Source organism: Bacillus capparidis (genome assembly GCF_017832095.1).
GTDB classification, from domain to species: domain Bacteria; phylum Bacillota; class Bacilli; order Bacillales; family Bacillaceae; genus Bacillus; species Bacillus gobiensis.
This window is the reverse complement of sequence record NZ_JAFDST010000001.1, coordinates 1,035,891-1,093,561: the sequence shown is the minus strand read 5'-3', so window position 1 is coordinate 1,093,561 and position 57,671 is coordinate 1,035,891. Positions and strand designations below refer to the sequence as shown.

65 protein-coding genes, 1 pseudogene and 1 riboswitch (2 of these 67 cut by a window edge) are annotated in these 57,671 nt (G+C 41.2%); of the genes and pseudogenes, 57 read left to right on the top strand and 9 right to left on the bottom strand.

Annotated features, from left to right (window positions below; translation table 11 throughout):
* Positions 1-195: the beginning of a DEAD/DEAH box helicase gene (locus tag JOC74_RS05515; RefSeq protein WP_053603356.1), read on the bottom strand. The gene continues 1,455 nt to the left of window position 1, outside the view; the window shows 195 of its 1,650 coding nt (coding positions 1-195); the start codon lies at positions 193-195; its stop codon lies beyond the left edge, outside the window.
* A 234-nt stretch (positions 196-429) separates the two neighbouring features.
* Positions 430-526, top strand: a riboswitch (glycine riboswitch).
* Positions 527-701: 175 nt separating this feature from the next.
* On the opposite strand from JOC74_RS05515, the gene gcvT reads away from it, so the two are divergent.
* Genes gcvT through gcvPB form a run of 3 tightly spaced genes read left to right on the top strand, consistent with a single transcriptional unit; the run spans position 702 to position 4,618 of the window.
* Positions 702-1,796 (top strand): glycine cleavage system aminomethyltransferase GcvT, encoded by a 1,095-nt coding sequence (gene gcvT / locus JOC74_RS05510; RefSeq protein WP_053603355.1) that lies wholly within the window; start codon positions 702-704, stop codon positions 1,794-1,796.
* Between the two features lie 18 nt (positions 1,797-1,814).
* Positions 1,815-3,158 (top strand): aminomethyl-transferring glycine dehydrogenase subunit GcvPA, encoded by a 1,344-nt coding sequence (gene gcvPA / locus JOC74_RS05505; RefSeq protein ID WP_053603354.1) that lies wholly within the window; start codon positions 1,815-1,817, stop codon positions 3,156-3,158.
* Positions 3,155-4,618: an aminomethyl-transferring glycine dehydrogenase subunit GcvPB gene (gcvPB, locus tag JOC74_RS05500; protein ID WP_053603353.1), complete on the top strand. Its 1,464-nt coding sequence runs from the start codon at positions 3,155-3,157 to the stop codon at positions 4,616-4,618. Before gcvPA ends, gcvPB begins: the two co-directional genes overlap by 4 nt.
* 270 nt (positions 4,619-4,888) lie before the next feature.
* Here gcvPB and JOC74_RS05495 read toward each other — a convergent pair whose 3' ends face one another.
* Positions 4,889-5,269 carry a rhodanese-like domain-containing protein gene (locus JOC74_RS05495; RefSeq protein ID WP_053603352.1) on the bottom strand — a complete coding sequence of 127 codons (381 nt, stop codon included), beginning with the start codon at positions 5,267-5,269 and terminating at the stop codon, positions 4,889-4,891.
* Positions 5,270-5,447: 178 nt separating this feature from the next.
* On the opposite strand from JOC74_RS05495, the gene lipM reads away from it, so the two are divergent.
* From lipM to JOC74_RS05480, 3 genes are all read left to right on the top strand, one after another.
* Positions 5,448-6,284 (top strand): octanoyltransferase LipM, encoded by an 837-nt coding sequence (gene lipM / locus JOC74_RS05490; RefSeq protein WP_211086068.1) that lies wholly within the window; start codon positions 5,448-5,450, stop codon positions 6,282-6,284.
* 187 nt (positions 6,285-6,471) lie between these two features.
* Entirely contained in the window at positions 6,472-6,900 is a 429-nt protein-coding gene (mntR, locus tag JOC74_RS05485) for a transcriptional regulator MntR (protein ID WP_053603350.1), read from the top strand.
* Between the two features lie 123 nt (positions 6,901-7,023).
* The gene (locus tag JOC74_RS05480) at positions 7,024-7,899 is read left to right on the top strand and encodes a patatin-like phospholipase family protein (RefSeq protein WP_211086067.1); all 876 of its coding nucleotides are present in this window, start codon (positions 7,024-7,026) and stop codon (positions 7,897-7,899) included.
* Here the strand turns inward: JOC74_RS05480 and JOC74_RS05475 are convergent.
* Both JOC74_RS05475 and JOC74_RS05470 read right to left on the bottom strand, forming a co-directional pair.
* On the bottom strand, positions 7,896-8,282 hold the full coding sequence (locus tag JOC74_RS05475) for an SA1362 family protein (RefSeq protein WP_053603348.1): 387 nt from the start codon (positions 8,280-8,282) through the stop codon (positions 7,896-7,898). The two genes, JOC74_RS05480 and JOC74_RS05475, sit on opposite strands and share 4 nt — an antisense overlap.
* Positions 8,283-8,319: 37 nt before the next feature.
* Entirely contained in the window at positions 8,320-9,267 is a 948-nt protein-coding gene (locus JOC74_RS05470; protein ID WP_053603347.1) for a DUF1385 domain-containing protein, read from the bottom strand.
* A gap of 205 nt (positions 9,268-9,472) precedes the next feature.
* Here JOC74_RS05470 and JOC74_RS05465 point away from each other — a divergent pair, with 205 nt between their 5' ends.
* The 32 genes and pseudogenes from JOC74_RS05465 to JOC74_RS05310 all read left to right on the top strand — a co-directional run bounded on the left by JOC74_RS05465 (position 9,473) and on the right by JOC74_RS05310 (position 36,222).
* Entirely contained in the window at positions 9,473-10,009 is a 537-nt protein-coding gene (locus JOC74_RS05465) for a YqhR family membrane protein (RefSeq protein WP_053603346.1), read from the top strand.
* Positions 10,010-10,085: 76 nt separating this feature from the next.
* Positions 10,086-10,529 carry a type II 3-dehydroquinate dehydratase gene (gene aroQ / locus JOC74_RS05460; protein ID WP_053603345.1) on the top strand — a complete coding sequence of 148 codons (444 nt, stop codon included), beginning with the start codon at positions 10,086-10,088 and terminating at the stop codon, positions 10,527-10,529.
* Positions 10,529-11,593 carry a M24 family metallopeptidase gene (locus tag JOC74_RS05455; protein WP_053603344.1) on the top strand — a complete coding sequence of 355 codons (1,065 nt, stop codon included), beginning with the start codon at positions 10,529-10,531 and terminating at the stop codon, positions 11,591-11,593. Before aroQ ends, JOC74_RS05455 begins: the two co-directional genes overlap by 1 nt.
* Before the next feature lie 30 nt (positions 11,594-11,623).
* Positions 11,624-12,181: an elongation factor P gene (gene efp / locus JOC74_RS05450; RefSeq protein ID WP_053603343.1), complete on the top strand. Its 558-nt coding sequence runs from the start codon at positions 11,624-11,626 to the stop codon at positions 12,179-12,181.
* Between the two features lie 142 nt (positions 12,182-12,323).
* A complete protein-coding gene (locus JOC74_RS05445) occupies positions 12,324-12,608 on the top strand; it encodes a YqhV family protein (protein WP_053603342.1) in 285 nt (94 codons plus the stop codon).
* A gap of 69 nt (positions 12,609-12,677) precedes the next feature.
* The gene (spoIIIAA, locus tag JOC74_RS05440; RefSeq protein ID WP_053603341.1) at positions 12,678-13,601 is read left to right on the top strand and encodes a stage III sporulation protein AA; all 924 of its coding nucleotides are present in this window, start codon (positions 12,678-12,680) and stop codon (positions 13,599-13,601) included.
* Positions 13,595-14,110, top strand: coding sequence for a stage III sporulation protein SpoIIIAB (spoIIIAB, locus tag JOC74_RS05435; RefSeq protein ID WP_053603340.1), 516 nt, complete (start codon positions 13,595-13,597; stop codon positions 14,108-14,110). The genes spoIIIAA and spoIIIAB overlap by 7 nt, the downstream gene beginning before the upstream one ends.
* A gap of 24 nt (positions 14,111-14,134) precedes the next feature.
* The gene (gene spoIIIAC / locus JOC74_RS05430; RefSeq protein ID WP_053603339.1) at positions 14,135-14,341 is read left to right on the top strand and encodes a stage III sporulation protein AC; all 207 of its coding nucleotides are present in this window, start codon (positions 14,135-14,137) and stop codon (positions 14,339-14,341) included.
* A 7-nt stretch (positions 14,342-14,348) separates the two neighbouring features.
* On the top strand, positions 14,349-14,747 hold the full coding sequence (gene spoIIIAD, locus JOC74_RS05425; protein WP_082363862.1) for a stage III sporulation protein AD: 399 nt from the start codon (positions 14,349-14,351) through the stop codon (positions 14,745-14,747).
* Between the two features lie 20 nt (positions 14,748-14,767).
* The gene (gene spoIIIAE / locus JOC74_RS05420; RefSeq protein ID WP_053603337.1) at positions 14,768-16,006 is read left to right on the top strand and encodes a stage III sporulation protein AE; all 1,239 of its coding nucleotides are present in this window, start codon (positions 14,768-14,770) and stop codon (positions 16,004-16,006) included.
* 12 nt (positions 16,007-16,018) lie between these two features.
* Positions 16,019-16,636, top strand: a complete 618-nt coding sequence (spoIIIAF, locus tag JOC74_RS05415; RefSeq protein WP_053603336.1) for a stage III sporulation protein AF — start codon at positions 16,019-16,021, stop codon at positions 16,634-16,636.
* Positions 16,629-17,312 (top strand): stage III sporulation protein AG, encoded by a 684-nt coding sequence (spoIIIAG, locus tag JOC74_RS05410; RefSeq protein WP_053603335.1) that lies wholly within the window; start codon positions 16,629-16,631, stop codon positions 17,310-17,312. Before spoIIIAF ends, spoIIIAG begins: the two co-directional genes overlap by 8 nt.
* Positions 17,313-17,315: 3 nt before the next feature.
* Positions 17,316-17,990: a SpoIIIAH-like family protein gene (locus tag JOC74_RS05405; RefSeq protein WP_211086106.1), complete on the top strand. Its 675-nt coding sequence runs from the start codon at positions 17,316-17,318 to the stop codon at positions 17,988-17,990.
* A 142-nt stretch (positions 17,991-18,132) separates the two neighbouring features.
* Positions 18,133-18,615: an acetyl-CoA carboxylase biotin carboxyl carrier protein gene (gene accB / locus JOC74_RS05400; RefSeq protein ID WP_053603334.1), complete on the top strand. Its 483-nt coding sequence runs from the start codon at positions 18,133-18,135 to the stop codon at positions 18,613-18,615.
* 11 nt (positions 18,616-18,626) lie between these two features.
* Positions 18,627-19,982, top strand: a complete 1,356-nt coding sequence (accC, locus tag JOC74_RS05395) for an acetyl-CoA carboxylase biotin carboxylase subunit (RefSeq protein WP_053603333.1) — start codon at positions 18,627-18,629, stop codon at positions 19,980-19,982.
* A gap of 22 nt (positions 19,983-20,004) precedes the next feature.
* Positions 20,005-20,412 (top strand): Asp23/Gls24 family envelope stress response protein, encoded by a 408-nt coding sequence (locus tag JOC74_RS05390; RefSeq protein WP_053603332.1) that lies wholly within the window; start codon positions 20,005-20,007, stop codon positions 20,410-20,412.
* Between the two features lie 205 nt (positions 20,413-20,617).
* Positions 20,618-21,004: a transcription antitermination factor NusB gene (gene nusB / locus JOC74_RS05385; RefSeq protein ID WP_053603331.1), complete on the top strand. Its 387-nt coding sequence runs from the start codon at positions 20,618-20,620 to the stop codon at positions 21,002-21,004.
* Between the two features lie 21 nt (positions 21,005-21,025).
* On the top strand, positions 21,026-21,874 hold the full coding sequence (folD, locus tag JOC74_RS05380; RefSeq protein WP_053603330.1) for a bifunctional methylenetetrahydrofolate dehydrogenase/methenyltetrahydrofolate cyclohydrolase FolD: 849 nt from the start codon (positions 21,026-21,028) through the stop codon (positions 21,872-21,874).
* A gap of 66 nt (positions 21,875-21,940) precedes the next feature.
* On the top strand, positions 21,941-23,299 hold the full coding sequence (xseA, locus tag JOC74_RS05375) for an exodeoxyribonuclease VII large subunit (protein ID WP_245212793.1): 1,359 nt from the start codon (positions 21,941-21,943) through the stop codon (positions 23,297-23,299).
* Positions 23,286-23,543 (top strand): exodeoxyribonuclease VII small subunit, encoded by a 258-nt coding sequence (locus tag JOC74_RS05370; RefSeq protein ID WP_225970344.1) that lies wholly within the window; start codon positions 23,286-23,288, stop codon positions 23,541-23,543. The genes xseA and JOC74_RS05370 overlap by 14 nt, the downstream gene beginning before the upstream one ends.
* Positions 23,533-24,417 (top strand): polyprenyl synthetase family protein, encoded by an 885-nt coding sequence (locus JOC74_RS05365; RefSeq protein ID WP_376773337.1) that lies wholly within the window; start codon positions 23,533-23,535, stop codon positions 24,415-24,417. The genes JOC74_RS05370 and JOC74_RS05365 overlap by 11 nt, the downstream gene beginning before the upstream one ends.
* A 206-nt stretch (positions 24,418-24,623) precedes the next feature.
* Positions 24,624-26,525 (top strand): 1-deoxy-D-xylulose-5-phosphate synthase, encoded by a 1,902-nt coding sequence (gene dxs / locus JOC74_RS05360; protein ID WP_053603327.1) that lies wholly within the window; start codon positions 24,624-24,626, stop codon positions 26,523-26,525.
* Complete coding sequence (locus JOC74_RS05355) at positions 26,522-27,367, top strand: TlyA family RNA methyltransferase (protein ID WP_053603326.1); 846 nt, start codon at positions 26,522-26,524, stop codon at positions 27,365-27,367. Before dxs ends, JOC74_RS05355 begins: the two co-directional genes overlap by 4 nt.
* Positions 27,368-27,464: 97 nt before the next feature.
* Entirely contained in the window at positions 27,465-27,914 is a 450-nt protein-coding gene (gene ahrC / locus JOC74_RS05350) for a transcriptional regulator AhrC/ArgR (protein WP_053603325.1), read from the top strand.
* An 86-nt stretch (positions 27,915-28,000) separates the two neighbouring features.
* Positions 28,001-29,728 (top strand): DNA repair protein RecN, encoded by a 1,728-nt coding sequence (recN, locus tag JOC74_RS05345; protein ID WP_053603324.1) that lies wholly within the window; start codon positions 28,001-28,003, stop codon positions 29,726-29,728.
* A gap of 184 nt (positions 29,729-29,912) precedes the next feature.
* Entirely contained in the window at positions 29,913-31,190 is a 1,278-nt protein-coding gene (spoIVB, locus tag JOC74_RS05340; RefSeq protein WP_053603323.1) for a SpoIVB peptidase, read from the top strand.
* 264 nt (positions 31,191-31,454) lie between these two features.
* Positions 31,455-32,252, top strand: coding sequence for a sporulation transcription factor Spo0A (spo0A, locus tag JOC74_RS05335; protein WP_053603322.1), 798 nt, complete (start codon positions 31,455-31,457; stop codon positions 32,250-32,252).
* 149 nt (positions 32,253-32,401) lie between these two features.
* Positions 32,402-33,376 (top strand): tyrosine-type recombinase/integrase, encoded by a 975-nt coding sequence (locus JOC74_RS05330; protein ID WP_376773336.1) that lies wholly within the window; start codon positions 32,402-32,404, stop codon positions 33,374-33,376.
* Between the two features lie 81 nt (positions 33,377-33,457).
* Positions 33,458-34,225 (top strand): helix-turn-helix domain-containing protein, encoded by a 768-nt coding sequence (locus JOC74_RS05325; RefSeq protein WP_225970343.1) that lies wholly within the window; start codon positions 33,458-33,460, stop codon positions 34,223-34,225.
* A 294-nt stretch (positions 34,226-34,519) separates the two neighbouring features.
* A complete protein-coding gene (locus JOC74_RS05320) occupies positions 34,520-35,191 on the top strand; it encodes a tyrosine-type recombinase/integrase (RefSeq protein WP_211086065.1) in 672 nt (223 codons plus the stop codon).
* A 40-nt stretch (positions 35,192-35,231) separates the two neighbouring features.
* Positions 35,232-35,327: pseudogene (locus tag JOC74_RS05315) on the top strand (sporulation initiation factor Spo0A C-terminal domain-containing protein); the annotation flags it as partial.
* Between the two features lie 349 nt (positions 35,328-35,676).
* The gene (locus JOC74_RS05310) at positions 35,677-36,222 is read left to right on the top strand and encodes a GNAT family N-acetyltransferase (RefSeq protein WP_053603299.1); all 546 of its coding nucleotides are present in this window, start codon (positions 35,677-35,679) and stop codon (positions 36,220-36,222) included.
* A gap of 230 nt (positions 36,223-36,452) precedes the next feature.
* Here JOC74_RS05310 and JOC74_RS05305 read toward each other — a convergent pair whose 3' ends face one another.
* Positions 36,453-36,632 carry a small acid-soluble spore protein H gene (locus JOC74_RS05305; RefSeq protein ID WP_211086064.1) on the bottom strand — a complete coding sequence of 60 codons (180 nt, stop codon included), beginning with the start codon at positions 36,630-36,632 and terminating at the stop codon, positions 36,453-36,455.
* Between the two features lie 145 nt (positions 36,633-36,777).
* Positions 36,778-37,245 carry a YndM family protein gene (locus tag JOC74_RS05300; protein ID WP_053603298.1) on the bottom strand — a complete coding sequence of 156 codons (468 nt, stop codon included), beginning with the start codon at positions 37,243-37,245 and terminating at the stop codon, positions 36,778-36,780.
* A 152-nt stretch (positions 37,246-37,397) separates the two neighbouring features.
* Between JOC74_RS05300 and JOC74_RS05295 the strand changes: the two genes are divergently transcribed.
* From JOC74_RS05295 to JOC74_RS05280, 4 genes are all read left to right on the top strand, one after another.
* Positions 37,398-37,625, top strand: a complete 228-nt coding sequence (locus JOC74_RS05295; protein ID WP_053603297.1) for a hypothetical protein — start codon at positions 37,398-37,400, stop codon at positions 37,623-37,625.
* Positions 37,626-37,708: 83 nt separating this feature from the next.
* Positions 37,709-37,864: a YpzG family protein gene (locus tag JOC74_RS05290; protein ID WP_082363860.1), complete on the top strand. Its 156-nt coding sequence runs from the start codon at positions 37,709-37,711 to the stop codon at positions 37,862-37,864.
* A 152-nt stretch (positions 37,865-38,016) separates the two neighbouring features.
* Positions 38,017-38,583, top strand: coding sequence for a biotin transporter BioY (locus tag JOC74_RS05285; RefSeq protein ID WP_053603296.1), 567 nt, complete (start codon positions 38,017-38,019; stop codon positions 38,581-38,583).
* Between the two features lie 118 nt (positions 38,584-38,701).
* Positions 38,702-39,496, top strand: coding sequence for a hypothetical protein (locus tag JOC74_RS05280; RefSeq protein WP_053603295.1), 795 nt, complete (start codon positions 38,702-38,704; stop codon positions 39,494-39,496).
* Between the two features lie 52 nt (positions 39,497-39,548).
* Here JOC74_RS05280 and JOC74_RS05275 read toward each other — a convergent pair whose 3' ends face one another.
* Entirely contained in the window at positions 39,549-39,782 is a 234-nt protein-coding gene (locus JOC74_RS05275) for a DUF2627 domain-containing protein (protein WP_053603294.1), read from the bottom strand.
* A gap of 151 nt (positions 39,783-39,933) precedes the next feature.
* Here JOC74_RS05275 and JOC74_RS05270 point away from each other — a divergent pair, with 151 nt between their 5' ends.
* The 11 genes from JOC74_RS05270 to JOC74_RS05220 all read left to right on the top strand — a co-directional run bounded on the left by JOC74_RS05270 (position 39,934) and on the right by JOC74_RS05220 (position 52,323).
* On the top strand, positions 39,934-42,000 hold the full coding sequence (locus JOC74_RS05270; RefSeq protein ID WP_053603293.1) for a sigma-54 interaction domain-containing protein: 2,067 nt from the start codon (positions 39,934-39,936) through the stop codon (positions 41,998-42,000).
* Between the two features lie 65 nt (positions 42,001-42,065).
* On the top strand, positions 42,066-42,977 hold the full coding sequence (yqiS, locus tag JOC74_RS05265; protein WP_053603292.1) for a phosphate butyryltransferase: 912 nt from the start codon (positions 42,066-42,068) through the stop codon (positions 42,975-42,977).
* Between the two features lie 12 nt (positions 42,978-42,989).
* A complete protein-coding gene (gene bcd, locus JOC74_RS05260) occupies positions 42,990-44,084 on the top strand; it encodes a branched-chain amino acid dehydrogenase (RefSeq protein ID WP_053603291.1) in 1,095 nt (364 codons plus the stop codon).
* A 25-nt stretch (positions 44,085-44,109) separates the two neighbouring features.
* A complete protein-coding gene (gene buk / locus JOC74_RS05255; RefSeq protein ID WP_053603290.1) occupies positions 44,110-45,198 on the top strand; it encodes a butyrate kinase in 1,089 nt (362 codons plus the stop codon).
* 11 nt (positions 45,199-45,209) lie between these two features.
* Positions 45,210-46,634: a dihydrolipoyl dehydrogenase gene (lpdA, locus tag JOC74_RS05250; protein WP_053603289.1), complete on the top strand. Its 1,425-nt coding sequence runs from the start codon at positions 45,210-45,212 to the stop codon at positions 46,632-46,634.
* A gap of 16 nt (positions 46,635-46,650) precedes the next feature.
* Positions 46,651-47,643: a thiamine pyrophosphate-dependent dehydrogenase E1 component subunit alpha gene (locus JOC74_RS05245; protein ID WP_053603288.1), complete on the top strand. Its 993-nt coding sequence runs from the start codon at positions 46,651-46,653 to the stop codon at positions 47,641-47,643.
* 11 nt (positions 47,644-47,654) lie between these two features.
* Complete coding sequence (locus tag JOC74_RS05240) at positions 47,655-48,638, top strand: alpha-ketoacid dehydrogenase subunit beta (RefSeq protein WP_053603287.1); 984 nt, start codon at positions 47,655-47,657, stop codon at positions 48,636-48,638.
* Positions 48,639-48,657: 19 nt separating this feature from the next.
* Entirely contained in the window at positions 48,658-49,923 is a 1,266-nt protein-coding gene (locus JOC74_RS05235) for a dihydrolipoamide acetyltransferase family protein (RefSeq protein WP_053603286.1), read from the top strand.
* Positions 49,924-50,188: 265 nt separating this feature from the next.
* Positions 50,189-51,394 carry a macrolide family glycosyltransferase gene (locus JOC74_RS05230; RefSeq protein WP_053603285.1) on the top strand — a complete coding sequence of 402 codons (1,206 nt, stop codon included), beginning with the start codon at positions 50,189-50,191 and terminating at the stop codon, positions 51,392-51,394.
* Positions 51,395-51,488: 94 nt separating this feature from the next.
* Positions 51,489-51,896, top strand: a complete 408-nt coding sequence (locus JOC74_RS05225) for a GNAT family N-acetyltransferase (protein WP_053603284.1) — start codon at positions 51,489-51,491, stop codon at positions 51,894-51,896.
* A gap of 19 nt (positions 51,897-51,915) precedes the next feature.
* Positions 51,916-52,323, top strand: coding sequence for a GNAT family acetyltransferase (locus tag JOC74_RS05220; protein WP_053603283.1), 408 nt, complete (start codon positions 51,916-51,918; stop codon positions 52,321-52,323).
* Between the two features lie 69 nt (positions 52,324-52,392).
* Here the strand turns inward: JOC74_RS05220 and JOC74_RS05215 are convergent, their stop codons facing one another.
* Together JOC74_RS05215 and JOC74_RS05210 are read right to left on the bottom strand one after the other, a co-directional pair.
* A complete protein-coding gene (locus JOC74_RS05215; protein ID WP_053606034.1) occupies positions 52,393-53,286 on the bottom strand; it encodes a putative RNA methyltransferase in 894 nt (297 codons plus the stop codon).
* 264 nt (positions 53,287-53,550) lie between these two features.
* Positions 53,551-54,474 (bottom strand): YegS/Rv2252/BmrU family lipid kinase, encoded by a 924-nt coding sequence (locus tag JOC74_RS05210; RefSeq protein WP_053603282.1) that lies wholly within the window; start codon positions 54,472-54,474, stop codon positions 53,551-53,553.
* A 185-nt stretch (positions 54,475-54,659) separates the two neighbouring features.
* On the opposite strand from JOC74_RS05210, the gene JOC74_RS05205 reads away from it, so the two are divergent.
* The 4 genes from JOC74_RS05205 to JOC74_RS05190 all read left to right on the top strand — a co-directional run.
* Complete coding sequence (locus JOC74_RS05205; RefSeq protein ID WP_053603281.1) at positions 54,660-55,637, top strand: ArsR/SmtB family transcription factor; 978 nt, start codon at positions 54,660-54,662, stop codon at positions 55,635-55,637.
* Positions 55,638-55,660: 23 nt separating this feature from the next.
* Positions 55,661-56,893: an MFS transporter gene (locus JOC74_RS05200; protein WP_053603280.1), complete on the top strand. Its 1,233-nt coding sequence runs from the start codon at positions 55,661-55,663 to the stop codon at positions 56,891-56,893.
* 216 nt (positions 56,894-57,109) lie between these two features.
* Positions 57,110-57,523 (top strand): BrxA/BrxB family bacilliredoxin, encoded by a 414-nt coding sequence (locus tag JOC74_RS05195; protein WP_053606033.1) that lies wholly within the window; start codon positions 57,110-57,112, stop codon positions 57,521-57,523.
* Between the two features lie 68 nt (positions 57,524-57,591).
* Positions 57,592-57,671 carry the 5' end (the start) of an MGMT family protein gene (locus JOC74_RS05190; protein ID WP_082363856.1) on the top strand. The gene runs 247 nt beyond the window's last position, so only the first 80 of its 327 coding nucleotides appear in the window; the start codon lies at positions 57,592-57,594; the stop codon falls past the right edge of the window.

Genomic DNA, 57,671 nt, shown 5'->3' with positions numbered 1-57,671 from the left:
CAGCTGATGGGGAAGAGGTGTGAAATCAGGGAGAAATTTAGGGGCGAGCAAACCTTCAAATGAGGGAATCGCAAGCCTTTCTTGTACTTCATAAGATAGCTTATATAAGCTCCAAGGCGACCAGGGCCCGTCATTTTTTAGATGAGTCAGAAATTGTTCTTGCCAATCCTGCTCTGTTTGTATTTGAGGATTCATAGACAGCAGACCACCTTTTTTGCAAACTGAATGTTCCTAAATTAATCTATTTTAATAAAATATTACGAAATGAAACAAGAAGATTGTTCGAAAAGCGAACATTTGAAAGTTGTATTGAATAAAATGTTAACCATTTTCTATTGCCCAAATCTTTTTATGATGTTAGGATATTGATAGTACGTATCAACAACAATTTACATACAGTATGTCCATCAAAACAAAAAATATGAGCGGATGATAGCAAGAGGAGAGACTTTGTGGATCCAATCCCGGGCGCCGAAGGAGCAAACAAATTTGTGAATCTCTCAGGCAAAAGAACTCTTGCTTGACGCAACTCTGGAGAGAGTTTGGCATGATGGTATGGCAAACCACCAAAGAGGAAAGCTTTGATTAAGGCAAAGTAAACTTTCAGGTGCAAGGACAGAGAACCCTTTTATGTTTCATGGGGTTTTTCTGTCCTTTTTTCGTGCAATTGAAACTGATTAAAATCTAAAGGGGGAAACCATGTGCTAAAAAGAACTCCATTATTCGATTTGTATAAGGATTACGGCGGAAAAACGATTGATTTCGGAGGCTGGGAGCTTCCAGTCCAATTTTCTTCAATAAAAGGAGAGCATGAAGCGGTCCGGTCAAAGGCTGGGTTATTTGACGTCTCGCATATGGGTGAAGTCGAAGTTAGGGGTGAGGACAGCCTTGAATTTTTGCAGCGGCTTCTTACTAATGACGTGTCATTACTCAAAGAGGGGCAGGCTCTTTACAGCGCTATGTGCTACGAAGACGGCGGGACAGTCGATGATCTCCTTGTCTACAAAAGGAATGAAAATCTTTATCTCGTAGTGATCAATGCTTCAAATATTGAAAAAGATATCGCTTGGATGGAAAAGCATCAAACAGGCGATGTGAGTTTGATTAATCGTTCAGACGAGATCTGCCTGCTTGCGATTCAAGGTCCGCTTGCAGCCGGTATCCTTCAAAAGGTAACAGATGAGAACCTATCGCAGTTGAAACCTTTTTATTTTAAAGAGGACGTAAGCATTGGAAGCGAAAAGGCACTCGTATCAAGAACAGGCTATACCGGAGAAGACGGCTTTGAAATTTATTGTGAGAGCGGGTCGGCTAAAGAGATTTGGACGCTTTTGCTTGAAGCCGGAAAGCAAGATGGTCTCATCCCATGCGGATTGGGAGCAAGAGATACGCTGCGCTTTGAAGCGAGACTTCCTCTTTACGGACAGGAACTAACAAAGGATATCACTCCGATTGAAGCGGGAATAGGTTTTGCCGTTAAAACGGGGAAAGAGTCAGACTTTTTCGGAAAGTCTGTGTTGGCTGATCAGAAAGAGAACGGTGTGCAGAGAAAAATGGTGGGGCTTGAAATGATTGAAAAAGGTATCCCGCGCCACGGTTATCAAGTGTTCGTTCAAGGTGAATTGGTTGGAGAAGTAACGACTGGAACACAATCGCCAACCTTGAAAAAAAACATCGGGCTTGCTTTAATCGCGAAGGAGCATAGCGAGCCAGGCACGATTGTTGATGTACAAGTTCGATCAAGAGTTTTAAAAGCAAAGGTTGTAAAAACGCCTTTTTATAAACGCCAAAAATAAATTGAAAGGAATGAGGATATGAAGCATCGTTATTTACCAGCAACAGATCAAGACAAAAAAGACATGCTTGATGCGATTGGCGCTCTAAGTGTGGATGATTTATTTTCAGATATCCCCGAAAAAGTAAGGTTCAATCGAGAGTACAACATAAAAAAAGCAAAATCCGAAACAGAACTTACGAGAGAGCTAGCAAAGCTCGCAGCAAAAAATGCGGATACAACAACGTACGCCTCCTTTCTTGGAGCAGGTGTTTATGATCATTATGCCCCTGTGATCGTTGACCATGTCATTTCCAGGTCCGAGTTCTATACAGCTTATACTCCGTATCAACCGGAAATTTCTCAAGGAGAGCTTCAAGCAATTTTTGAATTTCAAACAATGATTTGTGAGTTAACCGGCATGGACATTAGTAATTCGTCAATGTATGACGGAGGGACTTCTTTTGCAGAGGCAGCGATGCTTGCTGCCGGCCATACAAAGAAGAAGAAAATTGTCGTTTCTGAAACGGTTCATCCGGAATCAAGAGATGTGTTAACAACATATGCGAATGGCCAGTACTTGGAGGTAGTCGTCATTCCTGAAAAAAATGGAGTAACCGACCTTGAGGCGCTTGAAGAAGCCGTATGTGATGAAACAGCAGCGGTTCTCGTCCAATATCCGAATTTTTACGGACAAATCGAGCCGTTAAAGGCAATCGAAAAAATTGCGCATAAAGGAAAAGGGCTGTTCGTCGTTTCATCTAATCCGCTGGCGCTTGGAATTTTAACGCCGCCTGGACACTTTGGCGCTGATATCGTCGTAGGTGATGCCCAGCCGTTTGGCATTCCTGCTGCGTTTGGCGGACCGCATTGCGGATATTTTGCAGTGACCAAAAAGTTAATGAGAAAGGTTCCCGGCCGGTTAGTGGGGCAGACAACCGATGAAAATGGAAAACGAGGATTCGTCTTAACCTTGCAAGCGAGAGAACAGCATATTCGCCGGGACAAAGCTACCTCTAATATTTGTTCGAATCAGGCGCTGAATGCACTTGCAGCTTCTGTAGCAATGACAGCATTGGGCAAAGAAGGAGTAAAAGAAATCGCTTGGCAAAACATTCAAAAAGCAAACTATGCAAAACAGAAAGCCATTTCTCTCGGGCTTGAGGTTTTGTATGATGGGCCAATATTTAATGAATTTGTAATTAAATTGAATGTTTCTGTGAAGAAAGCAAATCAGCGTCTTTTGGAAAAAGAGATTATCGGCGGGTTTGATCTTGGAAAAGTGGATGCAAAGCTCGAAAACCATATGCTGGTTGCTGTAACAGAGCTCCGGACAAAGGATGAAATTGATCTATTTTTGCAGGAATTGGGGGAAATCAAGTGACTAACCAAGACCAATCGTTAATATTTGAAGTATCAAAACCCGGGAGAATCGGCTATAGCCTGCCTGAATTTGATATTCCCGAAGCAAGCCTATCTGAGCTTGTGGGAGAAGATTATATTCGAGAAGAGCCTGCTGGTCTGCCTGAAGTTTCAGAGCTGGATATTATGAGGCATTATACCGCCCTTTCGAAGCGAAATCACGGCGTGGATTCCGGCTTTTATCCGTTAGGATCGTGCACGATGAAATACAATCCGAAAATCAATGAGAAAATTGCCCGTATTCCCGGCTTTTCATCCATCCATCCGTTACAGGACGAAGAAACCGTTCAAGGTGCAATGGAGCTGATGTATGATCTAAGCGAGCACCTCGAAGAAATTACTGGTATGGACGAAGTAACGCTTCAGCCTGCAGCAGGAGCCCACGGCGAGTGGACCGGGCTGATGATGATCCGCGCTTATCATGAAGCGAGAGGAGACGTGAAGCGGACGAAGGTTATCGTGCCGGATTCCGCACACGGAACGAATCCCGCTTCAGCAACTGTTGCCGGCTTTGAAACAATCACTGTTAAATCCAATGAGCAAGGACTTGTCGATCTGGAGCATTTGAAGCAGGTCGTAAACGAAGAAACTGCAGCGCTCATGCTTACAAATCCAAACACACTCGGCCTGTTTGAAGAAAACATTTTGGAAATGGCTGCGATTGTTCACGAAGCAGGCGGAAAGCTTTATTATGACGGAGCGAACCTTAACGCTGTATTAAGCCAGGCGAGACCAGGGGATATGGGTTTTGACGTTGTTCATCTGAATTTGCATAAAACCTTTACCGGACCGCATGGCGGAGGCGGCCCTGGATCAGGTCCAGTCGGAGTGAAAAAAGACTTCATTCCGTATTTGCCAAAACCTGTGTTAGTCAAAAAAGAGGATCGATATACGTTTGATTATGATCGACCGGAAGCGATCGGAAGAGTGAAGCCGTTCTACGGAAATTTCGGCATTAACGTGAGAGCTTATACGTATATACGTTCCATGGGTCCAGACGGCTTAAAAGAAGTAACTGAAAATGCCGTCCTAAATGCAAATTACATGATGCGCCGCCTGGCACCGTATTACGATTTGCCATTTGATAAGCATTGCAAGCATGAATTCGTCTTGTCAGGAAAACGTCAGAAAAAGTTGGGCGTTCGTACACTCGATATCGCGAAACGTCTTCTAGACTTCGGCTACCATCCGCCAACGATTTATTTTCCGCTTAATGTGGAAGAGTGCATCATGGTTGAACCGACGGAAACAGAGTCCAAGGAAACGCTCGATTCCTTTATTGACGCCATGATTCAAATCGCCAAAGAAGCGGAAGAAAATCCGGAAATTGTCCAAGAAGCCCCCCACACTACGATCGTGAAACGAATGGATGAAACAATGGCTGCGAGAAAACCTGTGTTGAGGTACGTGAAGGAATCGTGATTACATGAAAAATAGACCCTCCTTCGGGGGTCTATTTTATATTGCTTTGGGACTATTAAGTTTGATCCTGTGAATATTTGATTAGAATAATACATTTAGGAGATACATTTTAAGGGAATGCGGATTTGAAACAATTTTATCGGAATAAATGCACCGACCAGTGAGAGAATTGCACCAATCCGAGAGAGAATTGTACAACTAAAGAGAGTAAATGGATGATTTACGGAGAACTACAAAAAAGAGAGTGGGAACAAAGCCACTCACAAAAAATCAACCCTTTTTCTTAATTTTCCCATTCCATTGCTTAAAACCGCCTTTAAGGTTGTATATTTCTCTACAGCCGTTTTTACGTAAGGTTTGAGCTGCACGTCCGCTCCTGACATTGTTTTGACAGTAAATGTAGACGGGCTTGTCAGGTCTGATTTCTGCTTTTCTGTGTTTAAGCTGTGATAATGGAATGTTTCTTGCACCGAGAATATGTCCGCCTTCGTATTCCTTCGGCTCGCGCACGTCGATCAGCTGGGCTTTCCTGTAGCCTGCGCGGAATTCTTCTTCTGTTAGGGTTTTCATGATTCGTTGTTGATAAATATATGTAACGACAGAGTAAATAATAATTGCCGCACAAAGAATGATGAGGATGAGATAATTCATGCTTGTTTCATACTCCTTTTATTACACGCTTTTAGCCTATTATAGAAAATAGATAAGATAGACAACTTCTATTATAGTAAAGCATAAAACAATTGTCACCAGTAAAGGTTGAAATTATTTTAGTTTCGCTCGAGAATTTGATAGACTTAAAGTAGTCTGTTAAAAAGAAGGGGAAACAATGGAAAAAGAAATATGGAGATTTATTGACTCGGGTTTTCAATCACCCGCTTATAATATGGCTCTTGATGAAGCGCTATTAAATTGGAACAGCCAAAAACTGATTCCGCCTACGATTCGCTTTTACGGATGGAATCCGCCAACGCTTTCTGTTGGTTATTTTCAAAACATACATAAGGAAATTAATTTTGATGCTGTGAAAGATCACAATCTTGGTTTTGTCAGAAGGCCAACGGGAGGAAGAGGCGTGCTCCATGACCAAGAGCTCACGTACAGTGTGATTGTCCCAGAGGATCATCCTGAAATGCCAACCACCGTTACTGAAGCATACCGGGTGATTTCCGAAGGGATTCTGCAAGGATTTCGTGAGCTTGGGCTTGATGCTTATTTTGCAATTCCGCGATCTGACAAAGAAAAAGCAGAGCTGAAAAATCCAAGGAGCTCTGTTTGCTTTGACGCTCCTTCATGGTACGAGCTGGTCGTTGAAGGAAGAAAAGTGGCAGGAAGCGCACAAACAAGGCAAAAGGGCGTCATCCTTCAGCATGGATCGATTCTGCTTGATCTTGATGAAGATAAGCTGTTTGATTTGTTTTTGTACCCGAATGAGCGTGTAAAGGAAAGAATGCAAAAAAGCTTTAAAAAGAAAGCAGTCGCCATTAACGAGCTAATCGAAAATCCTGTTACTATCGAAGACGCGAGGAAAGCCTTCAAAACTGGCTTTGAAAAAGGGTTGAATGTGACACTGGAGCCTTATGAACTGAATGAGAAAGAAGAAAAAGAAGTATTAAAAATTGCAGCAGATAAATATTCAACAGATAAATGGAACTACAAAAGATAAGCCCCATTAGGTTTATCACGCAATTAGGTCACCTTGAAAATGAAAGAGGGTGACCTATTGTATGATGATTAATAAAAACCCTCACTGAATGAATGATCACTTTATCGCATTTTCTTGTTTTTTAAGTACCTATAGTGTACACTTGTAATGATTTCTTACCGCAGGCGATGCTTAATGGAGGGGTAATATGCCGACAGTTAGTATGGAAGATTACATAGAACAAATTTATATCTTAATTGAAGAAAAAGGCTATGCGCGGGTTTCAGACATAGCAGAAGCTTTGAAAGTGCATCCCTCCTCTGTTACAAAAATGGTTCAAAAACTAGATAAAGATGAGTATCTTGTATACGAAAAATATCGCGGCCTCGTTCTTACGCCTAAAGGCAATAAAATAGGAAAACGGCTTGTTTATAGACATGAATTGCTAGAACAGTTTTTACGAATCATTGGTGTAGACGAAGAGAAGATCTACCATGATGTTGAAGGAATTGAACATCATCTCAGCTGGAACAGTATCGATCGAATTGGTGATTTGGTCCAATATTTCGAAGAAGACCGTGAGAGAGTTGAACAATTAATAACGGTTCAGAAAAATAACGAGCAAGAAAACCAGTAAGCATGTTCTTAAATGAGCATGCTTTTTATAATTCTTTTAACTTTTTGCCTCTTTTCTTTCTGGTCTATTTTGATCTTAACCTTCCTAAAATGATTGTAGGAGAAGAAAAGGGGAGGGCCATGTATGTATATAGATGGCGTTTTTTCTGGTGGAGGAGCTAAAGGAATTGCGTTAGCAGGCGCATATAAAGTGCTTGAAAACGAAGGGTTTCGCTTCGTTCGAGTGGCGGGGACAAGTGCAGGTTCAATGGTCGCAGCTTTTATTGCTGCGGGCTATACGAGTAAAGAGATGATCGCGCTTCTGAAAGAATTGAATAATGACATCTTATTGGATCAGCCTTTCCCATACTTGCCATTTAAAGCGCTTCGATGGATATCAATCTATTGGCGTCTTGGCTTATATAAAGGGGATACATTTGAAAACTGGTTAAGTGTCAAGCTTAAGAACAAAGGGGTTACTGTATTTTCAGATTTAAGGCCACATTCGTTAAGAGTGATTGCTTCCGATTTAACTAACGGAAAACTAATGGTTTTGCCGGATGACCTGCCGTCATACGGATTAAATCCAGATAGCTTTTCAGTGGCACGGGCTATACGGATGAGCTGCAGCCTTCCTTATTTCTTTGAACCTGTAAAACTGCAGTCGAATCAAGGGCAAAGTATTGTTGTAGATGGCGGGGTTCTGAGCAATTTTCCTATATGGCTTTTTTCTAAGCATAAAAAAAGGCCGGTCATTGGGGTGACTTTAACAGCAAATGAAAAAGAGCGACCAAAAAACTCAATCAAACATGCATTTGAGTTATTCGGTGCTCTTTTTGAAACGATGAGAGATGCCCATGATGCAAGGCATATCGCATCCAGACATGAAAAAAACATTATTTTTATTCCGGCAGATCACGTAATGGCTACCGATTTTTCAATGACAGATGAGAAAAAAGAAGCGCTTATTGAGCTTGGAAAATTGAAAACAGAGAGCTTTTTAAAACAATGGAGCTATTAAAATAAAGCTCTCTTTTTCTTTTTGTTCTTCTTGCCTTCGATCACGGTGAGCTGCGTTTTGCTTTTCTTGCGAATCACAAGCGGTTTTGCATTTGGATTAGGAATGCTTCTTAAGTGAGAGTGACGATTTTTGGCTGATCGTTTCGGTTTTTTATCTTGAAAACGCCTGGCTGATTGCTTAGCAGCTTTCTTATAAGCTGCACCGTCTGTTCCCATTCGGCCAGTCAAGAAATATCGCAACACAAAAAACAGAATACATGCTCCGATTGCTATATAGAAGAGCGACCAGGCAAACTGTCCCGGACTAGTAACCAATGAATAAATAATGCCAATCGCTCCCAAACCAATAATAACCCCGATAATCGGCTGTATAAGTCGATTCATTTTCATCCACCTCCCTAATTAATCAGCACCTTATTTCCTAAATCACAATGTCCTTTTTATACGCATCTGTCTCTTCTTCCATCCGAAGAAGCTCGTTAAAACTCGCGATTGCGACTTCAACCTGATCGTCCGAAGGTTCTTTTGTCGTGAGCAATTGCAGCCAAAGTCCTGGATATCCGAGGAACTTTAATACAGGTACTTCCCGAACCTTATTCGTTAACTGCAAAACTTCAAAAGAGATTCCAAGTACGACCGGAATCAGGGCAATCCTGCTCAGTAAACGAATCCAAAGAGGGTCTGTCGGAACAAGCAGGTAAACGAACATCCCCACGATAACAGTGAAGAGAATAAAGCTGCTGCCGCATCTGTAATGCAGCCTGGATTGCTTTTGCACGTTCTCAACAGTTATCGGGAGGTTTTTCTCGTAACAGTTTATGACTTTATGCTCTGCCCCATGATATTGGAAAACTCGTTTAATGAGCGGTGTCATAGAGACAACATAAATGTAGCCGAGCAAAAGCATCAACTTCAAAAAAGATTCCACCATAACCTGCGAGAAATCTGAAGAAAAAATAGGCTTTGTCAGATGTGCCAAAGCGGCTGGAACTAAAACGAAAATAAATTTGCTGAATAAAAAGGATAGCACTCCTAGTACAGCCAGGCCAAAAATCATTGTAAGCTTTGAGCTTTTTTCTTCTTCATTTATTTTCTGATCCTCATCGGGATGAACTTCATATCTTTCCGATGAAAAATTTAGGTGTTTCGTCCCATTTGCACTCGCTTCGATGATGGCTGCGATTCCTCGAATAAATGGAATTCGCCGTAAAGCGGTAAGTGATGAGCTGGACTTGCGTGGGAGCTTGAAATAATCAATGCTCTGATCCGTTCTGCGCACAGCGGTAACATAGTGATGTCTGCCGCCAAACATAACTCCTTCGATGACTGCTTGACCGCCGTAAGCAGGTTTTTTGTTAGTTTTTGCCATTAGACATCAACCTACCTATTTAGAATATTTATAGTGTTTCTTATGAGTATATTCTACAGGAAATGGTTTGAAACCTCTAGATTGATACCTTATAATTTTTGGTACTTTTTTTAGTGTACCCTGATCAGAAATTTTTACACATCATCCTACAAAAAAATCATGAAAGCTCATGTTTGAGGGCATGCTACTTTTGGAGGTGTTATACATGGATCATGAAGAAAAAAAAGCTGTATCAATAAATCGTGAGAAGGATCAGAGGGGGAAGCCAAACCTCATTCTCGGCCGAGTTGTATTGACAGGTTTTATTGGCGGAGCAGGATTGAGTTTGATTGGTTATCTCTTTTCCCTTTTTCGTTTTTCAGAGATCAGCCCGAATATGCTGCTGCAGCCTTTTATCCTTGGGGATTGGAAAAACAAGCTGATGGGTACCTTCATCAGCATCATTATTATTGGGGTTTTAGGGATTGGTGCCGCACTCCTTTACTATTTATTTTTTCGAAGAATTAAAGGCATGTGGGCGGGATTAATTTACGGTGTAATGCTATGGGCGATCGTGTTTTTTCTCTTTAATCCACTCTTTCCGGAACTCGCTTCAATTAATGAGCTGAAAAGCGAGACGCTCATCTCTTCCTTTTGTTTATATCTTCTCTTCGGTTTATTTGTCGGGTACTCCATTTCGTTTGACTATAACGAGCTCAATTCCGAGAAGCTGAAACGGGCGCTTGGACAATCTTCGGAATAGTGTTCTTACAAAGTTTAGTATGATAAAATGTTCACAGAAGTGGACATTTTATTTTATATATAAGGAGAGAAAAAGGTTGGCTCATTTTTTAGTCATTAATGGACCGAATTTAAATCAGCTCGGAAAAAGGGAACCTGATAAGTATGGGAACCAGACGTTGGACGATTTGGAGCACGGATTGTTTCGATTCGCTGAAGAGAAAAACTTTGAAGTCACCTTTTTTCAATCCAATCATGAAGGGGATATCATTGATTCCCTTCACGAAGCGGAAAAGCATTACGCTGGCGTGGTTTTAAACGCAGGGGCTTTTACTCACTACAGCTATGCAATTCGGGATGCCATTGCAGGGTCCAGTCTTCCTGTTATTGAAGTACATATTACTAATATCCATCAAAGAGAAGAGTTCAGGCATCAGTCAGTATTAGCAGCTGTCTGCAAGGGGCAAATATCGGGATTTGGTTTTGACAGCTACAAGCTCGCATTATCATACTTAACTGAGAACTGGGGGGGAAAAGATTGATGGGAAAAGTAAAGAAGCTAAGAAGTATTTTTAACGATTGGAACATTGATGGTATATTGATTACAAGCGCTGTCAACCTTCGTTATATGACAGGCTTTACAGGTTCATCAGGATTAGCTGTCGTTTCTAAGGACCGGGCTGCCTTTATTACCGATTTCAGGTACATGGATCAAGCGAATGAGCAAATTGACGGGTTTGAAATTATTGAGCATAAGGGCAATCTGACAAAAAAAGCTGTTGAAACGATGAAGGATATGGGGATCAAATCAATCGGTTTCGAACAAGACAAAATGACGTATGGTACATATGCAGCATATTTAAAACAATATCCTGATGCAAATTTTGTTCCTACCTCCCAAACGGTAGAGAAATTGCGCTTGATTAAGACACCTGAAGAGATTAAGATATTAGAGGAAGCTGCCAAGATTGCAGACGAAGCATTCAGCCACATTTTGACCTTTATTAAGCCGGGAATTTCCGAGCTTTCAGTTGCTAATGAGCTTGAATTTTATATGAGAAAGCTTGGAGCATCTGAGTCTTCATTTGACACGATAGTTGCTTCAGGAGCGAGGTCAGCCCTTCCTCACGGAGTAGCCAGTGATAAGATCATTGAACCAGGTGATTTTGTAACATTGGATTATGGTGCTTACTATAAGGGCTATTGTTCAGATATTACAAGAACAGTAAGCGTTGGGAAGCCTTCAGATAAGCTGAAAGAAATTTATCAGGTTGTCTTGGAAGCCCAATTGCATGCCAGGAAGCATATAAAACCGGGCATCTCCGGAAAAGAGGCAGATGCATTAGCAAGGAGTATCATAGCTGAGAAGGGATACGGAGAGTACTTTGGGCATTCTACAGGCCACGGTCTCGGGATGGAGGTCCATGAGAATCCAGCCCTTTCGATAAAGTCAGAATGGGAGCTTGAAAAGGGAATGGTCGTCACAGTTGAACCGGGCATTTATCTTTCCGGTCTCGGCGGGGTCCGTATCGAAGATGATATTGTATTGACGGAAGACGGGAACACGTCCTTAATTCATTCCCCGAAAGAATTAATCATTTTATAAGAGATGTAAAGCGATATAGGAGGATAATTAATGATTTCAGTAAATGATTTTCGCACAGGTTTAACGATAGAGGTTGATGGAGGCATCTGGAGAGTCGTAGATTTCCAGCACGTTAAACCGGGAAAAGGAGCGGCTTTTGTCCGTTCTAAGCTTCGAAACCTCCGCACGGGATCAATCCAGGAAAAAACTTTTCGTGCCGGAGAAAAAGTAGCAAGAGCACAAATCGAAACAAAAACGATGCAATACTTATATGCAAATGCAGACCAGCACGTATTTATGGATACGACGAGCTACGAACAAATCGAGCTTAATGCTACGCAAATTGAATATGAGCTAAAATTTCTGCTGGAAAATATGTCTGTCCAAATCGTGATGTATGAAAGTGAAACTCTTGGAGTTGAGCTGCCGAATACGGTTGAGCTTGAAGTCGTAGAAACGGAACCGGGTATCAAAGGCGATACGGCTTCAGGAGGCACAAAGCCTGCAACAACAGAAACTGGCCTTGTCGTCAACGTTCCATTCTTTGTGAATCAAGGTGATAAGTTGGTTGTGAACACATCTGACGGTTCATACGTTTCAAGAGCATAATTTTAATATCGCTATCCTGCCAAGCCGGCTTAGTGACGTTTTCGTCGCTAAGCCGGCTTTTTTTGACTTTGTTTCTGAAAGAGAAGAAGGAAGACTACTTTTCCGATTACACGCATAGATTATAGTAAAAACGGAGGTAGATATGAAAAAATTATTTCTTGGACAAGTTGATCAGACCGTTCTTTCTATGGCTGTACTGCGAGTGATTTCTTCCGTAATCGAATTAACTGCTGCTCTTTGTATGCTGGTCGTCAATGATGTGCGCAAGGCGGTTGTCATAAACAGTATGCTTGCAATTATCGGGCCTTTGATTTTCATTGTGACAATGAGCATTGGAATCTATCAGCTCTCAGAACAGCTTTCCTATGCAAAGCTGATATTAATAGGAATTGGCGTCCTGTTTATTCTTGCCGGTATTTATAAATAACCTAGTGCCGATTAAGCTTGGCATATTTCGTGTCCGGCATCATATGTTATTAAAATAAGGAGGCATCTAATGAAAGAAATACTAGAGATACTCCCTGAACACATCATAAATGAATTGAACGAATTGCCCGAAGCCAAGTTGAATGCGATCGAGGAAATCAGAATACGGTCAAATCAACCGGTTGAATTGGTTTCTAATGGCGATCCGTACTTTTTAAAATATGTGTCAACGATCAAGGATGCTTCAATGATCATTGGCAGACTCAGCAATTACAGTATGTATACGTTGGAGGAAGAACTGAAAAAAGGATATGTGACACTTCGGGGAGGGCATCGGGTCGGACTAGCAGGAAGAGTCGTCGTAGAAGGAGGACACGTGAAGGGATTGCGGGATATATCTTCTTTCAACATCCGTGTTGCAAGGCAAAAGCTCGGGATTTCCGAACGCTATGTCAATGATTTGTTTGAAAATGGCTGGTTAAATACATTGATCATAGGTCCTCCGCAAACTGGAAAAACCACGCTGCTCAGGGATTTAGCGAGGCTGATCAGCACCGGTAGGAGACAGATTCCTGCTAAAAAGGTCGGCATTGTTGATGAGAGGTCGGAAATTGCAGGGTGTGTCAGCGGGGTTCCCCAGCATACATTCGGAAACAGGCTGGACGTTTTAGATGCCTGTCCGAAAGCGGAAGGGCTGATGATGATGATCCGTTCAATGAGCCCGGACGTCATTATCATAGATGAAATTGGAAGAGTTGAAGATTCGAGAGCTATTCTTGAAGCAATGCACGCCGGTGTGTCTATTATCGTATCGGCCCATGGATTTTCCCTTCAAGATTTAATCAAGAGGCCTTCGTTAAAAATATTATGGGAAAACAGAGTATTTGATCGATTTGTAGAGCTTTCAAGAAAGCGCGGACCCGGTTCGGTTGTTTCAATACTAAATCAGGAAGGTAAGCCGCTGGCCAGCTCACCTGGTGTATGGACATGCTAAAGCTCATAGGAGCAGTGTTTATCGTCTTATCGACCACATGGATGGGATATGAATATTCAAAAACGTACAGTGAAAGGACAAAGCAAATCCGCCAGTTAATGTACGCACTCCAGTCATTGGAAGCAGAAATCATGTACGGCTTCTCTCCATTAAATATAGCTTCTGCCCGAATAGCGACCCAGACACCGGACCCGGTTTCAACTCTTTTTGCCGGATTTTCAGATCGATTGATGAAGGGGGAAGACACGGCAAGCAAGGCATGGGAAGAAAGTCTTGCCTGCATTAAACACAAGACATCCTTAAAACAAAGTGAGATAGAGGTTTTGAAGCAATTTGGCGAAACTTTGGGCCTGCATGATAGAGAATCTCAGCAAAAGCATATTCGGCTGACGCTCACTCATCTTGAAGCCGAAGAAAAAGAAGCAGGCATAGTCCAAGGAAAATATGAAAAAATGGTGCGAAGCTTGGGGTTTCTTACGGGATTGTTGCTAATTTTAATTTTGATGTAAGATGCGGGAGGAGCAAGCATATTTATGGGGATTGATGTAAATATCATTTTTCAAATTGCAGGGGTAGGGATTGTTGTTGCATTCCTTCATACCATACTCGATCAGATGGGAAAAAAAGAATATGCACAGTGGGTCACGCTGCTCGGTTTCATCTATATTCTGTTTATGGTGGCTTCGATTGTGGACGATCTGTTTCGAACGATAAGAGCCGTATTTTTATTCCAGGGCTAAGGGGGTCATCCCTATTGAAATCATCCAAATAGTTGGGCTAGGTCTGATTGCCACCTTTCTTTCGTTGATTGTAAAAGAGCAAAAGCCGACATTTGCCTTTATGATAGTTGTTTTTACCGGATGCGCCATTTTTTTATATCTTGTTGATCAAATTTACGAGCTCATTCGAATGATTGAGAAAATCGCGGTGAATGCAAATGTCAATATGATGTATATGGAAACGATTCTAAAAATTATTGGCATCGCCTATATTGCCGAATTCGGCGCACAGCTGACGAAGGATGCCGGCCAAGGCGCAATCGCATCAAAGATTGAGCTTGGCGGAAAAATATTGATTTTGACAATGGCGATACCAATTTTGACTGTCATCATTGAAACCGTTATCGGGCTCATTCCTGCATTTTAAACCGGGAGTAGGGGACAAGTATGAAGAAATGCTTGATTTTCATTTGTATACTAAGCTCACTCTTTCTGTTTTCGTTCGATCCGATAGTTCATGCAGAACAAGGCTCCGGAAGCAGTGAGTTGGACAAGGATTCCCCCGAAGAAGAGGATACGGCGGCAGAAGAGCCATCAGCCGAAGCGATTGCTAAGAAACAATCAGAATCCTTGGATCTCGATTCCGTTGGGGAGTACTGGAACATGATATTAACAGAGTACGGCGGATTTTTACCCGAAAGCCAAAAAGGGAGCCTGCTCGAATTTGTGAATGGGGATAAGAAATTTTCTCCGGGAGAATGGGGTAAAGCACTGTTTGCTTATTTGTTTCACGAGGTTATTGCAAATGGAAAGTTGCTGGGAACCTTAATCCTCCTAACGATTTTTAGTGTGCTGCTTCAGCTGCTGCAAAATGCTTTTCAGCAAAGTGCTGTCAGCAAAGTCGCTTACGCCATCGTATATATGGTTTTAATTATTTTGGCGTTAAACAGCTTTCACGTCGCTATCACCTATGCAAATCAGGCAATTGAGTCGATGACAGGGTTCATTCTTGCTATTATTCCTCTATTGCTCGCGCTTATGGCTTCTTCAGGAGGAATCGCATCCGCGACATTTTTTCATCCAGTCATTCTGTTTTTAATGAATACGAGCGGGATGTTTATTCAGCATATTATACTTCCTTTGATTTTTCTTTCGGCTATCCTGAGCATTGTCAGTACGATGACCGATCAGTACAAAGTCACTCAGCTCGCTCAGCTGCTTCGAAATATCGCGATTGGATCACTTGCCATTTTCCTCACCGTTTTCTTGGGTGTGATTTCCGTTCAAGGGGCTTCTGCGGCAGTTGCGGATGGCATTACCTTGCGAACAGCAAAGTTTATTACCGGGAATTTTATTCCGGTTTTAGGAAGGATGTTCACTGACGCGACGGACACTGTTGTCAGTGCTTCTGTTTTATTAAAGAATACAGTCGGCATTATTGGTGTTGCCATTCTCGTAGTCATCGCTGCGTTTCCTGCAATAAAAGTCCTTTCCCTCGCTTTGATTTATAAAGTCGCAGCCGCGATATTGCAGCCGCTTGGCGGGGGGCCGGTGATTTCATGCCTGGATATAATCTCAAGAAGTGTGATCTATATTTTTGCGGCGCTCGCCATCGTATCTCTCATGTTTTTCTTATGCATAACGGTCATCATTACTGCGGGAAATTTAACAATGATGGTCAGGTAGGAGGGCTGGAAATTGAGCTTTTTAACAGAGTGGCTAACCAATATCATTGTATTTATTCTGCTTGCAATCGTGATCGATCTGCTTCTTCCAAATTCCGTGATGCAAAAATATGTAAAGATGATTATCAGCCTTTTATTGATCCTTGTCTTGCTGCAGCCGATTTTTTCTATATTTCATGCCGATCCTGAAAAAATATACGATGAATTGACAGCTGGTGGACAAGCTCAATCCGAAAATATAAAAAATCAGCTGAATGATGAAAAAAAAGAAATACAAGCTGCCTCACGTGCATATATTTTAGAACAAATGGCTGTCCAATTAAAGAATGAAGCAAAAAAGCCCCTTATAGAAAGCAATTACACAATTGAAAAGCTAGATATTGAAACAAGCAGCCAATTGAATTCCGCAGAAGATGTTAAACAAATTATCGTTCATTTAACAAAAGAGACAGAAGAAGAAACAATTCCGTCAGTTGCACCAGTCGAAATTGGAGGAAACGAAAACCGCATCAGCCCTTTTCAAAAAAAAGAAGCAGAAGCAATGAAAAATCAACTCGCAGAAACGTGGGAAGTGGATCCTGGGAAGGTAACCGTCATTCTGGAAGGAGGAGAGGTGAAGAAAGATGGATAAGCCGAATTGGAGCGAGCGGATCAAACATCTTTTTTTTCCAAATCGAACTAAAAACGAAGAGAAGGCCAAGCTAACAAAATACCATTATCTCCTGATCGCTTTTATTCTCGGCATTTCCTTTATGCTCATGAATCAAATGTTCTCTTCTCCAGAAGGGTCACAGCAAGAAGCATCCTCAATGCTACCCAGTGCATCATCAGATACTAAGCCTGCGGAAAAAGAAGTATTTAAACCAGACAAGGGAAATGAGACGAATCAAACAATTGAAGACTATGAACAAGAATATGAAAATGAAATGAAAGAGATTTTGGAAACGGTCATTGGCGTAGAAGATGTCTCGATCATGGTCAATGTCGATGCTACCTCATTAAAAGTTTATGAAAAAAACAAAAAAAATCAAACCCAAACAACAGAAGAAACTGATAAAGAAGGCGGAAAAAGAGTCGTGACAGATCAATCAGCGGACGAACAGATTGTCATGATTAAAAAGGGCGATGAAGAAATTCCGGTAGTTGTCCAAACAAAAAAACCTGAAATAAGGGGTGTTCTCGTTGTTGCTCAAGGAGTGGACAACGTTCAAATAAAGAAGACAGTCATTGATGCTGTCACTCGGGTGCTGGATGTTCCCAGCCACAGAGTGCAGGTGGCACCGAAAAAAATGAAGGAGGATTCATAAATGATGTTAAAGAAACAAACGGTTTGGCTGTTAACCATGCTTAGTCTTGTCGTCGTATTAAGTGTTTATTATATTATGTCTCCAGATGATAATTTGTCTGCTCCAGTAGATAATGTCGAAGAAGGAAAACAGGCTATGGAGGAAAAGGCTCCGGCTGAAGATAAAGGCGACGTACAAGACACAGAAGAAAAAGGAACAACTGATGAACAAAAAGGAACAACCGAAGAAGAACCAATGAAAGAAGAGGAAGGTAAAGAAGGAAAAGAAGGCAAGGATACGTCTAAAGAGGATAGTGAAGAAGGTGCAGAGGTTACGACTGAGGCAAGTGACGATGCGTTTACAAACTTTCGCTTGAGTCTACAAGACAAACGAAGCAAGCAAAAAGAAGATTATAATGAAATAGCGATGAGCGATGAAGCAACTGCAGAAGAAAAAAGTGAAGCAGTCGATATGATGAAGAAATTGGATGATGAAGAAATAACGGAAGAAACACTTGAAACATTAATAAAAACGGAAGGATACGGTGATGCCTTTGTTGTTGCATCCGGTAATGATGTGAATGTGACTGTAAGAGCCAAAGAACATTCAAAAACAGCCGTAATAAAGATCGTTGACCTTGTCCAAAAGGAAACAGGACAAGATGGGAATGTAAATGTCGCATTTGAACCGGAAAAGTAAGGAAAAGAGAACTCCGTTTTCAAGACACGGAGTTTTTTTAATGGAAGTTGAATTCGGATAATCTCTCCTGTAAGATAATAATAGTATGTACTTTTAGTACTAGACTATAAAATGACTGGAAAATCCAAGGAGTGCTGTAATAATGCTGAAAATAGAAGAAATACGCGAATTAATAAAATTAATTGATAAATCTTCAATTGATGAATTTTCGTATGAAATCGAAGGTTCGAAGATAAAGCTAAGGAAAAAGGGCGCAGAAGTGATCCAGACTGCTGCTCCGGCACCTGTTACGCATGCGCCTGTCCCGCAGCAAACCAATCCTGAAGCACAAGCTGCCCCGCAAGAGGCACCTGTGAATAATGAAGCGAAAGAGACAAATGAAAACCTGCACCAAATCAAATCTCCAATGGTAGGAACCTTTTATACGTCTTCCAATCCGGAATCCGATGCATATGTGAGTAAAGGATCCAAGGTTGAAGAAGAGAGCATTGTATGTATTGTTGAAGCGATGAAACTATTTAATGAAATAACAGCTGATGTCAAAGGAGAAATTGTTGACATTTTAGTTGAAAATGGCCAATTGGTGGAATACGGACAGCCGTTATTTCTTGTAAAAGCAGAGTAAGGAGAAGTCAGATGATAAAGAAGCTATTAATTGCCAATCGAGGAGAAATTGCTGTACGAATTATTCGTGCGTGCAGAGAATTAGGGATTGAAACCGTTGCTGTTTATTCCGAAGCGGATAACGATGCGCTTCATGTTCAAATGGCGGATGAATCATTCTGCATCGGACCTACTGCTTCGAAGGACAGCTATTTAAACCCTACGAATATAGTAAGTGTTGCAAAGCTGACGGGTACAGATGCTATACATCCAGGATATGGATTTTTAGCTGAGAATGCCGATTTTGCCGAGCTTTGTGAAGAATGCAACGTCATATTTGTCGGTCCATCCGCAGAAGCGATTAACAAGATGGGAACTAAAGACGTCGCAAGGGAAACGATGAAAGAAGCTGGCGTTCCTATTGTACCTGGTTCAACAGGAATAATAAAAGATGAGGCAGAAGCGGTTTCGATTGCAGGTGAAATTGGGTATCCTGTTATTATAAAGGCAACTGCAGGCGGGGGAGGTAAAGGAATACGTATTGCCCGCACCGAAGAAGAGCTGATTAATGGGATTAAGATTACAAGGCAGGAAGCGGCTACTGCGTTCGGAAATCCAGGAGTATATCTTGAAAAATACATAGAGGATTTCAGACATGTTGAGATTCAGGTTCTCGCCGATAACTACGGGAATACGATTCATCTTGGCGAACGCGACTGCTCTATTCAAAGAAGGCTTCAAAAGCTTCTGGAAGAGACTCCATCACCTGCTTTAAATGAAGAAACCAGGGAGCAGATGGGAGCAGCTGCGGTAAAAGCTGCCCAAGCGGTTAACTACTCAGGTGCAGGAACGGTTGAATTCATCTACGATTACAATGAGCGAAAATTCTACTTTATGGAAATGAACACCCGGATTCAAGTAGAACATCCCGTTACGGAACAAGTCACAGGTGTGGACTTGATAAAAGAACAAATTGCTGTTGCTTCCGGCGAAAAGCTCGGTATTTCGCAATCTGAAGTCACCTTTAATGGCTGGTCAATCGAATGCAGGATTAATGCTGAAAACCCGGAGAAAAATTTTATGCCTTCAGCAGGTCAGATTAAAATGTATCTGCCTCCAGGCGGTTTTGGCGTACGTGTTGATTCAGCTGCATATCCTGGTTACAGCATTCCGCCTTATTATGACAGTATGATCGCAAAGGTCATTACGTATGGCAGGACGAGAGAAGAAGCGATTGCTAGAATGAAGCGCGCATTAAGCGAATTTGTCATTGAGGGCATCCATACAACCATCCCGTTCCACTTACGATTATTGGAGCATGAAACTTTTGTCAGCGGAGCCTTTAATACCAAGTTTTTAGAAACCTATGACGTGATGGGCAATCAATGAAATATTTTCGGAGGTGAAGACCTTGAAAGAAAATAATTTGTTAGAAATGAATGATGAAGAAAATCAACTTGGTAAAGTGGAAATCGCTCCTGAAGTGATTGAGGTCATTGCCGGAATTGCCGCCTATGAGGTTGAAGGAGTAGCTGAAATGCGCGGTAATTTCGCAGCCGGAGTTGCTGAGCGCTTCGGAAAGAAGAACCATCGCAAAGGAGTAAAGGTTGATTTAACTGAAGATGGGATTATTATTGAAGTGTATTGTGTCATGATCTTTGGAGTATCTATCCCTAAAGTAGCGAATGCCGTACAGGATAACATAAGACAAGCGCTTTTAAATATGACAGCACTTGCCATCAAGGAAATCAACATTCATGTGGTGGGTATCCAATTTGACAACAAAACGAGCGAAACGGAAATAGACCAGGAAGTGTAAGGAAACCAAAGGGGTGTCTGTCCCTTTGGTTCTTTATTTGCTGGTTGATCTGAGGCTGTAAAAAGCTGGTTTACCACATTTTCGATAATAGCTTTTACGTTTAATGCCGTTCGATCTTTCCATGCGGTGCTGAAAAAAATATGGTATGATCTCTGTATGATCGCATGGAATGGGACAAGATAGGCATTATCAAAGGAGAAATGAAATGAAAAGAAGATTGGCCAGAGAAAAGGCATTACAAGCATTATTTCAAATCGACCTGAGCGATATTGAATCCGAAGATGCAATGATACATGCATTGGATGGTGCAGAAAGCGATGCTTTTTTTGAAAACCTTGTTCACGGTGTAGTAACTAATCAAACGGAGATAGACCGTTTGATTTCAAAGCATCTCGTGAACTGGAAGCTTGACAGAATTGCAAATGTAGACCGTGTGATTCTTAGAACAGCTGTTTATGAATTGCTGTATCAAGAAGATATACCGGCCAACGTAACGATAAATGAAGCCATTGAACTTGCGAAATCATTTGGCGATGACAAGTCTGCCAAATTTATTAACGGTGTTCTATCCAGTATTCATTCAGAACTATAAATCCAGTAGGAGGAAAGCACAATGACTGCAACAATTATTGACGGAAAAGAAGCGGCAAAGGAAATGCGCCAGCAGCTGGCTGAAGAAGTTAGCCGGCTAAAAGAAAAAGGAGTAACTCCAGGTCTTGTCGTCATTTTAATCGGCGATGATCCGGCCTCTCTTTCTTACGTTAGAGGAAAAAAGAAAGCTGCAGAGACAATGGGTATGCATTTTAAGCTTGATCATTTGGAAGATACGATTGAAGAGGACAAGCTGCTCTCTTTAATCGACCAGTACAATCAAGATGACAGTTTTCACGGCATACTTGTTCAACTGCCACTCCCTAAACATATATCTGAAAAGGCGGTTATCGAACGTATTTCTACTGAAAAGGATGTCGATGGCTTCCATCCGTTAAATATCGGAAAAATGCTTCTCGGAGAAGAGACGTTTTTGCCATGCACTCCTGCAGGGATTGTAGAATTGTTGAAAAAAACCAACACGGATTTATCTGGCAAGGAAGTTGTCGTCATCGGGCGGAGCAACATCGTTGGAAAACCGGTCGGTCAGCTTCTATTAAATGAAAATGCGACGGTTACATTCTGCCACTCCAGAACAAAAGACATTGGAGCCCATACAAGAAAAGCAGATATATTGATTGTAGCAGTCGGCAAAGCGCATTTTCTGACTGCTGATCAAATCAAAGAAGGCGCGATTGTAATTGATGTTGGTGTCAATCGCTTGGATTCAGGCAAGCTTGTCGGAGATGTAGATTTTGAAGCAGCGAAAGAAAAAGCATCCTATATTACTCCTGTACCAGGGGGAGTTGGTCCAATGACAATTACGATGCTTGCCCATAATACAGTAAAATCAGCAAAGAACAGAATGTAATACGATGCAGTCCATCTGTTCAGGCGGCAGATGGACTGCTCCTTAAGTAGAGGGGGGTGTCTGCTATTGAGTGAACCTGCTTACGTCACAGTCACTGCATTGACAAAATATATTAAAAGAAAGTTTGATGTAGATCCCCATCTTGAAAATATCTGGATTAAAGGCGAGCTCTCAAATGTGAAAATCCATAGCCGCGGGCACATTTATTTTACGTTGAAAGATGAGAACGCCCGTATACAGTCAGTGATGTTTGCGAGACAAAATAAAGACTTAAGCTTTACGCCAGAATCAGGTATGAAGGTGCTCGTCAGAGGGGGAATCTCAGTATACGAGCCGAGCGGGAACTATCAGCTATATGCGAAAGAAATTCAGCCAGACGGGATCGGAGCCCTTTATCTTGCATACGAAGAACTAAAAAATAAACTTGCAAAAGAGGGTCTTTTCGATGAAAGCCACAAAAAGCCAATTCCACGATTTCCCGCCACTATAGGAATCATAACATCTCCTACCGGTGCAGCCATAAGAGATATCCTCATCACGATTAAAAGGAGATATCCTCTCGCAAAAACAATCCTTTATCCTGCTTTGGTGCAAGGCGTAAATGCTGGTCAGTCGATTGCGGGCCATATCCAAAAGGCGAATGCCGCGAAGCTGTGTGACGTATTAATTGTCGGAAGAGGCGGCGGATCCATCGAGGAGCTATGGGCATTTAATGAAGAAATTGTGGCTAGGGAGATTTTTTCTTCTGAGATTCCAGTCATCTCTGCCGTAGGGCATGAAACTGATTATACGATCAGCGATTTTGTTGCGGATCTTCGGGCCCCGACGCCTACCGGTGCTGCAGAGCTTGCGGTACCGCATACGACTGAGTTAATGGAACGAATAGCAATGCTTCGGACGACGTTGTTAAAAGACGTCCAGCAAAAAGTAAAAAGGGAAAAGGAAATCCTGCACTCTTTGCAATCCTCTTATGCTTTTAAATATCCGAAAAGGCTTTTTGAACAAAAGGAGCAGCAGTTCGATCTCATGTTTGACCGTTTGCAAAAAAAAGCAGCTGACTTGCTTGATAGGAAAAAAATGAAGCTGGAACGGGAATCCTATAGACTGTCGTCCCATCATCCTAAACACCGTCTGGACCAAGCAGAAAAAGCATATCTGGAAAAGACAGCCACGTTGAAACGAGCGATGTCTTCTGTGATTAGGGAGAACAGTTCTCAGTTCCAATCTGTTTTAGGAAAACTACAGGTTTTAAGTCCGCTTCACATAATGCAAAGGGGCTATAGCCTAGTATATAAAGATGAGGAAATAGCAAAGAGCGTGCAGAACGTCCAATTGCATGACAGGTTGAAGATAAAAATGAACGATGGAAACCTTCTTTGTGAGGTCTTAGGGAAAGAGGAGGAAGTCAAGAGTGGCGACGAATGATAAAAACAGTTCGGAAAAAACGTTTGAGCAAGCAATGAAGGAGCTTGAGGAAATTGTAGGTAAGCTTGAAGAAGGTGATGTTCCCTTAGAAAAGGCGATCGAGTATTTTCAGGAAGGCATGACCCTGTCGAAGCTTTGCCATACCAAGCTGCAAACGGTCGAAAAACAAATGGATTCCATTTTAAAGGAAGATGGTGAGCTTGCACCTTTTCATGTACAGGAGGATGAAAAAGGTGGCAGTTAATTTACAGGAATTTCTTCGGACGAGAAAAGAAACAATCGAACACCATCTCCCGATTTATGTAAAACAATTAAATGCACCACCCATATTAAAGGAATCGATGCTTTATTCATTAGAGGCGGGAGGAAAAAGGCTGCGTCCGATTCTTGTTCTTGCATTGCTTCATGCGTATGGAAAAAATGAAGAACAAGGATTGCCGATCGGATGCGCAGTCGAAATGATTCATACGTACTCCCTTATCCATGATGATCTTCCTTGCATGGATGATGATGATTTAAGAAGGGGAAAGCCGACAAATCATAAGGTGTTTGGCGAAGCTGCTGCTGTTCTCGCCGGCGATGGTTTATTAACTGAAGCCTTTCGAGTGATTGCGACACTTGATATGGTTTCCGCAGAAAAGCGGATTGCCCTTATCAAAGAGCTTTCTGCTGCCATCGGTGCTGAAGGAATGGTAGGGGGGCAGGTTGCGGATATGGAAGCCGAAGGAAAGAAAGTAACTCCTGCTGAGCTTGAGGCGATTCATGCGATGAAAACAGCTAAGCTTTTAAGCTTTAGTATCGTAGCTGGAGCCATTTTATCCGATGCCCCAAATGTGGAAATCGAAAGGCTTCGTCAATTCGGATTTCATATCGGGATTGCTTTTCAAATCCGCGATGATATTTTGGATCTTGAAGGCTCGGAAGATAAAATAGGAAAACGAATCGGTTCTGATACAGCCAATGAAAAAACTACCTATCCTTCAATGCTTACTCTCACGGGAGCAAAGGAAAAGCTAAATGATCATATCCAATCGGCTAAAGGGCTTTTATATGAGCTTTCTCTCGAAAAAGAATTGTTAACCGAACTGTGTGAATTAATTGGGAACAGGGATCATTAACAAGAACGTGAATTGAGAGTTAAGGGATAGTGTGATAAAATGTACGGAGTTAAAATATGGGGACGTTTACAGTATGACATATTAGCTAAAGTCCTCTATAGTTGTTTCCAATATCTTAATCTGATTATCGTTGAATTGTATAGCATAAGATAAATGAATTAGGTAACAGACTGCTGAGAAATTAAGCTGAAAGTGAGTTGATCCAGTTGGATCTATTATCAATAAAAGACCCGGCATTTTTAAAAAAACTATCCATTGATGATCTATACGAACTTAGTGCTGACATTCGTTCTTTTTTAATTGAAACATTATCGGTGTCAGGAGGGCATATCGGACCGAATTTAGGTGTCGTGGAGCTAACTGTCGCTCTTCATAAAGAATTTAACAGCCCAACTGATAAATTTCTTTGGGATGTCGGCCACCAATCTTATGTCCACAAGCTTTTGACTGGAAGAGGAAAAGACTTTGATACGATCCGCCAATATAAAGGACTATGCGGCTTTCCGAAACGAGACGAAAGTGAGCATGATGTGTGGGAAACAGGCCATAGCTCCACTTCTTTGTCAGGTGCAATGGGTATGGCTGCAGCACGGGATCTGAAAGGTACCAAGGAGTTTATCGTGCCAATTATCGGAGATGGCGCTTTAACCGGCGGAATGGCTCTAGAAGCGTTAAATCACATTGGCCATGAACAGAAAGATATGATCGTGATCCTGAATGACAATGAAATGAGCATAGCTCCAAACGTTGGTGCCATTCATACAATGCTAAGCCGTCTTCGCACTGCCGGAAAATATCAATGGGTGAAGGATGAATTGGAATATCTGCTAAAACGGATTCCTGCTGTAGGAGGCAAGCTTGCTTCTACTGCTGAACGAGTGAAAGACAGCTTGAAGTATCTGCTTGTTTCCGGCATGTTTTTTGAAGAGCTTGGTTTCACTTATTATGGACCTGTAGATGGGCATTCTTATGAAGAATTATTCAGCAATCTGCAAGCTGCCAAAAAAACGAATGGACCGGTACTTCTTCACGTCATTACGAAAAAAGGAAAAGGCTATAAACCGGCTGAAACGGATACAATCGGAACTTGGCATGGTCCGGGTCCTTATAAAATGGATACAGGCGATTTCGTCAAGCCGAAGGCAGCTGCACCTGCATGGAGTGCTCTCGTAAGTGAAACGGTGCGAAAGCTAGCCAGAAAGGATGACCGGATTGTAGCAATTACCCCTGCGATGCCTGTAGGTTCGAAGCTCGAAGGTTTTGCAAGCGAGTTCCCTGATCGGATGTTTGACGTCGGAATTGCCGAACAGCACGCGACCACTATGGCGGCCGGACTTGCAACACAAAACATGAAGCCGTTTCTTGCGATTTATTCTACGTTTTTGCAGCGGGCATACGATCAAGTTGTCCACGATATATGCAGACAAAACCTCAATGTTTTTATCGGTATCGATCGAGCCGGACTTGTTGGGGCAGATGGAGAAACCCACCAAGGTGTATTTGACATAGCGTTCATGCGTCATCTGCCAAATATGGTGCTAATGATGCCGAAGGATGAAAATGAAGGCCAGCATATGGTCAATACTGCGATACAATATAACGATGGACCGATTGCTATGCGTTACCCGAGAGGCAATGGAATAGGCGTAAAACTCGATTCTGAATTAAAAACGATTCCGATTGGAACATGGGAAGTGCTCCGGCCTGGAACGGACGCTGTCATCTTAACGTTTGGCACGACGATTCAGATGGCTTTAAAAGCTGCTGAGGAGCTGCAAAAAGAAGGCCGATCTGTGCGGGTTGTGAATGCACGTTTCATCAAGCCGTTAGATGAAAAGATGCTCAAAAAAATCCTTTCAGACGGTCTGCCGATTCTGACAATAGAGGAGGCGGTTCTTCAAGGAGGTTTTGGAAGCGCCGTGCTTGAATTTGCCTATGATGAATCGAGTCGTCATCCGTTAATTGACCGTATGGGGATTCCAGATCGTTTCATCGAACACGGAAGCGTGCCAAAGCTATTGGAGGAAGTCGGATTAACGGTTGATCAGATCGTGCATCGAATTCGCCGGCTTACCTTCGCGAATCATCGAAAAGGAATTGGATCATGACCGGCAAAAAAGAACGATTGGATGTTTTATTAGTAGAACGAGGGCTTATCGAAACTCGAGAAAAAGCAAAACGAGCTATTATGGCAGGAGTTGTATTTTCGAACGAAACGAGATTAGACAAGCCTGGAGAAAAAATAGACCGAAGCTCCCCCCTCACTATAAAAGGAAATCCTTTAAAATACGTCAGCAGGGGAGGACTTAAGCTTGAAAAAGCGTTATCGCTTTTTCAAGTAAACGTTAAAGATAAAATCATCATTGATATTGGCTCATCCACAGGCGGGTTTACCGATTGTGCTTTGCAAAATGGAGCAAAATTATCTTATGCTGTGGATGTCGGCTATAATCAGCTTGCCTGGAAGCTAAGGCAGGATGAGCGTGTCGTCGTCATGGAAAGGACAAATTTTCGCTACTCAACTCCGGAGGAATTTCATTCCGGGATGCCTGAATTTGCAACGATTGATGTTTCTTTTATCTCCTTGAAGCTTATCCTGCCTGTATTAAAAAAGATCTTAACAGAAAACAGCGACTGTATTGCCTTGATCAAGCCTCAATTTGAAGCCGGGCGAGAATTGGTCGGAAAAAAGGGGATAGTTAGAGATCCTGAGGTTCATGCCTCAGTGATTAAAGAAATATCCGCTTTTTCCAGTAACGAAGGATATCAGTGCAAGGGGATTTCATTTTCTCCGATTACAGGAGGAGATGGAAATATTGAATTTTTGCTTCATCTTTCTTGGGAAGGACCTGAGTCAGGCGGTGTTGATTTAAGCGACGAAATGATATCTACCGTAGTGAAGGAAGCCCATATGAGCTTAAAACAAAAAAAAACGGACGTTATGGAATAATAGGTTTTCTATTATTCCTTTTTATATAGAGATATACTTTTTAACCATTATCCGTTAACATGGACATAATAAGAGGAATAGCAATCAGGAGGCAAAGATGACAAAAGGTCAAAGGCATATAAAAATTAGGGAAATCATCACAAATGAAGAAATTGAAACGCAGGATGAACTTGTGGAAATTCTGAGAAATGAAGGGTTTAATGTCACACAGGCAACGGTATCAAGAGATATTAAGGAACTCCATTTAGTAAAAGTTCCAACCAGCAAAGGAGCTTATAAATATAGCCTTCCGTCAGATCATCGATTTAATCCGCTTTCCAAATTGAAACGGGCTCTTATTGACTCATTTGTAAAAATTGATTCAACCAGCCATTTTATCGTCCTAAAAACAATGCCCGGAAATGCTCAATCGATAGGAGCATTGTTGGATAAATTGGACTGGGCTGAAGTATTAGGGACTATTTGCGGAGATGATACGATATTAATCATTTGCAGATCCGTTGAAGATACAGAGTTAATATCTGCCCGATTGTTGGAGCTTCTTTAATATAGTGAATCTTCACTAAAGGATAGATCTCTTTTGCATGGCTTTCCTATTTATACAGATAATTTTAAAGAAGAGGTGTGATAAGCTTGCTAGCCGAGTTATCAGTAAAGAACTTTGCTATCATTGAAGAATTAACAATCTCCTTTGAAAAAGGATTGACTGTGCTGACAGGAGAAACGGGTGCAGGAAAATCGATTATTATCGATTCCATCTCACTTTTGGTTGGAGGTAGAGGCTCCGCCGAATTTGTCAGGTTTGGAGAAGATAAGTCTGAGCTAGAGGGGTTGTTTCTTTTAGAGGAAGATCATCCGGCCTTTATCGCATGCCGTAAATTTGGTATTGATGCGAGTGATGGTATGATCATTTTACGAAGAGATATTTATCAAAGCGGAAAAAGCGTCTGCCGAATTAACGGCAAACTTGTCACGATTTCGATCTTGAGGGAATTGGGTCGTCTTTTGTTGGATATACATGGACAGCATGACAACCAGATGCTTATGGAAGAAGAAAACCATTTGTATGTTCTTGACGAGTTTGCGGGAAAACCATTAAAAGAAGCGCTGAAGGAATATCAGTCAGGCTATGAGAAATATACTGCGCTGCGCAAAAAATTGTCCGAGCTGTCAGAAAATGAACAGGAATTGGCACATCGCCTCGATCTTATTCAATTTCAGCTAGACGAAATTGAATCTGCGAATTTAACCCCTGGTGAAGACCAGCAGCTATCAGGTGAAAAAGAGAAAATTTCGAATTTTGAACAGATCTTTGAAGGTGTCCAAAATGCCTATCATGCTTTAAGAAATGAGCAAGGGGGACTGGATTGGGTCGGAATGGCTTCAAGTCAACTAGAAGGCATTTCAGATATCAATGACCAACTCAAAACGCTATCAGAAAATATTTCAAATTCGTATTATCTACTTGAAGAATCAACATTCCAAATGAGAAATCTTTTGGATGAAATGGAATACGATCCGGCCCGACTTGATACGATCGAAGCCAGACTGAATGAAATTAAACAGTTAAAGCGAAAATACGGGTCTACCATCGAAGAAATTCAAAGCTATTCAGCGAAAATTGAAGAAGAAATCGACAGTATTGAAAATCGGGACAGCCGCTTGCTCGCCCTTCAATCCGAACTGGAATCACTTAGCAAGGATATCGTTCTTGAAGCAAAGAATGTATCTGACATTCGCAAAAAGTCAGCCAAAAAGCTTGCGAAGCAAATCCATAAGGAACTGAAAGAGCTTTATATGGAGAAAACGGTTTTTGAAACTGAATTTACTTTAAAATCGGCAAATGATGAAGCGCAGCCCAAGGTAAATGGCGTACCTGTGCAATTATCGAAGTATGGCTATGACGACATTCGTTTCCTATTATCCACGAATACGGGAGAGCCATTAAAATCGCTTTCAAAAGTTGCATCCGGAGGTGAGCTTTCTCGAATTATGCTTGCCATGAAAAGGATACTATCCAATCACCAGGGTGTCACATCAATTATATTTGATGAGGTGGATACCGGGGTAAGCGGACGAGTGGCTCAAGCGATTGCTGAAAAAATCCAAAAGGTTTCCATAGGCTCTCAGGTTTTGTGTATCACACACTTACCGCAGGTTGCAGCAATGGCGGATACCCATTTGTTTATTTCCAAAAAATCACGCGCTGGAAGAACAACGACAAAGGTCGCTCCGCTTTCCCACGATGAAAAGATCGCAGAAATCGGCCGAATGATTGCGGGAGTTGAAGTAACCGACTTAACGAAACAGCACGCCAAGGAGCTGCTCCATCAAGCAAATCATGTAAAAACTGTAGGATAAAAGCTGCATAATTGCGGCTTTTTTCTTTTTCTTTTGCTTACACGAGCTATTCACTATATTTTTTATTTTTATTATCATTTTATCCATTGTTTTTCTCTTTCAGACAGTTATAAAACCCTTCCGAGAAGGCAAAAGTATTAGTGTCACCAATAAACGGTGTGGTAGGTGCGAGGAGAGTGAAAAGGTGGATGCAGAAAAAATCAGGAAAGCAGTTGGGTTAATTCTCCTTGTTTCTTTGATAAGCCTGGGGTTTTATAAACCATTTAAACAATACATGGAAATTCCGAATCAATTAACTATATTTGAAAACAGCTCGCAGACTGTTTCGACCGCTTTACCTGCGGAAAACAGCCCGTCAGAAGCATTTTCGTTAAAATTTACGAAAAATGAAGTTGAAGTCAGCGGCGAAAAAAACGGGAATGGGGAATTGATTTACGAATTTGCAGGGTTCCCGTTGAAAAAAACAAAGGTACACGTATTAAATGATTTAAGGGTCGTACCCGGTGGCCAGTCTATTGGCGTAAAGCTTCATTCTCTAGGTGTATTAGTTGTAGGCTTTCATCAAATTGATACGATAAACGGAAAAAAATCTCCTGGTGAAACAGCCGGGATTTATATAGGAGATATTATTACCGAAATCAATGGAAAGAAAATAGAAAAGATGAAGGACATTGCCCCGTTCATTCAAGAAGCGGGAAAAACCGGTGAACCTCTTCAATTGCAAATCAAACGAGACAATAAAAAAATGGTTACCAAGCTTATTCCAGAAAAAGACCAATCTGAAAATCTTTATCGAATTGGCTTATATATCCGTGATTCAGCAGCAGGAATAGGAACAATGACTTTTTTTGAACCGAAATCGAAAAAATACGGTGCGCTAGGGCACGTCATTTCCGACATGGATACAAAAAAACCGATTGTCGTCGAAAATGGCCAAATCGTACGATCAACTGTGACTTCAATAGAAAAAGGAACAGGTGGAAATCCAGGAGAAAAGCTGGCACGATTTTCTTCAGAGAAAAAAATTATTGGAGATATCAATCGAAACAGCCCATTTGGCATATTCGGAACGCTTAACCAATCGTTAGAAAACCAAATCGCTGATCAAGCACTTCCAGTTGCTCTTTCGAATGAAGTGAAAAAAGGACCGGCGGAAATATTGACGGTTGTTGAAAAAGACAAGGTAGAACGATTCAATATTGAAATCGTAAGTACAACTTCTCAAAAGTTCCCTGCTACAAAGGGAATGGTTCTAAAAGTAACGGATCCCGCGCTCTTAAAGAAAACGGGCGGAATTGTTCAAGGGATGAGCGGCAGCCCGATTATCCAGAATGGAAAAATTATCGGTGCTGTGACCCATGTTTTTGTCAACGATCCAACAAGCGGTTACGGTGTCCACATTGAATGGATGCTTAGAGAAGCTGGAATTGATATATACAGCAGCGAAAAAAAAGCAAGTTGACTGCCGGAAAAATTCGGCAGTTTTTTTCTTGATCAACTTTTACTTAAAATGAATGTAGGGTAATATAGAAGAAAAGAAAGAAAATTCGACAAACTGAAATTAAGCTGATTGTCAAATAGCACCTTTAGTCGAATAATCAAGAAATAGTGAGAATATCGAAGATAAACCACTAGTATTGCTGAAATGAATTTTTTTTAAAGGGAATGCATTGGTTTTGTCGAATGAAGTGTATAAAGAAGAATTACATTACAGGGAGGAACCAAAGTGGGGAAAATTAAAGTGTGTGTAGCTGATGACAATCGTGAGCTTGTAGGACTTTTAAGTGAATACATTAACGGCCAGGAGGATATGGAAATACTGGGCGTTGCATATAACGGACAGGACTGTCTTTCTTTATTTAAAGATAAAGAGCCTGATGTGCTTGTTCTGGACATTATTATGCCTCATCTGGACGGACTTGCTGTTCTTGAAAGAGTAAGGTCAACCCAGCTGAATAAACAGCCAAACGTCATTATGCTGACAGCTTTTGGCCAAGAGGATGTAACAAAAAAGGCTGTGGAACTCGGCGCCTCTTACTTTATTCTCAAGCCGTTTGATATGGAAAATTTGGTCGGGCATATTCGTCAGGTAAGCGGAAACGGACAGCCGTCTATGCACCGGTCGGCTTCTCAAAGCAGTTTCATCAGACCTCAGCCGGAGCCGAAAAAGAAAAATCTTGATGCAAGCATTACAAGCATTATTCATGAAATTGGCGTACCAGCACATATTAAAGGGTATATGTATTTGCGTGAAGCGATCAGCATGGTCTATAACGATATTGAACTTTTAGGCAGCATCACAAAAGTGTTATACCCAGATATTGCAAAAAAATTCAACACGACAGCAAGCAGGGTAGAACGCGCAATCCGTCACGCCATAGAGGTTGCTTGGAGCCGCGGCAACATCGATTCCATTTCCTCATTGTTTGGATATACTGTCAGCATGTCCAAAGCCAAACCGACAAACAGTGAATTCATTGCGATGGTTGCTGATAAATTGCGGCTGGAGAAGAACGCGTCATAATGGCGGTGTATCAACGTTTGTGAAGGTTTACACCACACGGAAGTTACCGATAAATATCGGAAACACACCGATAAATGTTGCGAAAACTTACCGACTATATTTTACGTCCTCTTTACCGTATGTAACCGCGGAAAAAGGGGGCGTTTTTGTTGTTTAATGAGTTCGAATTTCAGTTCGATAATTTCATGATTTACTGCGATTCAAAAAACCTATCCGATAAGACGAAGAAAAGTTACGATCAAACTCTCCGTCTCTTTTCGATGTACCTCCGCAATGAATTTAAGATAGAAGATCCCCGCGAGGTAAAGCCAGCACATATCCGAAATTACATCAAACATTTACGGGAACGCGGCAAATATACCGTAGTTTCTAACAACGATAGCAAGGCGTCTAACAATCCGGATTCACGGTCCGACCGTACGAAACCGATCAGCGATACGACAATAGCGAACTACTTGCGCAATATAAAGGTGTTCTTTAATTTCTTGGAGGCCGAAAAAGAAATCAAGGAAAGCCCAGCGAGCGCGATTGCGAATATTAAGCCGCAAAGGAAAAAGAAACGGCTTCTTTCTCCACAAGAACTAAAAACATTGTTTGGCGCGATAGATACGTCTACTTTCCACGGCTATCGTATATGGATTTCTCTGCGATTGATATTAGATACCGGCATTCGGATCGGTGAATGCGTGGAATTGAAGCCGGAGGATTTAGACTTTAGAGCGAAGTCGATTTTAATTACCAATCCTAAAAACAAGAAGCAAAGGTATGTGTTTATTTCGGACAAGCTGTCTACGGATTTACGGAGATGGATGCAATATAGAGATCGCTTCAGTGATAGCGCATATCTGTTTCCGACAAATAGAGGAAATAAGCAGGATGTTAGTGCGTTTGAAAAAGGATTAAAAAAGATCACTAACTCTGTGGGTATTGAAGTGACTCCGCATCAATTGCGCAATAACTTTGCTAAGTATTACCTCTTAAATGGCGGGGACTTTGTAACCTTATCGCGAATACTCGGCCATTCTAATGTAGAGGTAACGCAAAAAGCATACTTGGATTTTACCGACGATGAAGTCGCGAAGAAATACCAAAGACATTCGCCTTTAAATAATCTAAAAATATAAAAAACAAAAAAAGAGCGCCGGCTGCGGGAACAGCCAAACGCCAGATTTACTTAGGTAACTACATATTATCGCGAAAAATCGTTGAAGTCAACGTTTCTTCATTATGCGGTTTTTAACGAACATATGTACGGGTGTGCGCTCTCTAAACGGGGAGAGAACGAAATGAAATCAATCGAAGAACTAAACGCCACAGTCCGCGCTCACAAGCGGAATCATCAACTAACCGCAACCGAGACGGAAGTCCTTGACGTATTATCGCGTTATAGCTGCAAGGAAATCGGCCGGTCTTTTCTTGCGAAGTCAACTATCGCAGAGCTTGTCGGCAAGTCACGCCGTCAAGTAATTCGCGTATGTAATCGCCTGGAACAGCTCGGAATCATCCGTCAATCGAAACGGATGCGTCAGACGGGCGACCGCAGGCAGACGTCTAATTTGATCGAGATATTGGCGCATGTCACACCGGAATGTCATACCGAAGAAGCTCCGTCTAGAAACATAAATAATAATACATATAAAGATACGGTAATCCCGTCCGAAGCCTTAAAAAATGCGCTGCCAGCCGAAATATACTCCGCGATGAGTCGCTACTTTGAAGCAGACGATATTTATAAGTATTACGGTATATTGCTTCGCGCTAAAGCTTCCGTAGATCCAGCGATTATACTCGAAGATCATGCGGAGCCTTTCGTAGAAGCTTGGCACGCGGTCGTCTTAAAGCTTAAACACGGTAAAATTCGCAAGCTGGACGGCTATCTGTACGAAGCATTCCGTAAAGCGGCGTTTACGATTAAAGCTCGCCTAAATGCGCCGGTAAGTTTGTTCGATAAATTCCGGAAGGCTTTCGAATGACTCGACGTCGAGTCAAGTGAAAATACGCTTGTGACCAACGGCTTGAATCTCCGCACAGATAACGATATGTCAACCGATTCCCTTCCGAAGTTTACCTATATTCCGCGATTTGTCAGCCTTGCGCCGGCCGCGTGCGCTTGCCTCCGAAATCCCAGGGTTGAAACATGCGTATAATACTTGCGTATAATTAGAATTATGCGTATAATAATTGTAAGATCAGTCGCAGATACCCGCCATTTACGGCGAATAACACCGGAAAAAAGTTGCGCATAATTATTTAACGGGGGTATTACGATGGAAACAAACGCGGTCATTAATCAGTTTATTGCGGAAGGATTAGTGGGCAAGGCGCCAAACACGATTAAGTCATATCGCCTTTCACTCGAACAGTTTGCGGATTATCTTGACGGAAGCGGCGCGAATCTTACAACCTTCGCCCGGTCAGACGTACAGTTCTACATACAGCGCCTGGAAACGGTAGAGAAGCGCAGTGCATCCGGTGTAAATAGAGAACTCGCAGCAATACGATCATATTGCCGGTGGTCCGGTAACGATGCCGCAGTTGCTGATATTCGCGTAACTAAGCCGGCCAAGCTAACGAGTAAAGCCCCGGAATGGATCGATAAGAGTACGCGTAATAGAATTATCCGGGAGACTGACCGCAAACGTAACAAGCGTGACCATGCGATCATAATGACGTTGCTTGGCTGCGGCCTACGTGTGTCGGAGCTGGTAGCGCTAGACCGCGATGACATAGACGTAAGCGAACGCAAAGGCATGCTACATGTACGTCATGCTAAAGGTAACAAGGAACGTTATGTGCCGATACCTGCGGACACTAGACGAGCGATCACGCAGTACTTAGATCAACGGGCTGACGCCATTCCCGCATTGTTCCTATCGTCGTTAGGTAAGCGAGTGAGTGTGCGTGCAGTCCAGGCGATGCTCTCCGAATACTACCGATAAAGATTACGTAAAATAGTCGAAAAACGTTACTATAACGCCTGGATATACCGTCAGCATGTCCAAAGCCAAACCGACAAACAGTGAATTCATTGCGATGGTTGCTGATAAATTGCGGCTGGAACATAAAGCATCTTAGAGTTAATATTACAACGGACTAATTGTTTAAATAATACACATGGAAATTAAATACGAGTTTAAAAAGCTTTCCTAAAAAAATAAAGTAGTTCCGTTTTTTGGAGAAAGCATAGTAAATAGCAAACTAATTACCAGACCAATTCAAATGTTGATTGGTCTTTTTTACTCCCGCTTTATCAACCAGTATTCACATTTGAAATAAGAAATTGCATCGCAAATAAATTAACACATATACCAATAACTATTGTCATCGTGTTATTCGGATTGTTAAATTAAATGAATAAACAGGGGATTATAATTATATGGTAATATAAGTATAATTCAATAAAGATTGATAGGAGGAAATTGTAATAAGGGTTATTCCAAAAGAATTTAATAATTATAATATACGTTATATTGTAAGGTCAGCAATAGAAAAAGATGCGAAAAAATTGGCTGATGTAAGGCTGCAAATAGATGGTGAAACAGAAAATTTAGACAGAGAAAAAGGCGAAGCCTACATAGATGAAACTGGTTTCAAGAAGATAATTAAAAATGATACAGAAAGTATTAATAACCTGTTTTTAGTTGCTGAAGTTGATGAAAGAATTGTTGGTTTTTCAAGATGTGAAGGCAACAGATTGAAAAGAACGTCACATAAAGTGGAATTTGGAATCTGTGTATTAAAAGAATTTAGGGGATATGGTATAGGAAAAAACCTTTTAAAAGAATCTGTTCATTGGGCAGACTCAAATGGAATTAAAAAAATTACTTTGAATGTTATTGAAACCAATAATAAAGCTATAATGCTTTATAAAAAATATGGTTTTGAAGTGGAAGGTATTTTAAAAAAAGACAAAATTCTATCTGACGGGAAATATTATAATACCATTTTGATGGGAAGGTTTAATGGATAAGGATTTGATAAACAATCAATTTTCAAAATTTATTAAAATAAAGGTGGCTTTAATTGCTTAACTGTAACAAACAAAAACGCTCAGAACGATATTTCTCTGAGTGTTTTTGTTTATTACTTGATATGCGTTTTTCGATGTGAATTAGGTGTTATCCTGAACAAGACCTCCATATGACCAAAAATTATTGATCTTTCAAAAATTAGCCAGTAGTCGGTGCAAAAAGTGCTTTGTTACTGCTCCATTAAGCTTGTTAGAGGTATTTCTTGCTCTTTATTCGGCTCATCCAGAGGATAGATACTGGCCATTTCGCTCTTCTCATCTATATTTTGAATATAGACAGATACTCCGTTATAGGTTACGTTAATCATTTCTGGTGAAGCGACAATTTCTTGTGCACGCTGTATGTCCATTATATGACCTCCTTCAACAAATGACAGGAACAGATAAACAGCCCGTCCCTGTTTAGCCGCTTGAGAAACAGTCAAGCGCTAAAAGTATGTCTGTATTATGTGTCAATCAAACCATAACTAACCATGAAACAAATCTTCCACTATATCACTTTTTGCGATTATTCTTGCCATCCTCTGTTATTTCAGGATCTAACTCTTCTGATGCTTCTGTTTGAAGAGTGTAGGCTGGGTTGATGACAGGTTCTTTAGCTTCATGTATCCGATGTTTATTCAAAACACTGATCGCAAAAAATTTATGATAGAAGTATTCGAACATTGTCAGACCTGAGACAGCGAAAACAGTCCCCCAAAAGATAGCTCCGGGATTATCAGTGAACATATCAAGAGTGATCCAAGTTAGGGCAAATGCTAGCGTGAAATCTGCCAGGGTAGCAAGAATGTTATTCGTTTTTGAAAGGATGAATAAATCACCTAACAGATAACCAGCAATACTCATAATGAGCGAAATAAATACGACAGTTTGAAAAGATATGCCGAATCCCATGTTTAGAATAAAAAACAACAAGGCAAAAGTCGCTATTAATTTTATGATAAAAGACCAAATATATTTCATTATTTTGGACACCTCTTCATTTTTAAAGGTAGTTTGCCCAATATTTCCTAAATCTTATTCTTCACGTGTAAATTGTTTAATAACCATTCACCTTGTCCCCGTCATTTGAATATATATAAATAATATTAATTCTTCTTAAAAAGGTGAATATCGTGAAGCTATTTACATTTCTATCAGATTGGTTCCATGCTCAACATGCCAAACATGTAAATAAAATGAAAGCAGAAGGAAAGTGTCCGGCTTGCCGGGGGACAGCGCATATTTCATTCATCAGTCCGTTTGAAGGACATTCAGTTGTTTGTCCAAGCTGCAATGGAAGCGGATTGTACTCTGACTGGGAGGAGATACAAGAAGCTGTGAAAAAGGAGGATCGTATGTAATAGATGAATTTGCGTAAAATAAGGTTGATATTCAACTGATTGAATATCCCATCGCATCAAAAAATTCTATCTGAGGTGATTTGATGAGTTATAAAGACAAATTAGATCAACACTCTGAGCTTTTTCATCATAACTGGACAAGGCCGAAACGTGCTAAGTCACAGGTGAATGGGCATACGGAAATGTCTCAGACGAACATCATTTTACGTAGCAATGCAAAAGCGCATCGTTGGCATTGATAGAATTTGATTGAGAGATGGTTTAGTGAGAGGCGCATTCCAGCGTCTCTTTTTCTTTACCCGGTTTTGAGAAAAATCCTCTATCCTGATAAGTGATGATATGTTAACCTTAATAAAATAAAGTTAACATACATAGAAAGCAGGAAAATCAAATGAATCATAACAACTCAAAGCTTCGTAAGGTGATCCTTTGTGGGATGTTTGCTGCCATTACAGCTGTTTTTGCCCAAATTGAAATTCCACTGCCGTTTGTTCCGATCAGCGGGCAAACTTTGGCGGTAGGGTTAACAGCAACTATTTTGGGAAGCAGGCTTGGATCTGTTTCGATGATCTGCTACGCTGCAATTGGTGCCATCGGTGCACCGGTTTTTGCCGGTTTTAAAGGAGGCGCACAAATTATTGCAGGTCCGACGGGAGGTTACATTATCGGATTTGTTGCCGCAGCATTTCTGACAGGTTGGATTTTGGAACGGACAGTTTTTACGCTGCCAATGGCAATTGTCGCAAATGTGGCAGGGATGATAGTGACGCTGGCGTTTGGTGCGGTTCAGCTAAAATTGGTTCTCGATTTATCGTGGACGAAGGCTTTGGCTGTCGGCGTTTATCCATTTCTTGTCGTCGGAGTGATAAAGGCGTTCCTGGCAAGTATTGCAGGCATTCAAGTTAGAAATGGACTTATTCGGGCAAAACTTCTGAAAAAAACAACTCAAGCGATGTAGCTTTTTCTAAGCATTCTTTCATCAAACTATCAAATTATTTGACAATTATTTACCGTCAAGGAACTTTTTCCTTATAATTAAATTGAATGAGAATATAGTGCAAATGGAGGATGCGATTTTGGAAAAAGCAATGGCGGCTTTATCAGTAATACTATGCATAACAATTATTATTATAGGAAATTTGTACTGGACTCATAAGTCTAAAAGTGATGACAGCAAAGTGTCAGCTGCTGCTGGTGACGCGGCAAATAATAACGAAGAAAATTCATCAAAGAAAGAAATAGAAAATATGACATATACAAAGAATCTTCCGGAAGTTGTCGCCAATAAAATCGAAAAAGCAATAGAGGAGAAAAAACCGTTAAAATTTGTCATTTATGGATCGTCTGCAGTTGAGGAGAAGGATGGGTCTTGGTCCAAGGTGTTTAAGGAGGCTCTTCTTGATACTTACGGAGAAGATGTTTTTGATATTCATATTATCGCGGAAGATGGTGACAGAGACTCGTTAGATGTGTCTAGCGATAAATCTTATTTGAAGGTCGCAGAGTTAAAACCTGATTTGGTGTTGTTTGAGCCATTTGTATTAAAAAATAATGGGAATGTCTCGACAAAAAGTGCTGAAGACGTGGCTCAAATGGTTATTACGTCAATCGAAAAAGCAAATAAGGACGCAATCGTTATGTTACAGCCATCTTATCCGATTTATGATACAACCTACTATCCTCAGCACATGGAATCGATGAGAAAGTCCATCGAATCGAACGGTCATTACTATCTGGATCATTGGGAAAATTGGCCGGAAATCGAGGATCCTAAATTAAAACAATATGTAGAAAAAGGGAATAACGAACCTAGTTCTTTAGGACATGAAGCTTGGTCTTCTTATCTAATCAACGAGTTTATCTCAAAATGAATGAAACTTTCCTGCAAATGGGGCTTAGTTTAAACTCCACTGCAGGAGTTTTTTATTTTCTGAAGCGAGCGCTTACATTGTTTCGTTTTCGATCCCGGAAAAGGATAAAGCCAGCAACGATATATAACCCAAAAGCAAAACAAATCATCCCTATGAAACCTTGAACCCAAAGGATGGAAAAAGGAGAAACCAAAACGCCAAAAAATGTGTCCCTCATTAGCTTTATTCCTACACCAGCAATGATTCCCGGAATAAGCAAAATAAGTAATGCAATTATCCTTCCCACACACATCCCCCTCCTGTGTCTCATTTTTATTTTCTCTGTGAAAAAATGTTTTGTCAATATCTGAAGTCATGATATGATAATGGAAGTGCAAGGTTTTGCAATAAATAGATCAATGAATTCTGCAAATGATTTCATACAAAGGGGTAAAGTCATGCAAAATGTATTGCTGATTGGTGCCGGTAAAGGGGGATCAGCCCTTTTACAAATGTTTCTTACTACAAAAATGGTTAATATTGCAGCTGTAATAGATAAACACCTTAATGCAGAAGGTATGGTTCTTGCAAAACAACATGGCATTCCCATTGCTGATGATTGGAAAACCCATGTAACTAAGGACATAGACATCATCTTTGAAGTGAGCGGGAATCAAGCGCTGCTTCAACAGTTAATGGAAAATAAATTTGATCATATTACTGTGATCCCAAGCCCGATGGCGCATATCTTGTCCGATCTTTTTCAAGAAAAACAGGAATTGATTCAAACGCTCAAGTCCCAAACCTATAGGGATGGCAGAGTCTTTAACAGTATGAATGAAGGAATGATTTTCATTGATTCAAATGAAGAAATCGTCCTGTTTAACCAGACTGCTGAAGAAATAATAGGGACTTCCCGGGATGATGCGGTTGGTAAAAATGTAAAGTACGTTGTTCCTAATACCAGATTGCCTCGGATATTAAACACACGGAAAGCGGAATTTAATAAAAAACAGTTGCTGAACTCCAATTTGCAAATTATTGCAACCCGTCTTCCAATTATAGACGATGGCGGTACACTTCTCGGAGCACTAGCATTATTCAAGGATATCACTGATGTCATTCAGATGGCGGAAGAAGTGACGAATCTAAAGCAGATTAGCTCATTGTTAGAGGCGATTATCCAATCCTCTAATGAAGCGATATCCGTTGTCGATGAAAATGGCAAAGGGACTCTGATAAATAAAGCATATACAAAAATGACCGGTTTGTCTGAATCTGACGTGATTGGAAAACCGGCTGATATAGATATTTCCGAGGGTGAAAACATTCATGTTAAGGTTCTTGAATCGAGACGTCCAGTAAAAGGTGCCCGATTGAAGGTTGGACCTGCCAAAAAGGACGTGATTGTAAATGCCGCGCCAGTTATAGTTGATGGATTTTTAAAGGGAAGCGTCGGGATCCTTCAAGATGAATCTAAATTGAGAGAGCTGAATTCGGAATTAAACACGGCGAAGCATATCATTCGTACGCTGGAAGCAAAAAATACGTTTGATGATATCATTGGGCATAGCGAAGAAATGGTCGTCGCACTAGAACAGGCAAAGCTTGGCGCAAATACACCGGCAACAATCCTTCTTCGAGGAGAGTCCGGTACTGGAAAAGAGCTATTTGCACATGCAATACATAATGAAAGCAATCAGAAATATAACAAATTTATAAGAGTAAATTGCGCGGCAATTTCGGAATCTTTGCTTGAGTCAGAGCTGTTCGGATATGAAGAAGAAGCTTTCTCAGGCGCTAAAAGAGGCGGAAAGAAAGGGTATTTTGAAGAAGCGAATAATGGCAGCATTTTTTTGGATGAAATTGGGGAATTATCTCTTGCAACTCAGGCTAAGCTGTTAAGAGTGATGAAAGAGAAAGAAATCATCAGGGTTGGTGGCGAATTTCCGATACCTGTCAATGTCAGAATTATAGGCGCCACAAATATGAATATTGAAAAGGCCTTAGCTGAAGGAAGGTTTCTTGAAGATTTATATTATCGTTTAAACAGATACCCTATCTCAATTCCTCCCCTAAGGCAGCGGAAAGAAGATATGATGGATCTTTGCCGAATCTTGATTGAAAAAATAAATCAGGATTATGGCAGAAATGTAAAGGGAATAACGGAGAAAGCAGTGAAAAAGCTGAATATGTATGAATGGCCTGGAAACGTGCGTGAGCTTGAGAATGCCCTCAGCAGAGCAATGATATTTTTAGATTCAAGGACGGAATGGATCGATCATGTGCATCTTCCTGAGCTGAAAGCTTCATCTAAGCAAAATGCAAGCAAACAGAGTATTCTTTTGAATGAGGATCTTACATTATCTTCAGCAGTTGAAGATTTTGAAGCCGTCTATATTCAGAAGCAGCTTGAGAAATTTCATTACAATCGGACAAAAACAGCAAAGGCGCTAGGAATAAGCATACGCAGTCTGTACTATAAAATGGATAAATATTCTCTTGCAAAAGATAGCGTGCAATAATTTGCATAGTTCTATATCAATTCTGTGAATCAATATGCAAAGGCTTGTCACAGAGGAGGAAAAGGATGAAGCTTTCAGGTTTAATTGATCTAGCGAAAAACGGACCGATTCAAACGATTGCGGTAGCCCATGCTGAAGATATTGAAGTTCTTAAGGCGGTAAAACATGCGACGGAGCATAAAATAGCCCGTTTTATCCTGTTTGGGAATCACAGCAAGCTGCAATTGATGCTTGAACAACTTTCGCTTTCGATATCTAGTGACTGGGTCGACGTGATCCATTCAGAAACTACCGAAGATTCTGCGGAGCAGGCAGTAAAATCGGTGCGAAATCAAAATGCCGAAGTACTAATGAAAGGGAATTTGCCAACATCTACTCTTTTAAACGCTGTATTGAACAAAGAGTATGGGTTGCGTACAAAGTATTTGTTGTCCCATGTAGCAGTTTTTGAAGTCAAAGGATATGATCGGCTCCTGTTTGTAACGGATGCTGCAATGAATTTGAAGCCGGATTTGCCGGAATTGGAGCAGATTGTTACCAATGCAGTGAAGGTCGCCAGAGATTTAGGTGTCGATTCACCAAAAGTTGCCGCTTTAGCAGCTGTTGAAACTGTCAATCCGAAAATGGAAGCAACCATACATGCAGCTTCTCTTGCTCAAATGAATCGAAGGGGGCAAATTAAAGATTGTTTGATCGATGGACCTTTAGCCATTGATAATGCTGTCTCCGCTCTATCTGCAGAACATAAACAATTAACGGGAGATGTACCGGGAAACGCGGACATCTTATTAGTACCGACAATTGAAGCAGGTAATATTCTGTATAAATCGCTCATTTATTTTGCCGGAGCAAAAGTGTCCGCCATCATCGCCGGTGCAAGAGCTCCCATTGTTTTAACTAGCAGGTCGGATTCATTTGAAAGCAAACTCAATTCGATTGCCCTTGCGTTATGCACGAAAAAAGATGAATCATTTTAGGAGGAAAACCAGATGGAAATATTCCGTTATATGGAAAAATATGACTACGAACAGCTTGTTTTTTGCCAAGATGAAGCCTCTGGATTGAAGGCGATTATTGCGATTCATGATACGACGCTTGGCCCCGCTCTTGGCGGAACAAGAATGTGGACATATGAAAATGAGGAATCTGCGATTGAAGATGCGCTTAGACTTGCAAGAGGTATGACTTATAAAAACGCAGCCGCCGGATTGAACTTGGGCGGAGGGAAAACAGTGATCATCGGCGATCCAAAAAAAGATAAAAACGAAGAAATGTTTCGGGCTTTTGGCAGATATATTCAAGGGTTAAACGGGAGATATATTACAGCGGAAGATGTCGGGACAACTGAAGAGGATATGGACATTATCCATGATGAAACAGATTTCGTTACAGGTATTTCACCGGTTTTCGGATCCTCTGGAAACCCATCGCCTGTTACTGCTTTCGGTGTGTATCGCGGAATGAAGGCGGCAGCTAAAGCAGCATTCGGAACAGATTCACTAGAGGGAAAAGTGGTAGCTGTCCAAGGCGTTGGAAATGTCGCTTATAACCTGTGCCGCCATTTACATGAAGAAGGTGCAAGTCTAATTGTGACGGATATAAATAAAGATGCCGTCGAACGAGTCGTTCAAGAATTCGGCGCACGTGCGGTGGATCCGGCAGATATTTATTCGCAGGAGTGTGACATTTACTCTCCATGTGCACTCGGAGCTACGATTAACGACGAAACCATTCCGGTATTAAAAGCGAAAGTAATCGCTGGTGCAGCGAACAATCAGCTGAAGGAAGCACGGCATGGGGATTTAATTCATGAAAAAGGAATCGTATACGCTCCTGATTATGTGATAAATGCTGGCGGAGTGATCAATGTCGCTGATGAATTATATGGGTACAACAAAGACCGTGCACTAAAAAAGGTCGAAGGCATTTATAACAATATTGAACAGGTTCTCAGCATCTCCAATCGTGATGGAATTCCGACATATCTAGCGGCTGACCGTCTCGCTGAAGAACGGATTGAGAGGATGCGCCGGTCAAGAAGCCAGTTTTTACGAAATGGCCATCACATACTAAGCAGAAGGTAAAGGGTTTGAATTGGAGGAAGTAACATTGCGGGGAAAAGAGCATCGCATACTTGCGATTAATCCAGGTTCTACTTCAACAAAAATAGGTGTGTACCATAATGAGCGTTTAATCTTTGAAAAGATCGTCCGACATGATGAGAAAGAACTTATAAAGCTCGGGGGCATTAATGGGCAATATCCATATCGAAAAATGGTGATTCTAGAAACCTTGCACGATCAAGGAATCAATCTTTCAAGGCTTGATGCCGTTTGCGGCAGAGGCGGTCTGATTCGGCCGATTGAAGGAGGCACCTATGAGGTGAACGAGGCAATGCTTAAAGATTTAAAGACAGGGCATGCCGGCCAGCACGTCTCAAATCTTGGCGGCATTTTAGCGAATGAAATTGCTTCAGGCTTAAACATTCCTGCCTTTATCGTTGATCCTGTCGTTGTTGATGAGATGGAACCTATTGCTAAGATTTCCGGATTTCCATCGATCGAGAGAAGAAGCATTTTTCATGCCTTGAATCAGAAGGCGGTGGGACGGAAGATTGCTTCAGACTTACAGAAACGGTATGAGGATTTAAATTTGATCATTACCCATATGGGAGGCGGAATTACAATAGGTGTACATCGGCATGGAAAAGTGATTGATGTCAATAACGGTCTGCATGGGGAAGGACCTTTCAGTCGTGAGAGGGCAGGTACAGTTCCGACAGGTGACTTGGTCGATCTCTGTTTTTCCGGACAATATTACAAGGATGAAGTGATAAAAATGCTGATCGGAGGGAGCGGGCTTGCGGGCTATCTAGGTACGACCCAAGCAGATTCAGTAGAAACAATGATCGAAGAAGGGAACGAAAAAGCGCGTCTGGTTTATGAAGCAATGACGTATCAAATCGCGAAAGAAATAGGAGCTGCAGCCGCTGTGTTACAGGGAACGGTTGACGCGGTTATTTTAACAGGCGGTCTTGCCCACAGCAAGCTTATCGTGGAGAACATTAGAAGGTATGTCGATTGGATTGCCGATGTGCACGTCGTACCAGGAGAGAATGAACTGCAAGCACTCGCAGAAGGTGCATTGCGGGTTTTAAATAGACAAGAAAACGCAAAACACTATCATCCGAATGATTGAGAGGGATACAAATGGCAACAGAATATGATCTGGTGATAATCGGCGGCGGAACGGGCGGATATGTTGCTGCGATCCGTGCATCACAGCTCGGCTTGCGAGTCGCAATAGTTGAAAAAGAGAAGCTTGGCGGCACGTGTCTGCATAAAGGCTGTATACCGAGCAAAGCGCTTTTAAGAAGCGCCGAAGTATTTAGAACGACGCAGCAGGCAAGCGACTTCGGGGTTGAGAATACGTCAGGCGCTACTCTTAACTTCTTAAAGGTTCAAGAACGAAAGCAAGCAATTGTCAACCAGTTGTTTCAAGGTGTGAAAAGCTTGCTGAAGAAAGGGAAAATCGATATTTTTGAAGGCACCGGAAGGATTTTGGGACCTTCAATTTTTTCACCCATCCCTGGTACAGTCTCTGTTGAGTTGGCGAATGGGGAGGAGAACCAAATGCTGATTCCAAAAAATGTCGTGATCGCAACAGGTTCAAGGCCTAAGGTGTTAGACGGGCTGGAATTTGATCAGCATACGGTTCTTTCCTCTGATCAGGCGCTTTCACTCGAAGAGCTGCCTGCTTCTATGCTGATAATCGGCGGAGGAGTGATCGGAATTGAGTGGGCTTCTATGCTAAATGATTTCGGCGTTAAAGTGACAGTCGTTGAATATGCAGATCGAATACTTCCGTCAGAGGACGAGAGCATAAGCAAAGAAATGGCGAAACAGCTGAAGAACAGAGGAATTGAATTGATTACGGGCGCGAAAATTTTGCCTCATACCGCAATAAAGACCCCGGGAATCAAAGTTGATGCCGAAAAAGATGGAGAGATTTTCACATTTACTGCTGATAAAGCGCTCATTTCAGTCGGAAGGCAAGCGAATATTGAAGGAATCGGTCTAGAAAATACCGATATCGTCATTGAACAAGGATACATAAAAACGAATGACTTGCAGCAAACAAAAGAATCACATATTTATGCAATCGGCGATTGTATCGGTGGTCTGCAGCTTGCCCATGTGGCCTCACATGAAGGGATCATTGCAGTAGAACATATTGCCGGCGAGCAGCCAAAACCTCTGGATCCCTTACAGGTGGCGAAATGCATTTACTCTTTCCCAGAGGCAGCAAGCATTGGTTTATCTGAGGAAGAAGCAAAGGCGAAAGGATTTCAAGTGAAAATAGGGAAATTCCCTTTTCAAGCAGTAGGCAAAGCGCTTGTGGCGGGAGAAACAGACGGTTTTGTAAAAATCGTTACCGATGAAAAATCGGATGATATTTTAGGCGTCCATATGATCGGTCCGCATGTAACGGATATGATTTCAGAAGCGAGTCTTGCTAAAGTCCTTGATGCGACGCCTTGGGAGATCGGCCAGACAATCCATCCCCATCCGACGTTATCTGAGGCGATCGGGGAAGCAGCTCAAGCTGTATACGGAAAGGCGATTCACTTTTAATATTAGGAGGTACTTTATGGGAAACTCTCAACATAAACAGCTGGGAATTTCGGATTCTGAAGCAATTGATATGTATCAAACGATGTTACTGGCTAGGAAGATAGATGAAAGAATGTGGTTGTTAAATCGATCAGGAAAAATCCCTTTTGTTGTTTCGTGTCAGGGACAAGAAGCAGCTCAGGTAGGTGCGTCTTTTGCAATGGATCGCGAAAATGATTATGTCCTTCCTTATTATCGCGATATGGGGGTTGTGCTTTCCTTTGGAATGACTGCTGTTGACCTTATGCTTTCGGGCTTTGCTAAAGCGGAAGACCCCAATTCAGGCGGCAAGCAAATGCCGGGGCATTTCGGTCAGAAAAAAAATCGGATCGTGACAGGCTCATCGCCTGTGACCACTCAAGTTCCACACGCAGTTGGAATAGCGCTTGCGAGTCGCTTGGAAAATAAAAAACTTGCCACGCTTGTGACGTTTGGGGAAGGCTCCTCCAATCAGGGGGATTTTCACGAAGGCGCAAACTTTGCAGCCGTCCATAAGCTCCCAGTCATTTTCATGTGTGAAAATAACAAGTTCGCAATATCAGTTCCCTATGAAAAGCAAGTGGCCTGTGAGCGTATTTCAGATCGTGCCGTGGGGTACGGGATGCCTGGTGTGACGGTTGACGGAAACGACTTACTTGCTGTGTACCAAGCCGTGAAAGAAGCGAGAGAACGGGCAATGAAGGGAGAAGGACCAACCCTGATTGAAACGATCTCTTACCGAATGACGCCCCATTCAAGCGATGATGATGACCGCATCTACCGTGAAGAGGAAGAACTGGCAGCAGCAAAACAGAATGACCCATTAAAAATATATGAAGAATATCTAACACAGTCTGGTTTGCTGACGGAAGAAAGCAAAAAACCTATCTTAGAAGAAGTAATGAAGCAAGTAAATGAAGCGACAGAATATGCGGAAGCAGCACCTTACGCAGAACCTGAAGCTGCATTAAGGCATGTGTTTGCAGAGTAGGAGGAGAACAAATGGCAATAATATCTTACATTGATGCGGTAACATTGGCAATGAAAGAAGAAATGGAACGGGACTCCCGCGTTTTTGTCCTTGGTGAAGATGTGGGAAAAAAAGGCGGAGTATTTAAAGCAACCTCAGGTCTTTATGAGCAATTCGGCGAAGAACGGGTAATCGACTCGCCGCTTGCTGAATCTGCAATCGCCGGCGTGGGAATAGGCGCTGCTATGTATGGGATGCGTCCGATTGCAGAGATGCAATTTGCCGATTTTATCATGCCGGCAGTCAACCAAATTGTATCGGAAGCTGCTAAAATTCGTTACAGGACAAACAGCGACTGGACATGCCCGATCGTAATTCGTGCTCCTTATGGAGGCGGGATTCACGGCGCGCTTTACCATTCCCAATCCGTAGAAGCGATTTTTGCCAATCAGCCGGGACTGAAAATAGTCATGCCATCGACTCCTTATGATGTCAAAGGATTATTGAAGGCGGCTATACGAGATGAAGACCCGGTTCTGTTTTTCGAGCACAAGCGAGCTTACCGTTTGATAAAAGGCGAGGTACCAGACGATGATTACGTTTTGCCTATTGGGAAAGCAGATGTAAAACGGGAAGGAGAAGATCTCACGGTTATTACGTACGGACTGTGTGTACATTTCGCCTTGCAAGCAGCCGATCGCCTTGCAGCTGAAGGAATATCCGTTCACGTTCTGGATTTGCGAACTGTCTATCCTCTTGATCAAGAAGCGATTATCGAGGCAGCTTCTAAAACAGGGAAAGTTCTTTTATTAACAGAGGATACGAAGGAAGGAAGCGTCATGAGTGAAGTGGCTGCCATTATTGCAGAGCATTGCTTATTTGATTTGGATGCCCCGATTAAAAGGCTCGCCGGTCCAGATGTTCCAGCCATGCCTTATGCTCCAACGATGGAAAAGTACTTTATGGTGAATCCGGACAAGGTTGAAGCAGCCATGAAAGAATTGGCTGAGTTTTAGATCAAGGAGGTAACGACCTATGCCTATTGAACAAATGGCAATGCCGCAGTTAGGTGAGAGCGTAACAGAAGGCACAATCAGCAAATGGCTCGTAAAACCAGGCGACCATGTAGCGAAATATGATCCAATCGCAGAAGTAATGACAGATAAAGTGAATGCGGAAATCCCATCTTCTTATTCCGGGAAAATTACGGAATTAACGGCACAAGAGGGAGAGATGCTCCAAGTCGGAGTATCGATATGCAAAATAGAAGTAGAAGAGGCAGAAAAAAAGACCACAGTAGAAGAAATTTCTGCCTCTGAACCGAATGAGGAAAGTCATTCAAATACTTCGAACCGCGCTAAAGATCAATCGAAACGAAACCGATATTCTCCAGCTGTGCTTCGTCTTGCAGAAGAGAATGGCATAAATCTTCAGCTTGTAGAAGGGACAGGTGCCGGCGGTCGTATAACAAGAAAGGATTTGCAAAAAATCATCGAATCAGGAACAATTCCTGAAACCAGCAAGGGTGTTGAAAAGCCAGATCCAGCCATGGTGCAAGCTGAAGAAAAAGCAGAAATCGCACAACCATTGCCACAGTCGGGCGACAAAGAAATTCCGGTTTCCGGAGTCAGAAAGACGATCGCGGCGAATATGGTTAAGAGCAAAACTGAAATTCCCCATGCTTGGATGATGGTTGAGGTGGATGTGACGGATTTGGTTACTTACCGAAATCGTATCAAGGAAGAATTTAAACAAAAAGAAGGATTTAATCTTACCTTTTTCGCGTTTTTTGTAAAAGCCGTTGCAAAAGCATTAAAGGAATTCCCGCAAATCAATAGCACATGGGCGGGCGATTCCATCATTCAGAAAAAAGATATTCACCTTTCGATCGCAGTTGCTGCAGAAGATGCCTTATATGTACCTGTCATTAAGCATGCGGACGATAAAACGATCAAAGGAATTGCAAGGGACATTGTTGATCTGGCGAAAAAAGCGAGATCAGGAACACTGAATGCGGAGGATATGAGCGGGGGGACGTTTACTGTGAACAATACTGGTTCATTCGGCTCCATTCAATCGATGGGTATTATAAACCATCCGCAAGCAGCTATCCTGCAAATTGAATCAATCGTGAAACGTCCGATGGTTATGGAGGGTAATATGATTGCGATAAGAGATATGATTAATATTTGCCTTTCCATTGATCACAGAGTACTTGACGGACTTGTATCCGGAAGATTTCTTGCGAGGGTGAAAGAAATTCTGGAAACCATTGATGAAGAAACGATGTCAGTTTATTAGGGCTGATATATAAAAGAGTAATAAAAAGAAAGCGGACTGAAAACGTCTGCTTTCTTTTTTTAGAAGGTTTAATAATATTATGGGAAAAGTTATTCCAATTGGAATAACTTTTGTCCTAGATATAAAAAGAAAGAAAAGGGAGAAGAGAACTATTTTTCCTTATACAAGTGTCATTTGTTGACTGGCTTTCTGTGCTGGAATTATAATTTATGTTAGTTATTAATAACTATCTTTCGCAATAAACTTTGGAGGAGTGAGCTTGAGAATGGCAAACATATTATTCATTAATTTTCCGGCGGAAGGGCATGTGAATCCTACTCTTGGAATTGTGAAGGCTCTTGCAGAACAGGGAGACAATGTACACTACATTACGACTGAAAAGTTTAAGGAACGGCTAGAAGGAGTGGGAGCAAAGGTACATCTTCATCCGGATCTGCTCAGTAAAGCCTCCATTGATTCTTCTTCATCAGCAGGGTTACAAGCATTTTTAAACATTCATATTCAATCGTCGCTTGATATACTGGAAATCACGAAACAATTGTCAGAAAGCATTTCTTTTGATTTTGTGCTGTATGATATGTTCGGAGCAGGAAAGTTAGTGAGAGATTACTTCAATATTCCTGGAATCTCTTCATCACCCTCATTTAAGATGCCGGATGACGTATTTAAAGAATTACCTTTTCATCCTGACTCTGAGGCTTCCTTCGAGCTTGATCGGGATGCTGAAAAATTACTTGAACAAATAAAAGACCGGTTCGGCGTTTCACCTGAGAACCTGCTGCAATTCATGAGAAATGACGGGGAGTTAACGATTGTATACACAAGCAGGTATTTTCAGCCTAACAGCGATCATTTTGGTGACAGCCATATTTTTATCGGCCCAAGTTTTCCAAAAAGAAAAGAGTCGAATAATCAGTTCCCTCTTGAAGAGTTGAAGGATGAGAAAGTTCTCTATATTTCGATGGGAACTGTTTTGGATCAGACAGAAGAGTTTTTCAATACGTGCATTGAAGCTTTTGCCGATTTTCAAGGGAAGGTTGTTATAGCAGCCGGAGAAAGAGCGGATTTCACAAAAATTACTCAAGCGCCTGATAACTTCATCATTTCTTCCTATGTTCCTCAACTGGAGGTACTTAGTGAAGCGGATGTTTTTATTACGCACGGCGGTATGAACAGTGTCAATGAAGCGATTCACTTTCAAGTTCCCCTGGTTGTTCTGCCGCATGACAAGGATCAACCAATGGTAGCACAGAGATTAACTGAGCTTGGAGCGGGTTACAGATTATCAAAGGAAAACATTGATGTTCAGTCTTTGACAGCTGCAGTAAATGAAGTGCTCTCTAACAATTACTACAAAGAAGGAATCAAAAAGATTAATGAGAGTTTTCAAGCTTGCGGTGGTGTTCAAGAGGCTTTAAAAAGAATTGATAGTTTTGTAGAAAATGAGTATCGAACAATTAAATTGAATTAGAAAAAATAGATGAAATGAGAATTTCCTATTTATCTACTTGCATATTTATTATATATTATTAATAAATATGCATTTTTATTTGAAGGAGATTCTTATGGAGATTGAATGTAAAAATATACTTCCTAACCAGGAAGATTTTCATAAACTTCATCAAACCACGGGGTGGAATGCTGAAGGGTATTACACAAAGGACCAGCTTTACAAAGCGATTTGTAACAGCTGGTATTCTGTTTCTATTTATCGGAAAGACGAGCTTATCGGGTTTGGGCGAGTAGTATCTGACGGGGTATATCAAACATTCATTTGTGATGTTATGGTTCATCCTGACTATCAAAAGCAAGGCATTGGAAGAACCATTTTGAAAAACTTATTAAAAAAATGTCAGGACGAAGGGATGAAGAAGGTTCAATTGTTCTCAGCAAAAGGAAAACACAGTTTTTATAAGAAGCTGGGGTTCACAGAACGTGAGCCGGAAGCTCCTGGCATGTCTTTATTATTATAGACACCTGAGGTGAGGATAAATGAAATTTCGTCAGTTTACTGTGAGCGATTTTAACTCTGTCATTGATTTATGGCAGCGGGCAGGATTGATTTTATCCCGCTCTGACACTTTGGAAGGAATAAAGGAAAAATTAAAAAGGGATTCAGAGCTGTTTTTTGTTTTAGAGGAAAATGGAACAATCATTGGTGTTGTGATGGGAAGCTATGATGGCAGAAGAGGCTGGATCAATCATTTAGCTGTAGATCCGGAACATCAAGGAAATAATTTAGGTCAAAAAATTATCAGCGAACTCGAAATACGGTTGAAAAAAATCGGCTGTGAGAAGCTCAACCTTCTGATTGAAATGGACAATAAACAGGTAAAAGGATTTTATGAGAACTTGGGGTATAAGCAGGATGAATTGTTATTCATGGAAAAGTGGATCTGAGACAAGAATGTATTTTTATTCATTTAATTATTATTAAAACCCGCCTGAACAAGAGCGGGTTTTAAAAGGTTATTTGGTGGTTTTTCTTCCTATTAATAAATCCAGGTCTACAGTTAGGTCAATAAACTCTTTTTCTAAGAACTGGTGTATTTTTTTCTTAGATTGATCCCATGTTAAAGGGGTCATCTGAACCAATGCTTGAATTTCAGTTTTCGCAAGGATTTGGGTATAACGTAAATTCAAGTATTTTACATGATGAAAATTATGTGTAAAACGAGCAATAATATCTGCATTGGAATAGGTTTGTTTTTCTTTATTATCAAAAAAGAATTGTCGCACCTCTTTTAAATAATCACGTCGAGGGACTACCTTTATCACGATGCCGTCATCAGTCAGAAGCCGCTTAAACTCCTTATAATTTGCAGGGGATAAGATATTCAGCAGAACATCAAATTGCCTGTCGTTAAATGGCGTATTCGCAAGATCAGCGACTGACCAGATCAATTCATCGTATTTTTTAGAAGCTGCCAAAATTCCTTCTTTTGAAATATCTATGCCAACACCAGTTACTGAATCGCCGTTAAAAGAGGAAATATGCTTGTATATCCTTGATAAATGTGAGCCCTCTCCACATCCGGTATCTAGCATTGCCAAAGTTCTTTTATTCATAGAATGAGCTTTCTGGCAGGCTATCACGTCAGCAATAGAATGATAAAGGGGAGCAAATAAGCCACTTTGCGTAATTATGGCTCTCCTTCCCTCAAATACATCCTTTCCGTAGTTGGTTTTTATCGGGTGATCCAAAAAGTTTACATAACCTTGTTTTGCAATATTAAACGTATGGCCGTTAGTGCAAACGAAACTATTTGTATCACATACTCTCATTTGAGATCGGCAAATCGGGCATGAAAAAATCGATTCGGCTTTCTTAATATCGTTTGCCCTTTTTATTTTTTTGTTCATGTTAGACAACTTTTACACCTCATTCATTCGTTAGTTAGATAAATGAAAAAGGCATAGACAAATAAACCTGCCTCATACAATTAAAAAAAATGAGCAGGGTATAAAAAAGTCTATACCTTTTACTATCTGTAACGAATGAATTGGATAATCAATGTAATGAGCTCCTTTTAGTGTAAAAGAATAGGGGCATTGCCCAATAATATGTTATCAGCCGATGCATAAAAATTCAAAGGTCAAATGCATTGTCAAAAAAACCGTCCTTTATCAATCAGTAGAGGACGGTCTTGCTATTGCGCTGTCGGCTGGGACGATCATTTGTAAGTGTCCTTTCAGCACTTCAATTTTGACAGGGGTTTTTGTGTAAATCTCTCCATCTGTATCTGCTTTCATCTCTTGTTTGGTCGTGATTTCAATCGATTTTCCTTGGTAAAAGGATAGATCATCCTTATCAAATTCTGAAGCGGATTTATCGTCTAACGCCAAAAGTTCCTTAAAAGCAGAAAGACTTGGATTTCTGCAAATCAAAATATCCGCCAATCCATCATTCATCATGTGATTTGCAAGCGGTATCCGGTTTGTACCGATAAAATGTCCATTTAATACAAGGAGCATTACTGCTTTATCATTTATTTTTTCTCCATCGATTAACATTTCAACTTCAAAGGGTTCGGCTCTGGATAATGTTCGCAATGCGCTTGTAAAATAGCTTAATTTACCAATCACCGCTTTTTCGTTTTCGCGGATATTTTCTGATGCTTCTGTAATCAGTCCGATTCCCCAAAAATTAAGCGCATATTGCTGATCCGTTTTTAAAAGATCGATAGAAACTAGCTCCCCACCTGTTAACGCGTGTGCAGCTTGTTCAATTTGCTGGGGAATCTGTAAGGACCTTGAAATATCATTGCAGGTTCCGCCGGGCAGAATACCGATTGCAGGTTTTTTGTGAAGTCCGGCGACTCCATTTATACATGAGTGGACTGTGCCGTCGCCTCCAAGGATAAACAGGTAATTTACGTCTTCATCTAATTGTTCGCAAAATTCTTCTGCGTCTGTTTCTTTTTTCGTTGGTTTTATTACGAGTTCGTCCACATACTGCGAAAGAATGGGAACGGCGGCTCCTAATGTCTTTTCGATCTTTTTTTGCCCGGCATTCCCATTATAAATCAGTAAAGCTTTCTTTTTTTTCATCATAAAGGCTCCTTTACCTGCTTTATAAAAAATGAATTCATCCCATGGTAACTTTACATTCTATAGTGAGTCAAACTTACTCGGCATGGTACCATTAGCCAAAAGAAGGAAAATACTTGAAATATGTAATGAGTTCGATTAAGATCGAACTATAATAATTTCGTTCGATGGAGGTCGAACTTTTAATGAATCAGGATCAACACATTAAGATTGAAATCGACTATTCACCTGTCTACGAGCTTGCTATTAGCTTGTACATTTACATGAGCAAAAAAGAGAAAAAAATTATTGAGCTTGGCAAGCCTTGGTACAAAAAAGTAGATAACCAATTATCACCAGAATTGAAACGGAAAATTAAGGAGGATCGAATTTATATAGATCATGGAATGGATTTATTTTATGTGTACAGCTCTCCGAATAAACAAAGCATTCCCGAATTTTTGAAATGGATGACATCGCTGAAGGAAAAAGAGTTTAAGGACATCCATTTGTCGATCCTCGCCCAAAAACATGAAGAAGACGTAAAAAAATTCAAAAAAACATATACCTATCGTTGGATTGAGGAACATGGTTTTAGTGCATTAAAAGACTATTTTCTTGACCTATGGCAGCAATGGAATGAGGAATATTTCAGCGGGATTCAGGACGAAATCCTTAACAGTCTAAAACAGGAAGCACAAAAAATGAAAGAACTTGCGGACTCTATGAACTCAGTTCAATTAATCGAGAAGGCGACGAACGGTATCTGTTTAGAGGATGATCAAGTCAAAAAAGTCGTGCTCATCCCTCAATTTCATTCAAATCCATTTAATGTTTACGAAAATTTCAAAAATTTAAAAATGTTTTTATACCCGATCGATTTGGATGGAGTCCAATCGAATGAACCTTCAAGAAAACTAATGAGAGTGACAAAGTGCTTGGCGGATGAAACCCGCCTGAAAATTCTGCGCTATGTACATGAAGAGCAAAAGAGTTTTATGGAGATTGTTAATCAAACTAAACTTGCAAAAAGCACCGTCCATCACCATTTAGTTGTGCTGCGTGCTGCAGGCTTGATACGGCTGCATTCGTCTAACAAAGACGGCGACCGATATAGCTTGCGTGAATCCAGGATTCAAGACGTTTCTCTTCTACTATCCGATTACATTAAAAATGTAAGATAGAGGTCTAAAAAGGGGATGAAAGAATGAAGGAATTGTTTAAAACTCGATCTTTTCTGTGGATTTGGCTTGGTCAAGCTGCTTCTGCATTGGGTGGCACATTTGCGGTATTTATTATGTCATGGCTTGTGTACGATTTAACTGGGTCAAAAATCGCTATGGGAAGCATTTGGGTGTTTTTTATGATCCCAAGTCTGTTAACGCAGCTGCTATCAGGACCTTATCTTGATCGATGGGATCGCCGGAGCGTGATGGTATTTTCGGAATGGTTGAGAGCCGGGGTTTTTCTCGCCGGAGCTCTTCTTTATTTTACTAATCTCCTTACGCTTTGGCATATGTATGCCATCGCTGTTTTGATGGGAATTGCTGAGCCGCTGTTCCGCCCGGCAAGTATGGCGTATGTCGCACAAGTATTGCCAAAAGAACGCTTGATGAAAGGGAACTCCTTTTTGGAAGGAACAAATCAACTAATGATGCTGATTGGTCCGGCGTTGGGAGGTGTGCTGCTGCAGTTTACCGGAGCAGGATTTATTCTGGGACTATTAGTGTTAACGTTAGCAGGTGCAGGGTTCTTTCTCTGCTTATTGCCAAAATCGGATCATCACTTTGAAAAAAAGGAAAGTTGGTTTTCTCAGTTCAAGGAAGGATTAAGCTTTTATAAAATGTATCCGGTTTTACTCGGAGTCGGCCTGTTGTTAATGGTCATGAACTTCTGTACCGGCGCAGCGATTCCAATGTTTTTGCCTTATGTAACGGATTATTTAGGGGGAAACTCAATTCAATACGGCTTGTTTACTTCTGCGTTTTCTTTAGGAATGATCCTGGGAGCTGTTATAACGGGTAGCTTGAAAGAACCAAAGAATCGGCGTGTCGTGATGCTAGGGGTCGCGCTGTTTGAAGGGTCCCTGTTTATTATATTAGGAATAAGCACCAATTTTATCGTTTCGTTTTTAGTAACTGTCCTGCATGGAATCTTAGCGATCACCTTTAATATTCACAATACAACACTGTATCAAAGAAGAGTTCCTGATCATTTGCGAGGCAGGGTATTTGCAGTCCGCATACTTCTTGCACAAGCAGGAATGCCTGTTGGAGCCATGCTCGGAAGTATCGTAGCAGAAACCTGGAGTATACCGATTCTCTTTTTCATCATTGGTGGTTTGATGACAATCGTAACAGTTACAGCTTTTTGTCTTCCAATATTCCATCAACTAAACGATGACGTATCTGCAACTGCGAAGGATGCAGCAGCTCCATAAGGTTTTATTTTCTTCTTTTTTTTATGATGGATCATTGTCTCAAGTGAATGAATAGCATGATTAGAGAAAAACTGCATATTTAAGGAGTATACAAAAAAACACAAATATAGCCTAAGCTTAGTCATTTGGATTTTATTCGGTTCCCTGATATGATAGAGAGATAATAGAAATGGAATAGGAGAGGTCAGCTTGAATAATATCGATTTCGATTTGTTTATGAATGACGTGGTCAGACAAGCAAGACAGGAAATTGTCTCTGCCGGATATACAGAACTAAAAACTCCAGAAGAAGTAAAAGAAGCTTTTGCTAAAAAAGGAACGACGCTTGTTATGGTGAATTCAGTGTGCGGATGCGCAGGAGGGATTGCCAGGCCTGCAGCCCATCATTCAATCCATTTTGATAAACGTCCGGATCATTTGGTGACCGTGTTCGCAGGACAGGATAAAGATGCGACAGCTGAAGCAAGAGGCTATTTTACAGGGTATCCACCTTCTTCACCTTCATTTGCCTTATTAAAAGACGGGAAACTTGTAACTATGGTTGAAAGACATGAGATTGAAGGCTATGATCCGATGCAAGTAGTAAATAAGCTCCAAGCTGCCTTTGAAGAACATTGTGAAGAAGTATAAATTTGACTATTAGCTCCACAGGCCGCTTATTAGGCTTGGGAGTTTTTTTATTGAAAGGAGTCTGTCGTTTGGAGGGCTTTACATTAAGAGTTGTTGAAATTATTAAACAAATTCCATCAGGAAAAGTAATGACATACGGCCAAATTGC

Coding starts and splice junctions, on each gene's coding strand:
- gcvPA (WP_053603354.1), top strand. CDS start 1,815: ATGAAGCATCGTTATTTACCAGCAACAGATCAAGACAAAAAAGACATG.
- JOC74_RS05495 (WP_053603352.1), bottom strand. CDS start 5,269: ATGAATTATCTCATCCTCATCATTCTTTGTGCGGCAATTATTATTTAC.
- lipM (WP_211086068.1), top strand. CDS start 5,448: ATGGAAAAAGAAATATGGAGATTTATTGACTCGGGTTTTCAATCACCC.
- mntR (WP_053603350.1), top strand. CDS start 6,472: ATGCCGACAGTTAGTATGGAAGATTACATAGAACAAATTTATATCTTA.
- JOC74_RS05480 (WP_211086067.1), top strand. CDS start 7,024: ATGTATATAGATGGCGTTTTTTCTGGTGGAGGAGCTAAAGGAATTGCG.
- JOC74_RS05475 (WP_053603348.1), bottom strand. CDS start 8,282: ATGAATCGACTTATACAGCCGATTATCGGGGTTATTATTGGTTTGGGA.
- JOC74_RS05470 (WP_053603347.1), bottom strand. CDS start 9,267: ATGGCAAAAACTAACAAAAAACCTGCTTACGGCGGTCAAGCAGTCATC.
- JOC74_RS05465 (WP_053603346.1), top strand. CDS start 9,473: ATGGATCATGAAGAAAAAAAAGCTGTATCAATAAATCGTGAGAAGGAT.
- JOC74_RS05455 (WP_053603344.1), top strand. CDS start 10,529: ATGGGAAAAGTAAAGAAGCTAAGAAGTATTTTTAACGATTGGAACATT.
- efp (WP_053603343.1), top strand. CDS start 11,624: ATGATTTCAGTAAATGATTTTCGCACAGGTTTAACGATAGAGGTTGAT.
- JOC74_RS05445 (WP_053603342.1), top strand. CDS start 12,324: ATGAAAAAATTATTTCTTGGACAAGTTGATCAGACCGTTCTTTCTATG.
- spoIIIAA (WP_053603341.1), top strand. CDS start 12,678: ATGAAAGAAATACTAGAGATACTCCCTGAACACATCATAAATGAATTG.
- spoIIIAB (WP_053603340.1), top strand. CDS start 13,595: ATGCTAAAGCTCATAGGAGCAGTGTTTATCGTCTTATCGACCACATGG.
- spoIIIAC (WP_053603339.1), top strand. CDS start 14,135: ATGGGGATTGATGTAAATATCATTTTTCAAATTGCAGGGGTAGGGATT.
- spoIIIAE (WP_053603337.1), top strand. CDS start 14,768: ATGAAGAAATGCTTGATTTTCATTTGTATACTAAGCTCACTCTTTCTG.
- spoIIIAG (WP_053603335.1), top strand. CDS start 16,629: ATGGATAAGCCGAATTGGAGCGAGCGGATCAAACATCTTTTTTTTCCA.
- JOC74_RS05405 (WP_211086106.1), top strand. CDS start 17,316: ATGTTAAAGAAACAAACGGTTTGGCTGTTAACCATGCTTAGTCTTGTC.
- accB (WP_053603334.1), top strand. CDS start 18,133: ATGCTGAAAATAGAAGAAATACGCGAATTAATAAAATTAATTGATAAA.
- accC (WP_053603333.1), top strand. CDS start 18,627: ATGATAAAGAAGCTATTAATTGCCAATCGAGGAGAAATTGCTGTACGA.
- nusB (WP_053603331.1), top strand. CDS start 20,618: ATGAAAAGAAGATTGGCCAGAGAAAAGGCATTACAAGCATTATTTCAA.
- folD (WP_053603330.1), top strand. CDS start 21,026: ATGACTGCAACAATTATTGACGGAAAAGAAGCGGCAAAGGAAATGCGC.
- JOC74_RS05355 (WP_053603326.1), top strand. CDS start 26,522: ATGACCGGCAAAAAAGAACGATTGGATGTTTTATTAGTAGAACGAGGG.
- ahrC (WP_053603325.1), top strand. CDS start 27,465: ATGACAAAAGGTCAAAGGCATATAAAAATTAGGGAAATCATCACAAAT.
- JOC74_RS05320 (WP_211086065.1), top strand. CDS start 34,520: ATGGAAACAAACGCGGTCATTAATCAGTTTATTGCGGAAGGATTAGTG.
- JOC74_RS05305 (WP_211086064.1), bottom strand. CDS start 36,632: ATGGACATACAGCGTGCACAAGAAATTGTCGCTTCACCAGAAATGATT.
- JOC74_RS05300 (WP_053603298.1), bottom strand. CDS start 37,245: ATGAAATATATTTGGTCTTTTATCATAAAATTAATAGCGACTTTTGCC.
- JOC74_RS05290 (WP_082363860.1), top strand. CDS start 37,709: ATGAGTTATAAAGACAAATTAGATCAACACTCTGAGCTTTTTCATCAT.
- JOC74_RS05285 (WP_053603296.1), top strand. CDS start 38,017: ATGAATCATAACAACTCAAAGCTTCGTAAGGTGATCCTTTGTGGGATG.
- JOC74_RS05270 (WP_053603293.1), top strand. CDS start 39,934: ATGCAAAATGTATTGCTGATTGGTGCCGGTAAAGGGGGATCAGCCCTT.
- yqiS (WP_053603292.1), top strand. CDS start 42,066: ATGAAGCTTTCAGGTTTAATTGATCTAGCGAAAAACGGACCGATTCAA.
- bcd (WP_053603291.1), top strand. CDS start 42,990: ATGGAAATATTCCGTTATATGGAAAAATATGACTACGAACAGCTTGTT.
- lpdA (WP_053603289.1), top strand. CDS start 45,210: ATGGCAACAGAATATGATCTGGTGATAATCGGCGGCGGAACGGGCGGA.
- JOC74_RS05245 (WP_053603288.1), top strand. CDS start 46,651: ATGGGAAACTCTCAACATAAACAGCTGGGAATTTCGGATTCTGAAGCA.
- JOC74_RS05240 (WP_053603287.1), top strand. CDS start 47,655: ATGGCAATAATATCTTACATTGATGCGGTAACATTGGCAATGAAAGAA.
- JOC74_RS05235 (WP_053603286.1), top strand. CDS start 48,658: ATGCCTATTGAACAAATGGCAATGCCGCAGTTAGGTGAGAGCGTAACA.
- JOC74_RS05230 (WP_053603285.1), top strand. CDS start 50,189: ATGGCAAACATATTATTCATTAATTTTCCGGCGGAAGGGCATGTGAAT.
- JOC74_RS05225 (WP_053603284.1), top strand. CDS start 51,489: ATGGAGATTGAATGTAAAAATATACTTCCTAACCAGGAAGATTTTCAT.
- JOC74_RS05220 (WP_053603283.1), top strand. CDS start 51,916: ATGAAATTTCGTCAGTTTACTGTGAGCGATTTTAACTCTGTCATTGAT.
- JOC74_RS05215 (WP_053606034.1), bottom strand. CDS start 53,286: ATGAACAAAAAAATAAAAAGGGCAAACGATATTAAGAAAGCCGAATCG.
- JOC74_RS05210 (WP_053603282.1), bottom strand. CDS start 54,474: ATGAAAAAAAAGAAAGCTTTACTGATTTATAATGGGAATGCCGGGCAA.
- JOC74_RS05205 (WP_053603281.1), top strand. CDS start 54,660: ATGAATCAGGATCAACACATTAAGATTGAAATCGACTATTCACCTGTC.
- JOC74_RS05200 (WP_053603280.1), top strand. CDS start 55,661: ATGAAGGAATTGTTTAAAACTCGATCTTTTCTGTGGATTTGGCTTGGT.
- JOC74_RS05195 (WP_053606033.1), top strand. CDS start 57,110: ATGAATGACGTGGTCAGACAAGCAAGACAGGAAATTGTCTCTGCCGGA.